The following is a 57,307-nucleotide window of genomic DNA, read 5'->3' as shown; positions in this document are numbered from 1 at the left end:
GAGCCGTGGCCGAGGAGCTCGGCGGCCAGGATGGGGTCCTTGCCGCCGCGGACGAGCTGGGCGGCGAAGGTGTGGCGCAGCACGTGCGGGCCGAAGGGCTCGGTGGGGTCGTCGTTGACGCCGCAGGCCTCGCCGAGGCCGGTGATGATGTCGCGGGCGGCGCGGTCGGTCAGGCGGCCGCCTCGCTGGTTGAGGAAGACCGCACCGCTGTGGGCCCCTTTCCAGCCGGCACGGGTCGTCAGCCAGTCGGTCAGGGCCTGGTGCAGGTCGGGATGGACGGGCAGGAGGCGAATCTTGCCGCTGCCGCGGCCTTTGCCGCGGATGCGCAGCTCACCTGCGTCGGCTGACAGGCGCACGTCGGCCACGTCGAGGCCGACGACCTCGGAGATGCGCAGGCCCGCGTAGTAGGGCAGCAGGGCGATGGCCTTGTCGCGTGGGGTCGCGGTGAGCTGGACGTGGCGGATATAGCGGCGGGCGCGGTGGGCGTCCAGAGCGCGGGGAGCGGTGCGGCCGGCGTCGTGCTCGCGGCGGGCCTGGGGCTTGCCGAGGCCGCGGCGGGCGTAGAAGTCGTCGATGGCCGACAGGTAGGTGTCGATGGTGTTGGGGGCGCGGCGGCCGTTCTTCAAGTGGCGGCGGAAGTCATGTACCGCGCTGGCGGCCGCTACCGGGTCGGTGAGCGGGTCACCGTCCAGGGCGCCGGCCTCGTGCTGGTCGGCCAGCCAGGCCAGATAGCCGCGCAGCCGGGAGGTGTACTTGGTCTTGGTGGAGTCGGCCAGGGGGGAGCGCCCGAGCGCGGTGGCGTAGTCGGTGAGGATTGTCGCGTACGAGCCGGGGAGCGGGAAGGCCCGCGACCTGGTCATGTTTCCGGACGATTCTCCGGCCGGTTTCGCGATCTCTGAGAGTGAGTTTCCGGAAGTCACCCTCGCAGTTTACTTCCGGAATTATGGAATTCCGGAAGTAAAGAGTAGAGTGGGGACACCGAGGTCTTTTCGAGCGTTGGCATTCAGGTCGGCGTCGCCCCCGGCGAACCACCACCGGCCCCCTCGCAGGGGCCTGGACAGGTCAGGCGACCATGACGCCAACACTTCTTTCTCAACCCGCACCACTCAGTTCCAGCTCGTCCGCGATTCCCCGGGTCGACTCCGCGCTGCGGCTCAGTCTTCACCCGGTGCTGGACCGGCGAGCCGTGGTGGACGGGGCCTGGTGGCCCTACTCCCACGACGCGACCGCTGAACTACCCAGTCTTATCGCCGCCGTGGACCGGCTGCTCGGTCGAGTCACGCTCCGCGTCAGCCTGCACGGCGATGCGTGGCAGAACATTCCGCGCCGGATCCCGGCACGAGGGCGGCAGGTCCGCGTCGGCTGGTTCCGCCACACCGACCCGCGCCTGATCACTCTCATCTTCGCGGCCGGCGAACCGGTCGTCCTGCTGGTCATCCCGCCGGACACCGCCGCCGCTCCCGCCGAGGCCACGCTCAGGCGCACTGCTCAAGATCTCACCGCCCGGGAAACCACGGGTTCGAGCGTTGACGGCGCTCAAACCGGCGGCGGCTTGTCGCCCGTCCTCGTTCCGCCTCCGCGCGGGACGGCCGCTGACGACACGGCTCGCTGGGAGAACGAGAGCGGGCCGGTCACCGGCCAGAAGGAGCCCTCCTCACCAGACGACCGCCGACGTCGGCGTGCCCCGCGTGTTCTCTGTCGGCAGGGTCGAGCGGTTCCGGGACCCGCTCGACCTGGCGGCAGACCGATCTTCGGCCGGCAGGCATCTCATCCCGTTCACGCCTCTCCAAAGGAGACTTCCATAACCGTCATCGACACCGCGCCGCTCGGCGTGGCCGACCCATCGAAGCCGACCGTCGTCCACCTGTCCGGCGAGATCGACATCTTCACCAGCGCGGAGCTTCGCCGACACCTGATGGACACGCTGCGCTCCAGCACGAGCCTGCTTGTCCTCGACCTGTCGCAGGTGTCGTTCTGCGACGCCGGCGGTCTGGCCGTCCTGGTCGGCATCCAGCGCCGCGCCCGGCCGATGGGCATCACCCTGGCTCTGAGCGCGCCCCGCCCGTTCATGTCCCGCCTGCTGCACATCACCGGCCTGGACCGAGGCCTGCCGATGGTGGCGTGATCGAGGTGCTCGTCCAGGCCCCGGCATACGACGGGAGATCCCCGTTCCCACACGCCCGGCAGCGCGTCGGCGACCATGCCGGGCAGGTGGCGCTGACAGCTGCGACCGTCATCGCGCCGTTCGTCGCGCTGGGCGTCGGCGTCTGGCTGGCCTGGGGAAGCGGGGTCACCCTCACCGACCTGCTGCTGGCCGCTGTCTTCTATGTCGTGACCGGGCTGGGGGTGACGGTCGGATTCCATCGGCTGCTGACCCACGGTTCCTTCACCGCCCGTCCCTGGCTGCGTGCCGTCCTGGCCGTGGCCGGGTCGATGAGCTTTCAGGGCAACCTCATCGACTGGGTGGCCACCCACCGACGGCACCACGCCTTCACCGATCGGCCCGGTGACCCGCACTCCCCCTACCGCTACGGCACCGGTCTCGGCGGGCAACTGCGTGGTCTGGCCCACGCCCACCTGGGCTGGATGTTTTCCAGCGAGCCCACCTCGGCCGCGCACTATGCCCCTGACCTGCTACGCAACGATCCGGCCATGCTGCGCGTCTCGCGTGCCTTTCCCGCCTGGTGCGCCGCCTCGCTGCTACTGCCGTTCGCAGCGGGCTGGGCGATCAGCGGCACCCTCCACGGTGGGCTGACCGCGTTCATCTGGGCCGGGCTGGTCCGCATCGCCCTGCTGCAGCATGTGACCTGGAGCGTCAACTCCCTGTGCCACATGCTCGGTGAGCGGCCGTACAGGACCCGCCGCCACGACCGCTCTACCGACCTGTGGCCGCTGGCTTTGCTGTCCTTCGGGGAAAGCTGGCACAACGGCCACCACAGCCAGCCCGACTGTGCCCGGCACGGCCGTGGCGCCGGCCAGATCGACCCCTCCGCCGCGCTCATCAGCCTGTTCGAACGTCTGGGCTGGGCCACCAACGTGCACTGGCAGCCCCCTGACTTCCTTCAGCACCATCGCGCGGTGGCCGGCAAACACACCCTGCACACCAGCGCCCGCAGCCCTGACAGTTCCCGCGCCCTTCCGGCCCACCAAGGGAAAGGGACCTCATGTCCCATCAAGCCGGGCAGACCCCAGACGATCAGCCTGCCTCCTCAGTCGGCCGCGCCCGATGGCCCGGACGGGAAGCGAAACTGACCTTCACCGTCGAAATCGGTGCCCCCGGCACGCCGATGGCGGTGGTGCACGTACACGGCCCGCTGGACTACGCCACCTCCGCACGGCTGGAGACCGAGATCGACCAGCTGTGGGAGCGGGTGAGCGGCGGCTACCTGGTGCTGGATCTGCAGCAGGTGACGTTTTGCGACTCCACCGGCCTCAGCCGCCTCATCACCGCCTTCGCCGACGCCCGGCAGCGACAGACGACCCTGCTGCTGGCCGCCCTGCCGCTGTTTCTGCACCGCACTTTGGAACTGACCGGCCTGATGCCGTTCCTGCCGGTCCGCGAGAGCCTGGCCCAGGCGCTTTCCGAGGCCAATGCGCACTGCGCGCACACCGATGGCCAGCAGCCCTTCTCGTAAACACTCGGGCCCAGAACGGGAGCGTTTCGGGGCCACCCTACGCGCGCAGATGCGCGAGGGACTCGGCAAGGGTGGGGTGGATGGTGAACAGCGTGGCCAGCCCGGCGGTGGCCAAGCGTTCGAGTACGGCCTGACGCACGCCGATGAGCAGGAGGGGGACCTGGGCGTGGCGGCCGTGGCGGTCAGCGTGCAGGAGCTCGGCGATGCCCATCGCGCCGCACAGGGGCACTGCGGACAAGTCGATGATCACAGCGCGGATGTGCGGGATGCGCAGGGCGGTGTCGACCTGGTCGCGAAAGCGCGGAGCGTAGCGGCCGTCCAGCTCGCCCTCGGCGCGGACGACCACCACTCTGGCCGGGGTGTCGGCGAACAGGAACACAAACGGTGGGGAGGCGTCCATCATTGTGGTGATCAGCTCTTCTCTGAGCGGTGCCTACCGGATGGATCGCTGTCCAGACGGACTCCTTGGGACCTTTACCTGATTATGGGCCCTTGTAACCTGCCGCAGGCCCGCGACGGTCGGCGGCCCGGGGACGAACACGCAGGGCAGGCGTTCTCGGCTCATTGGGCAGACGGTCATAAAATGGTCACTGGTGTGAGAGGCCCCGGCCTCCGGGCAGTCGCGCCCGGCACCGCCTCGCAGAGTCAGCGCCCGGATTCGAGGGGTCGGAGACCCTCGTGGAAGGAGCCCGGTCGTCGTCGCGGATTCAAGGCGGGCAGGTGGAAGCAGTGGTGACGGTGAACGTGATCCGGTTCAAAGGGCCGGACGATCTTCCCCCGCGGGTGTTCGACCCGGTCCGGCTGGCCGCGGTGCGCGCCACCGGCCTGCTGGACACCGGCCCGGAGACCGTCTTCGATGACCTGGCCCATCTGGCGGCCTCGGCCACCGGTGCCCCGATGGCCTTCATCACCGTGGTCGACGAGCGGCGCTCGTTCTGGAAGAGCGTCATCGGCCTGGGAGGCCTGGGACTCGACGAGCGGCAGAACGCGGTGGAGGCGAGTCTCTGCCATCTGGTCGTGGCCGCAGACGAGCCGTTGATCGTCACCGATGCCGCCGCCGACCCAAGGGTCAACGACATCTCCTCCATCACCCGGATGGGCATCGGCGCCTGGGCCGGCTATCCCATCCACGCCCCCGACGGCCAGGTACTGGGCACCGTCTGCGCGGTCGACACCGTCCCGCGTGCCTGGAACGAGCAGGAGATCCGTACCCTGGCCACCCTGGCGCGCGCCGTCACCGGTGAGATCGCCCTGCGCGAGGCCGTGCGGCGCATGAGCGTCCAGATGGCCGACCTGCGCACCACCTTCCGGGAGTCGCAGGCACTGGCCCGCAGCCTGCAAGACAGCCTGCTGCCGCCGGTCCTGGCCGCCCCGCCCGGCCTGGACACCGCCGCGGCCTATCTGCCCGCCGGGCACGGAGCCCTGGTGCTGGGCGACTTCTACGATCTGTTCGCCGTCGGCCCCTCCTCCTGGTGCGCGATCTTGGGGGATGTGGCCGGACACGGGGTGCAGGCGGCCAAGGTCACCGCGCTGGCCCGCTACACCGTGCGCGCAGACGCCCCCCGCCACTTCTCCCCGGCCCAGGTGCTGGCCCAGCTCAACAGCGCCCTGATCGCCCAGCAGATCATCGACCAGCAGTTCCTCACCGTCGTCTGCGCGATCTTCCGCGATCAGAAGAACGCCGAAGGGATCGGCGTCACCGGGGTGCTGTCGACCGCCGGCCACCCCTCGGCCCTGCTGCGCCGCGCCGACGGACAGGTGGAAGAGGTGCGTTCGAACGGAGCGATCCTGGGGGTCTTCCCCGACGCAGGCCTGGGTTCGGCCCGCTTCACCCTGCATCCGGGGGATGCGCTGCTGCTCTACACCGACGGCGTCACCGAGGCCCACCCACCCCGCGACGCAGCCACCATGTTCGGCGAGGAGCGCCTGACCGGCCTGCTGGCCGACTGCCACGGCCTGGAGGCCGCCCAGATCGTGGAGCGCATCAGTCACACCGTGCTGGACTTCTGCCATCACGACAGCGCCGACGACATCGCCCTGCTCGTCCTACGCGTCCCGCCCGCACCCCGGAACTGACCTTTCCTGAAGGGGCACAGCGTCATTGGTTTGGCGCGATCACGGACGGTCAAGCGCCCCCGGTCTCGCGGACGTGCACGATCGGCCTTCTCCAGGCGAGGGCCTCCAGCGAACCCCTCACCAGTACCTGGGCGGCCTGGGGCTCCGGCTCGTCTTCGTCGACGAGTCCGGCCAAGGCCTGAAGCCGTACCTGGGACCGTACGGGACACACTCCGAGGCCGCCGGTGCCCTACCGCGGCTCGGGCCGGGTCCCGATCGCCACGTGATCCCCGGCTTTCTTTCTCAGTAGACAGGCAGTTCGAAGTCGTAGGCCGCGGGGACGAGGAAGCGGCGCACGACCTGGCTGACCGGCGGTGTGGAGGCGGTGCGCAGGACGGTGTGCAGAACCCTGATGCCCCGCTGGGTGCGAGGCAGCGCCAGACGAGGGGTGCCGGGTGGCAGATTTTGTGCCTGCGCGACATAGGGGCGCAACGTGTTCTCGTAGGCCGCGAAGGCGTCGCGGTGGTCGTCGTGCGTAGCCAGTTCCCCTGCCAGGATGTAGGCGCCGACCAGGGCGAGGTTGGTGCCCATACCGCTGAGGGGCGAGGCGCAGTAGGCGGCGTCACCGACGGCCGCCACGCGTCCCCGAGACCATCGGGGCATGTGGACCTGGGCCACCCCCTCCAGGTAGAAGTCGTCGCAGGCGCGCATCTCCCTCAACATCCTGGGGACCGGGCCACCCAGTCCGGCGAAGGTGCGGCGCATGAGCTCCTTCTGTTCCTCAAGGTGCAGGCGGTCGTAGCCGTGGGGCGGCGACAGGAAGGACATCAGCGCCCTGATGGTGCCCAGGTTGTCGGGACGGAGAGTGACGTTCTTGCCGCCGGGGAAGTTGTACCAGCGTGCCCAGTCGTCGTCGGAGGGATGGCGGGGAATGGTGAAGTAGGCGGTGTAGAGCCCACATGATCTGATGCGCGTGGTGTCGCCGAAGACGAGGTCACGGGTTCGCGAGCGGATTCCGTCGGCGGCCACCAGCAGGTCGGCCTTACGCTCGGCACCGGATTTGAAGGCCAGGCGCAGGTGGGCGGGCTCCTCGTGCACCTCGCTGATCTCATCGCCGAAGACGTACTCGGTGTGCCGACGGGTGCGCTCGTACAGCAGGGCGGACAGCTCGCCGCGCAGGATCTCCAGTTCGGTGACGAACCCTCTGCCGCCGAAGGCGGCGGAGGAGAACGCGGCCCTGGTGCGGTCGGCGGCGTCCAGGAACCGGATTCCCTCCTCGCCGGTCGAGCTCGCGCGGATCGCCTCCTCGATGCCCATCAGCCGGGTGACGCTCTGGCCGGCGCCTCGGATGTCCACGGTCTGACCACCCGGCCGCAACCGCGGGAACCGTTCGATGACGACCGGGTGCATGCCATGGCGGTGCAGCCAGAAGGCCAGGGCGGGCCCGGCGATACCGGCCCCTGAGATGACAACGGTACGGCTGGGCATCAGGTGCTCCTTGGGAAGGGGGCTGGGGGTCAGTGGTGGGCCGGTTGCCGGTCCTGGGCGGTGTTCCTGGTGGCGGGGATCGTGGCGGAGGCCAGCAGCGCCAGGAGCAGGAAGCCCGCTCCGACATAGGCACCGAGGGCCAGGCCGCCGGTCATCGCCTCGCGCGCGGCCACGGCCACGGATGCGGTGCCCGGCTTGGCGGCCAGTGGCGCGATCGCGGCGCCCGCGCTGTCGGTGACGGCGCGTGCCAGCTCCTCGGACCGCGCGACGGGCAGGCCCGACGCGGTCAGCGTGTCCTGCAGGTTCGCGCCGAGCGCGGTGAGGAACACCGTGAACAGTACGGCGATGCCGAGCGCCGAGCCGAGCTGCCGGAAAGCGCTCTGGATGCCGGAACCCTGTCCTGAACTGCTTTCGGGCACATCGGCCAGCACGACGTTGGTCACCTGGGCGGTGGCGAACCCGACGCCCACGCCGTACAGGCACAGGGCGCCCGCGATCGTCCACCACGGGCTGTCGGCCGCGGCGATCAGCCCGAGCACGATCAGGCCCGCGGCCTCCAGCGCTAGCCCGATCCTGACCAGGCCGAGCGCGGATACCCTGGCGGCCAGACCGAAGCCGGCACCGCTGGCCACGAAACTGCCCACGGCGACGGCCAGCAAAGACAAGCCCGCCTGGACCGCGCTGTAGCCGAGGGTGAACTGCAGCCACAGCGGCAGCACCGCAATGATCCCGTACTCGCCGAGCCCGATGATCGTGGTGGCGATGTTGCCGTTGCGGAAGGAGGAGATGGTGAACAGCCGGACGTCCATCAGCGCCCTGCCGGGGTCGGCGCTCCTGGTGAGGACGGCCTGCCTGCGGACGAAGCCGATCAGCGCCAGAGCGGACAGCACCAGCGCCACCAGCACGGGCGAGGGGCCGCTGTCCCAGGTGAACCCGAGCACATCGAGCGGCTCGATGCTGGCGAGCCAGCCGTACGTGCGTCCTTCGACCAGCGCGAAGGCGAGCAGTCCGAGACCGAGGATCGACAAGGCCGCGCCGGTGGCGTCGACGCGGGCGGGCCTCCTGGGCGAGCGGGCCAGGAAGACCATGCCGCCGGCCAGGATCAGCAGCGACAGCGGGATGTTGATGCCGAAGGCCCAGCGCCAGGAGGCGTGCTCGGATAGCCAGCCGCCGAGGGCGGGACCGAACGCGGCGGCGGCGCCGATGGTAGAACCCCACACGGCGAACGCCTGGCCACGGGCCTTGCCGGTGAAGGTGGCGTTCAGCAGAGCGAGCGAGGTCGGCAGGATCATCGCCGCGCCCGCCCCCTGCAGGAACCGGGCCAGGATGAGCAGCCCACCGCCCGGTGCGAGCCCGGCCAGCAGGCTGGTCACGCCGAAGACGACGACGCCGGACAGGAAGACCCGCCGGGCGCCGAGGATGTCGGAGTAGCGGCCGGTCAGCAGGAGCAACGCGGCGAAGACGATCGCGTAGGACTCCTGGATCCACTGCGCCTGGGTGGCGTTGACCTTCAGGTCCTCGATGATCGACGGGATGATCACGTTGACGATCGTGGTGTCCACCACGATCAGCGCGACTCCCAGCGCGATGGCGATCAGACCAATCCATCGGCGGGCGAGGGAATGCGTGGACATGCGGAAAACTCCGAACAAGGAAAAGGCATGCTTCAGTACCGGTCCGCGCATGGGCGCGACCGGGGGCGTGCTGCGGTGAGGCGGCGGGGGCTCAGGACGAGGTCATGCCCTCCGCGGCGGCGGTGTAGATCTGGACGACACCGGCCAGGAAGTGTTCGATGACCTCCCGTTCGGCGCCGCTGAGCTTGCCGACGCGCTCACTCACCCCGTCAAGCAGGGGAGCGAGGTGTTCGAAGAGCCGGGCCTTCGAGGTGTCGGCGAGCACGACAAGAACCTTGCGACGGTCGGTGGTGTGTGGCTGCCTGGTGACGTGACCGGCCCGCTCCAGGCGGTCGACGATGTGCGTGCTCGCCGCCGTCGACACCTGCAGTCGATCAGCCAGGTCCTTGGCGGTCAGTGGACCGTCGGTGATCAGATGCTCGATCGCCGACAGATCGGTGGAGTTGATGCCCAGAACCTGACTCAGGCGCTGTTCCACCAGGCGGGTCAACAACCCGATCAGCTGCAGATTTTCCATGATGGGGTCGTCGGTCGCCCGGTTCTGCGCGGTGGGCGTCGTTCCACTAGTCACAGGGTTATACTACTACATAGTTTGCTAACTAGCTTAGTTATCTAACTATGGTGGAATCTAGTCGCCCGACCTTCATGATCGACTTGCCTCCTCGGTGGCGCCTGGCCCGGGCATGCGGCGTTCCAGTCGGGCCACGCCGTCTTGTCCCCCGGCCGAGTACGGTGTTGGCCAACAGGATCGACCACCCGCGCACGGTCTACGTCCGGGAGGGTCAGATCCTCAACGAAACGGACCCTTCACGCCCGCCGACCTCCAGCGAACGGTCGAGACCCTGCTCGACACCGGTAACGGCGAGGCGGGCCGTCGACGATTGCGATCGTCGGATGGTCAGCTACCGGACGACTCTGGACGCGGGCGGCGATCCCCGGGAGGTCGCCGGATCGAGCGGCTGAAGGCGGAGAAACAGCTGCGGGCCGCCACCGGGAGAGGGAGATCGGCGAAAAGGAGATCACGGAGATGATCCCTTGATTGACCGAGATGGTCGAGGTCATCGGGAAGGCGGACCCCGCCGACTGGAACGACCTCTACACACACATATGGGCCTGCACCTCGTCTACAACCCCTCAGAGAGGGAGGTCGTAGTTGAGGCCAGGCCCAACATGTACCAGAGTGTGTGTCCGAGGGGGGAGTCGTACCAAACGCACACGCTTTCACGCTGACCACCAGGTTCCTGCTGGGCCAGGGGTGAACGGCGATGGTGCCGGACTCGCTCACGGTGCGCCGGATCCAGCGCACGACCATCGCCTGTGTCGCTCTTCTGGCGGTCATCGCGGCCGTCGTCTCGTTCCGTCACATGCACGAGCTGTGCCTGCGCCACGGTGAGGACCACCTGGCCGCCGTGCTCATCCCGCTGGCCGTCGACGGGATCATCGTGGTCGCCTCGATGTCCATCCTGCTGGCCAACCGGTACGGCTCCCGCGGCGGCGCCCTGGCCTGGACCCTGCTCGTGGTCGGCAGCCTGGCCAGTTTGGGCGCCAACGTCGCCGTGGCCGAACCCGGTCTGATCGGCCGCGTCATCGCCGCCTGGCCGAGCATCGCGCTGATCGGCAGCTACGAACTCCTCATGTCCCAGATCCGCCGGGTCTCCTGGAACACCGGACGGCAACCCCCGGAGCCTCAGCAGGACGGGGGCAGGAGCCGGAAGATGAGCGTCCCCGAGAAGGCGTGGTGGTCTTGCATCGGGAGGCGTGGCGGTGGGCGCGGGAGAACCGCCGACCGGACGGGACGCTCCCTTCAGGAAGGGCGATCGCCGAACGCTTCGAGCGCAGCCCCCGCTGGGGCCGCTGGATCAAACGAGCAGGCCTGACCGGGAAACTGGAATGAGTACTTGATGGAGCCAGCCAGCACGATCGTGGTCGGCCAGGGTTTCTGCGGCTAGGTGTTCCTCGGGGAGACGGTCAGCTGCGGTTCAGGGCGACCTTGAGGGCGCCGCTGCGTGCCGGGTCGGCGAACACCTCGTATGCCTGCTCGATGCCGTCGAGGGCGAAACGATGGGTGATCATGGAGCCGGTGTCGAGCCGTCCACTGCTCAGCATGGTCAACAGGTCCGGGGTGGAGAAGGTGTCGACCAGGCCGGTGGTGATGGTCACGTCGCGGATCCACAGTTCCTCCAGGTGGAGGGTGGCGGGGCGGCCGTGGACGCCGACGTTGGCCAGATGGCCGCAGGGGCGGATCAGGGTGGCGCACAGTTCGAAGGTCTCCGGCAGGCCGACGGCCTCGATGGCCACGTCGGCGCCGAGCCCGCCGGTCAGCGAACGCACCACCCCCGACGGGTCGTCTCCGGGAGAGACGGTGACATCGGCGCCGAATCGCCTGGCGGCCTGCAGGCGGGTCTCGGCGGTGTCGATCGCGATGACATGGGCGGGGGAGTACAGGCGGGCGGTCAGGATCGCGGCCAGGCCGATCGGCCCCGCTCCGACGACGACCACCGTGTCTCCGGGTTTGACCTGGCCGGCCAGCACACCGACCTCGTAGGAGGTGGGCAGGATGTCGGCGAGCATGACGGCCTCCTCGTCGCCGATCTCGGGGGCGAGCCTGTGGGTGGAAAGGTCGGCGAAGGGCAGCCGGGCGTACTGGGCCTGCACGCCGTCGACACGGTGGCCGAGGATCCACCCGCCGCCGCCCAGGCACTGGCCGTACCGCGCCCGTCGGCAGTAGTGGCAGCGGCCGCAGGCAGAGATGCACGAGGCCAGAACACGGTCTCCGGGCCGCAGTTCGGTGACGGCGTTGCCCACGTCGACGACGGTGCCCACGGCTTCGTGTCCCAGGATCCGTCCCGGTTTCACCTCGGGGACGTCTCCGCCGAGGATGTGCAGGTCCGTGCCGCAGATCGTCGTGGTGTCGACCTGGATGATCGCGTCCCGTGGGTCGGTGATCGCCGGATCGGGGACCTCGGTCCAGGTTTTCCTGCCGGGGCCTTCGTACACCAGAGCCTTCATGACTTCTCCTGCGCGTTTCTTCGATGCCGTGAGGCGGCCTGTTTCGGTCACCGTCCGGCAGGACTCCTTCTCAGCGTGCGTGGGAGGCGGACGGTCCGGTCAGTGGCCAACGGTCATGCGTCGCGGGACAAAGGTCCCGGCGCTGCGCGCCTCCCACGGCGGTGGATCGGCGCCGCGCCATCGGGCGAGTCAGCTGCCTACGATGCGCGGAGGAACCGTGAAAGGCGGTGTGGCAGGGACCAAGGTCGGTGGGTTCCGGGCCGAAAGGCGGCTCCCACGTCGGGTCCGTTGTTGGTGGACTGAACAGGGAGAGGAGCTGCGATGACGAAGGTTCTGGTGGCCTACGGGTCCACACGCGGTTCCACCGGGGAGATCGCCGGATGGATCGGGCAGGTTCTCGCCGAACAGGGACTGGAGGTCGAGGTCCGGGCCGCCGCCGGGGTGAGGGACGTCGGCGGCTACGACGCCGTGGTCGTGGGCGGCGCGGTCTACTACGGCCGCTGGCACCGTCATGCCCGTACCCTGGTCCGGCGTTGCGCGGGACAGCTGGCGCAGCGGCCTGTCTGGTTGTTCAGCAGCGGGCCGCTGCAGAGGGTCGACGATCGGGACGTGTCTCCGCCCGCGGGGGCGGAGCGGGCCAGGCGCAGAGTCGGTGCCCGGGAGAACGTCGTCTTCGGCGGCTGTCTACGTGCCGACGCCAAGGGCTTTCCGGCCGCCACCATGGCCAGGACCGCGGCCGGGGACTTCCGGGATGCCGGACGGGTGCGCGCCTGGGCTCGCGACATCGCCTACGACCTGAAAGCGGCAGACTGACAGAGTTGGTAAGTCGCCATCCTCTAGGCCAACCCGCCTGGACATGCCGGGCAGGGTGCGGGTCGCCGGTCCGTTGCAGCCGGATCATTTGTGATCACACCTGGTGGGTGTGCCCGAAGGTGTGGGGAACGACGGCCACGGGAGCCTCGGCGTGGTGGAGCAGGGAATGCGTGGCCGAGCCGAGGACCGCTCCTCGGCTGGGCGCGCCTACGACGACCAACTCCGCGGTGGCTGAGGCGTCGATGAGGGCCTTGGCCGGGTGCTCGTGCACGACGTGTTCGGTGAAGGGGACGTCGGGAAACCTCTCTCGCCAGCCGGCGAGTGATTCGGCCAGCAGCCGTGCCTCCTCCTGGCCCACTTCCTCGACGTCGTAGACCAGCGGCTGCATGTCACCGGGCCCCCTGACCGCCGGGTGAGTCCACGCGTGCACGGCTCGAAGCGGCAGTTCTCGCCGCATGGCCTCCTCGAAGGCGAACCGCAGGACGGGGTCCTGGCCGGGACGTCCGGTGACACCTACAACGATCTCGCTGCCATGGGGGGTCGCCGGCCGTCGCACGACCACCACCGGGCAGGGGGAACGGGCGGCGAGGTCACGGCTGACCGAGCCCAGCAGCAGTCCGGCGAACCCGCTGCGTCCTCGACTGCCGACCACGACCAGCTGCGCGTTCCGGGCCGCGGTGGTGATCGCCTCGGCGGAGGCGCCGTCGAGGACTTCGGTGGCGACCTCCACCGAAGGGGCCGCGGTATGCGCCCGCGCGACGGCCTGATCGAGTAGTTCCCGGCAGGCGGCCTCCGCGGTGGGGCCCCAGTGGGCAGGCTGGGGAACGAGGGGCACATCGTAGGCCCAGCGCAGGGCGACGTGCACGACACGCAGCGGTGCCCGCCTCAGCGCGGCCTCCTTCGACGCCCAGGCCGTCGCCTCCAGTGAGGAGGCCGAACCGTCGGCACCGACGAGGACGGGTTGCGCCATGATCATCACCTCAGGTGATCCGTGTCACACCGATGCTCCGGCCGAGACGGCCGCCTGGTCTCCGCGACGCCTCGGGTGACCGTGACCTGTACGGTCGACCTCCTCCATTTTTTCCGGCTCCAAACCTGGCGAATAGGGACAAAGGTCACAAAAGTGGGGCATTCCTCGCGTGAACCGATGCCCGGATGAAACGGAGGCGGAAGGTCCCACGCCGGGGGGACCTTCCGCCCTGCTGGAGCGGCCCTCCTGCGCCGACGATGGAGACGGAGGTGACAGGCCATGAGCGAGACACGCGAGGTCGTGGTCGGTTACGACGGTTCGGACTTCTCCATGCAGGCCCTGGAGTGGGCGATGGACGAGGCCGAGCTCAGAAAGCTGCCGCTGACGGTGACGCATGCCTGGCGGTGGCCGTACGGCGAGGCCGGCGAGGAGGCCAGGTCCCACCTGCGCAAGGCCGCCGAGCACGTGCTCTACCACGGCGCCGACTGCGCCCGCTCGTGCAGTTCGATCACCGAGGTCACCGCCGACCTGTACGAGGGGGCCGCCGCCGAGCGGCTGACCGAGCTGTCGGCCCGCGCTGAGCTTCTGGTGGTGGGGTCACGCGGCATGGGGGCGCTGGCCAGGACCGTGGTCGGGTCGGTGGCCGGATACGTGGCGGCCCATGCGCGCTGTCCGGTGGTCGTCGTGCGCGGGCCGGGGCCGATCCCGGTGCCGCTGCACCGTGGGGCCGTGGTGCTGGGGATCATCGACGGCACCCCCGACAGCGCGATCGCCTTCGCCTTCGACGAGGCCGCGCTGCGGGGTCTGGACCTGGTGGCGGTGCACGCCGGACACATCCGGGCGGCGGCATGGGGAACGGCGATGCCCCCGGTGACGGACACGGAGATCACCACACACATGGTCGAGGAGGACCTGCTGCGGCGGCTGCGGCCATGGCGTGACAACCATCCAGCGGTGCCGGTACAGACCCGGTTCGTCACCGCCTCGGCGAAGGAGGCTCTGGTGGGGCTGTCCCGTGAGGCGAGCATCGTGGTGGTCGGCGGAGCACGCGCGACCGGCAGGCTCGGCTCGGTGACCAGGGGGATCCTGCGGCACGGAGCGAGTCCCGTGGCGGTCGTCCCGGTAACGGAGAGCATGCCGCAGGCCGGATCCGCTCCTCCGGGCGAGAACTGAACGCAGAAACGTCAGGAAAGGGGAAAATCATGACGTTGCAGGTGAAGGACGTCATGGGGCTGGTGGCCATCGCGGTCCGCCCAGAGGCGACGTTCGCCGAGCTGGTGGCGACCATGCGCCGCTTCAAGGTGGGCGCCGTGGCGGTGATCGACGCCGAGGGCCGCCCGATCGGGATGGTGTCACAGGACGATCTACTGCTGAAGGAAATCGACATACCAGGGAGCGGGAGGCTGTTCGAGAGCCGTGCACGGCGGCGGGAGCATGACAGGGCCGCGGGAATGACCGCCGGCCAGATCATGTCCAGTCCGGCGCTGACCGTCACCCGCCAGACTCCGGTGCGGCAGGCGGCCCGGTTGATGCACACCCATCGGATCAGACAACTACCGGTGATCGACGCCGCCAGTGGCAAGATCGCCGGTACTGTGCACCAAGCCGACCTGCTGAAGGTCTTCATCCGACCGGACGCCGACGTCCTGGCGGATGTGGCAGGGGCCGTGATCAGCCTGGGGGCGGATCCGAGGGCACTGACGATCACCGTTGAGTCCGGCGTGGTCCGGATCGAGGGACGACTGGCCAGGCGTTCGCAGATCGCCGCACTCGTCGAGGCCGGACGTCGGATCGAGGGAGTCGTCGATCTCGACGCCGACCTCACCTACGACCACGATGATCTGGTGAGGATCTCGCCAGTGCACCTGTGAGGACGCCCACAGCGGTCACAGGGGCTGTTCTGATGGGGGTCGGCTGTCGGGCCCCCGGTCCCCATGAGGGTACCGGGGACGACGCCTTCGGCATGGTCGTCTTGAGGGGGCGATGCCGACGAACACCGGTGCTTTCAAGAGGCGGTGCCTGAGAGCCGTCACGGTCCCTCTCGGGGACGAAGCGTCGGTATTCAGGAGACGAAGCCTGCTCCGGTAGGGGAGAACAAGGATCATATCCACGGATGCGAGACTTTCCATGTGGGGAGGATCGAACCCGGTGGCCTGCTGCCGCACCTGAGACTGGACGAGCTGCTCACGGAGCTGCAGAGCCGCCTTGAGGCGGTGCTGGCCACCCGGGACCGGGTGCACGCCCTGCTCGACGCCGTCGTCTCGGTGGGCAGCGACCTGGACCTGGAGACCGTGCTGCACAGCATCGTGGAGACCGCGACCCACCTGGTCGAGGCCTCCTACGGCGCGCTCGGCGCGATCGGGGAGCAGAACACCCTGGTGCAGTTCATCCCGGTCGGCCTGTCCGAGGAGGAGATCGCCCGCATCGAGCACTGGCCGCACGGCCTCGGTCTGCTCGGCCTGCTCATCAAGGAGCCGAAACCGCTGCGCCTGGCCCACATCTCCGACCACCCGGAGTCGTACGGCTTCCCGCCGGGACACCCGCCGATGGGCTCCTTCCTCGGGGTGCCGATCCGGGTCCGCGAGGAGGTCTTCGGCAACCTCTACCTCACCGAGAAACGCGGCGGCGGGGCCTTCGACGAGGAGGACGAGGCGATCGTGATCGCGCTGGCCACCGCCGCCGGCGTGGCCATCGAGAACGCCCGGCTCTACGAGGAGAGCCGCAGGCGGGAGGTGTGGCTGCAGGCCTCCTCCGAGGTGACGACCAGCCTGCTGTCCGGGGCCGACCCGCAGCAGGTGCTGACCCTGATCGCCCGGCGGGCCAGGCAGATGGCGGGCGCCGACATTGTGGCGGTGTTGCTGCCTGACGACACCGGACAGGTCCTGAGGGTGGCCATCGCCGATGGGCTGACAAGTGATCAGGTGGCCCATGTCGAGGCGGAGGTCGCCGATTCCTTGGCAGGGCGGGCTTTCAGCAGCGGCGAGTCACTCATGGTCACTACGCTCGACGAGGCCGGGGCGGCGGTGGCCATTGCCGAATATGCCGAGTTGGGGCCGGTGGCAGCGGTGCCGATTGGGGCTGCGGGAGCCGTACGCGGGGTGCTGTCACTGGGCAAACGGTCGGGTCGTATCCCGTTCACTCAGGTCGAGCTGCGCACTCTGCACGCTTTCTCCGCGCAGGCTGCGATCGCCCTGGAGCTGGCCGAGAGCAGGATGGACGCCGAGCGGCTCGGCCTCCTCGAAGACCGTGACCGGATCGCCCGCGACCTGCACGACGTGGTGATCCAGCGGCTGTTCGCGGTGGCCATGACGCTGATGAGTACGGTGCGGCTGGTCGAGCACCCTGAGGCCTCCTCACGCGTGAAGAACGCGATCGACGAACTCGACAGCACCATCCGGCAGATCCGCTCGACCATTTTCGCCCTGCAGACGCCCCACCAGGACGGCGAGGCGGGGTTGCGCACGCGGATCGTGGGACTGGTTGAGGGCGCCCGCGGCCACCTGGGGTTCATGCCGGGCCTGGAGATGGAGGGGCCGCTGGATACCCGGGTCGGGCCGGAGCCGGCCGAGCACCTGCTGGCCGTACTGCAGGAGGCGCTGTCCAACGTCGTACGGCACGCCAGAGCGACCAAGGCCGACGTGTGCGCTGAGGCGACGGGGGACCGGCTCACCTTGGTGGTGACCGACAACGGCACCGGGCTTCCGGCTGACAGCAGGCGCAGCGGGCTCCGCAACCTCGCCGAGCGCGCGAAGCGGTTCGGCGGCTCCTTCGAGATCAGCTCACCTTCCGAGGGCGGCACCCGGTTGACCTGGAGCGTCCCCCTCACCTGAGGCTGGATCGGAACAGGCGGCACCGTTCGCGCCGCGTCCGTTCGATCAAGGCAGGGCCGGTCGCCGACACGGGGCCAACCCGGGATATGGCCGGCCGCTCGCGGGTACGGCGGTTCGACGCTACGGCGCGATGAGATCTGCTCCGCCCACAGTACGACGCGACGCGCCAAAGGACTTCGCCGCCACATCGGCACGTTCGTCGAAGTTTCATCGGATGCCCGCGGCCTCACCTTTCGGCGGGGCCGGTGTGTTCACCTCCGGTTGGTCCACCGAGCCGCTGCCTCCCAGCAGGGGCACAGCGGGTGGAAGGGACCTTCGTCCCTGGAAGCGATGGTGGGAATGGCGGATGGTGGAAAGCGGGGGTGATTGACGTGAAGGAAGGTCATGAGTTCCGCTGGGGAGGGCTGGCCGGGATCGCCGCGCTGGTGTTCATGATCGCCGGACGGCTGACGATGGGAAACGTGCCGAGGGTCACCGATCCTGCGGCGGTGATCGTCGGCTACTTTCCGCAGTACCGCGTTCAGATCCTGATCGGAGCACTGCTGTACGCCATCGCGATCGCACTGCTGCTGTGGTTCGGGGCCGCACTCGCCACGGCCTTCCGTTGCGCGGACGAGACGGGGGACGCCCCCGCGCTGGTACTTGCCGGGTATGTGCTCATGTGCGTGCTCGGGTTCATCGGCGTGGCGCTGTTCGCCGGAATCGCGTACGCGCTGACCATGTACCGCGGCCTTCTGGAGGTTGCCGCAGGGCCGTACACCGCGTTGACCGCGATGGGCACCGTTGCCGGCATCGCGGTGGCCGTACCGTTCGGAGCCTCCGCGGCGGCCATCTTGCGTACACGGGTCTTTCCCGTCTGGATGGCCTGGTTCGCCGTCGTCGTCGCCGCGGCCAACGTGCTGTCGGCGTTCGCGGTGGGGGTCACAGGAGGTGCGTTGGCGCCCGACGGTCCGATCGTGGGCTACGTTCCCGGTGTGCTGGTGGGCCTGTGGGTGCTGGTTGCGAGCGGGCTGCTCATCCGCGAGCACCTGCCGCTCCCGGCGGGAGCACGGCCGGTGATGGGGCACTGACACGATTCCACCCGCGTGTAGGGCGTGTCCCCCGTCAGAGATCGTGCGGCCGGCGAGACTGACGCCAGCGGAGGAACACGAGCGGGCCGAACTTCTTCGTCGCGTGCGACGTTTCCGGAACGGTCGCGTCTCGCTGGATCCGGCGGGCCGTACGGTGATCGTGGTGGACGACGGTGTGGCCACCGGCGGGACGGCCAGGGCGGCCTGCCAGGTCGCTCGGGCCCGGGGAGCCTCTCGGGTGGTGCTGGCGGTTCCCGTGGGGCGCCGGACATGATCGCGGGCCTGCGTGAGGTCTCCGATGACGTGATCTGCCGGCGGATCCCCGGTTGTCTTCGCGGGCTCGGGGCATGGTACGGGGGCTTCACGCAGACCACCGACGAGCAGGTGATCGAGCTGCTCAGGCGGAGCGCGCCCTCCCGGGCGGGTGCACGACGGGAGGTCCCTCGTGACCGTGGCAGGGTAGAAGAGCCATTTGGCGGGAGGCGGTCAGGGGCTCTCGGTCCTCGCTTCCTCGTGCTCGACGTGGGCGTCCGGGCCGGGGAAGAACATGACCTCGTGTTCCTGGTCGAGCCAGTGGACGTCGTACGGAGGCGTACCGTCAGAGTGGTGTAGCCCGGTGATGACGCCGACACGTCGTGGGTCGCCCAGGTGGGTGCTCTCGACGATCAACCGGTCGCCTACTTGTGCCTTCATGATCCCTACCTTTCTCGGTTCTTACCGGCTTTCCGAAAGTACGGTGGTCTGTGGGTTACGCGTGCCCCGTCGTGGACAGGTCATCCGCGACGTGAAGATGGAAGGCGATCTCCGGTGGTGTTCGCAGCGAGTTGTACACAGCACTGTGCTCGATCGCCGAGATGAAGGAGTCCCGTAGCCCAGCAGGTACGCCTGGAGCTTCGACGACCAGTTCGATCCGGTTGACGCGTGCGGGACGCAGGCCGAGCTCGTAGTGGGCGGTGACGGTGACGCCGGCGGGCAGTTCACAGCGGTGAAGGTAGCGTTCGGCGCGCTGGGCGGCACAGGCGGCGAGGCTTCCGGCGAGCAGCTCTACCGGGTCGGGGCCGGTGTCACCACCGCCGAAGTCTCTGATCTGGTCGACGCGGACGATGTGTTGCCGCATGTGGATGTCGAAGCGGTCACCGCCGTGCCAGACGATCTTCACGGTGCCGTTGTGGTTCTGCCCCATGCTGACCTCCCGGGAGATGTCCGGGTTTCAGGAACCTGGATGTGAGCCCGTCACCTGTGTCCATGGCGTGCCCGCCTTCGTGGTTTTGCGTTGTTCCGTGCTGTGCCAGGTCTTGAGCGCACGGGGGGTGATCCTGTCGCGCTCGGCGGCGACGAAGTCGGACAGCTCACGGGCGCGGGTGAGGAACTGGGCAGGGAAGACGATGGTGGAGTTGTGCTCCACGGCGATTTCGCTCAGCACCTGAAGGTTACGCAACTGCAGCGCGATGGGGTGAGCGGCGATGACGTCGGCGGCCTCGGCGAGCCTTCCGGCCGACAAAGCCTCTCCTTCGGCGGCGATGATCTTCGCGCGCTTCTCGCGCTCCGCCTCGGCCTCGCGGGCCATCGCCCGCTGCATCGACTGCGGCAACTCGATGTCCTTGAGTTCCACGAGCAGTACGTAGACGCCCCACTGTTGGGTGATCCGATCGAGGATCTGCTTGATCGACTCGTTGAGCGTCTCGGTGTCGGTCAGCACCTGATCCAGCAGGGAGCGGCCGACGACGTTGCGGACGGTCGTCTGGGCGATCTGACTGACCGCGTCCTGCACGTTCTCGATCTCTACGATCGACTTCACCGGGTCCACCCGGCGGAAGTAGGCTACCGCGGCGACGCCGATGGAGACGTTGTCGCGGGTGATGATCTGCTGCGAGGCGATCGGCATCGTCACGGTGCGCAGGCTCACTTTACGCATCCGATCCACCAGCGGAATCATGAACCGTAGACCGGGCTCGCGAACCGTCCGCACCTGGCCGAGCCGGAACACCACTCCGCGTTCGTACTGCCGCACGATCGCGATACCGAGGTTTGACATGACGGTCTCCTTCCGTTGTTCTTCCCCTCCGCTCTGTGTCCGTGTCACGCGGATCCGATGGTCCGGTGGCCATGGCCACAAGCTCCTTTGTGCTCCTTCGCGCCGGAGGCCGCGTCCCTTGAGAAGGGAGGGTCTCCTGTTACGAGGCGGAGCCGGTGAACTGGGCGATGTCGCCCGAGGTGACGTCGAACAGTCTTGCTGCCAGGTCGGCCAGCGCGCGGGCGACAGCGAGCTCGTCGCCGATCTCGGCCACCGGCTCGTCGACCGGGTTGCGGCGTGCCCGGCCGACCCCGGTCAGGTCGTGGGTGTCCCTGGTGGTCAGAACCGCTCTGGCGAAGGTCTCATCGCCTTCCTCGGTGATGTGGATCTGTACGGTCCACCGCTTGGCTTCCATGATCTGAATCTCCGTTCGACGAAGTGATGATCGCGATGCCGAGCCGGGTGCCGGATCTCCTCGCCGCTGTACGGTTCGGCGCAGCGCTCTTCGAACCGCCGGGCGCGCAGCATCCGGCGCGACGACTCCCGCTGTGGGATGGTCCACGCCTTGCGTTTGACGGTCATAGCCGTGTTCCTCACATGCGCACACCCACCTTCTCCACTGTCGGTACCGTACGGCGATGATCGACAGTGGCTAAGGTCCCATTTCTCCAGGCAATTCGGCTATTCCTCGGTGGAACCGTTCATCGGTCGAACACGGTCGCGGGCCGCTGCCGAGCGGCGTACGAGCCGGCGACGAAACTCGTCGCTCCCCCACACGACGAACGGGAACAGGGTGATCAGGGCAACGGCGTCGAGCGGGAGCATGGCCGTGCCGAAGACACGTTGCAGAGGCGGAACGTAGACGATCAGGGCGGTGAAGGCCAGCTCGAAGGCGATTCCCCACAGCAGCAGAGGGTTGGTGAACAGTCCGATCCCGCGCAGGGAGGAGTGTTCGGTGCGGGCGGCGAAGGCCGTGCCGACCTGGCACATGACGATCCCGGCGAACGTCGCGGTGGTGGCCTGGACGTAGGCGTGATTCAGGGCCGTGCCCGGCCCGGTCGGGGCGCCCGGATACCAGCCGGACCGCCACAGGATGAGGAAGAACACCGCCATGACCAGGGTCGCGGAGATCAGACCGAGGAAAACCCAAGCCCGCACGAGCATGGCAGCGGTGATCACGCTTTCCTGTCGGCGGCGGGGCGGACGGTTCATGATGCCGGGCTCGGCGGGCTCACGGCCCAGGGCGAGGGCCGGGAGTGTCTCGGTGCCCAGGTCGATGGCCAGGATCTGCAGGACCGTCAGCGGTAGCGGCACCGCGCCGCCGCTGAGGGCGAAGACCAGGAACGGCACGACTTCGGGAGTGGTGTGGGCGAAGATGTACAGGATGAACTTGCGCACGTTGTCGTAGACCCGACGCCCCGATTCCACGGCGGTCACGATGGTGGCGAAGTTGTCGTCGGTCAGTACCATCGTCGCCGCCTCCCGGGCGACGTCGGTGCCCGAGCGGCCCATCGCGACCCCGATGTCCGCCCGATGCAGTGCGGGGGCGTCGTTCACCCCGTCTCCGGTCATGGCCACGATCTGTCCCTGGCCGCACAGGGCGTCGGCGATGCGGAGTTTCGTCTCCGGCGACGAACGGGCGAAGACGATCTCCTGGTCGCGGGTGAGCAGTTCGTCCAGTTCGTGATCATGGATGTGTTCGGCCTCGGCGACGACGCACAGGCGGGGGCGGCCGACGCCGACCTCGCGGGCGACCTCGGCGGCGGTGATCCCGTTGTCACCGGTCACGATGTGCACGCGCAGTCCCGCCCGGTGACAGCGCTCCACGGCCCCGGCCACCTCGGGGCGGGGCGGATCGTCAAGGCCGACCAGGCCGATCAGCCGCAGGTCCCGTTCAGCGTCCTCACGGCGTTCAGGGGTGCGACCGGTCGTACGGGCGGCCACGGCCAGGACGCGCAACCCACGTCCGGCGAGCACGGCCACCTCGGCCATCACGTGTTCCCGGTCGCAGTCCGGGACACGGGCGAGTACGGCCTCGGGCGCCCCTTTGACGTAGACCACATGATCGGTCGCGACGGACATCAACCTCAGGAGCGGGTCGAACCTGAACAGCGCCCGGCGGCGTTTGTCGCGACCGTCCAGGTCAGCGGGGTGTCCGAGCCAGTCGGCGCCCTCGACGAGCGCGATCTCGGTCGGGTCCCCGGCCAGGCCGTCAGGGGTGCGGGCGACCGTGGTGCACTCGGTCGTCGCGGCCGCCAACCTCTCAAAACCGGCAGGGTGCTGACACGAGCGGTCGACCGAGCCGTGCGGGGTCCACGCCGCCTCAAGGCGCATCCGGTTGCGTGTCAGGGTCCCGGTCTTGTCGGTGCAGATGACGGCGGTGGATCCGAGTGTCTCCACCGCGCTCAGCCGTTTGACGACGGCGCCGTCGCGGGCCAGCGCGCGCACCCCGACGGCCAGTGCCAGGGTGATCGTGGGCAGCAGTCCTTCGGGTACGTTGGCCACCAGCAGGCCGATGGCGAACGTCAGCGCGGCGACCGTGGACATCCCCGAGGCGACGCCCGCCAGGAGGAACACCGCTCCCATACCGACGGCGGCCAGGGCGATGAGCCAGGCGACCCGTCTCACCTGCGTCTCCAGCGGGCTGCGCTCTCGTACGGTGCGTTGACTGAGCACCGCGATACGGCCCAGCTCGGTGTGGTCGCCGGTGGCGAAGGCCACCGCCGTCGCCTCTCCGGCGACGCAGGTGGTTCCGCTGAAGACCAGATTAGGCTCACTGAGCAGAGGAGCGCCCTCCCGCGACGGGTCGGCCATCCGGGCCACCGGCATGGACTCACCGGTGAGCATGGACATGTCCACCTCAAGGGTGCCGTCGATCAGGCGCAGATCGGCGGGAACCCTGTCGCCCTCACCGAGCAGCACGAGATCTCCGGGCACCACCTCGCGAGCCTCGATCGACACCTCCTGGTCATCTCGTGTCACACGGGTGTGTTGCGGCAGGTAGCGGGCGAGGGTTTCGACCGCCCGCTCGGCCTGCCGTTCCTGCAACAGCGCGAACACCGCGTTCAACACGACGACGGCGATGATGGCGGCCGCCAGCACCGCCGTACCCGCGGCGTAGGCCAGGGCACCGGCCGTCCACAGCAGTAAGGCGAGAGGATGGACCAGCTGACCGAGTAATTCGTCGAGCAGCGACCGGTGCTGTCTGCGGCGTACCTCGTTGGGGCCGTACACCGCAAGACGGCGGGCCGCCTCCCTGGATGACAGCCCTCCGGGACCGGTGCCGAGCTCCCGACGCAGCCGGGACAGGGGTTCCCGAGGGTCCAGATCCCTGAACTCGGCACTCTCCATAGTTCTCACCGTCGGATTCCCGGGGACGTTCACGGTAGCGGTCCAAGGACTCTTGACATGGGCCGAAGGTCCCACGTCCCGGTAGGAGGGCCTGGCCCGTCGAACCCGGACCAGGATCGGGCAGGAGGGGCGAAGGTCCCGTCGTGCCGGGTCCATGGACCCTGAGAGTCGGGATACGGCGGAACCATTCTGGACTTATGGGTGGTTTCAACGGCTCCAACGGCTTTCGTGTGCTCGCGGGGCGAAGAGGGCACTTCGGTGCCAGACTGCTGGAGGCTTTGGCCGGGGCCGCCGAGAGGTCACCGGACGGCCCGCAGGTGTGGGCTCCGCGGGTGGCCCGGCGCCTGGGGCTGCCGGCGGCCGCGGGGCTGGGGCCGGCCACCTTCTACGCCGACCTGGCCGCCCCGCGCGGCCGCCGCCACGTGCGGGTCTGCGCTGCGGCGGCCTGCTTCGCCGCCCGGGCGGGTCGTCAGCTCACCGAGGTCGAGGAGGCCCTGGGCGTCGCGGTCGGTGGCGTCGGCCGGAACGACGTCTCACTGCAGGCGGTTCGCTGCCTGGGCTTCTGCTACGCGAGTCCTGGCTGCCTCGACGGTGACACGCCGTGCGTCGGCCCCACCCTCACCGAGCAACTGGCCGGGGGACTGCCTCCCATGGCACCCGCCATTCCGGCCCGGGACGTCACCGGCGATCCGGTGGCGCTCGCCGGGATCGTCGCCGGTGAAGAGCCCTGGACGGTGTGGCCCGAGGCTGTGGCCACCGGAGCCGCACAGCGGGTTCTGGCCGAGGTGGCGGCCTCCGGACTGCGGGGACGAGGCGGTGCCGGTTTCCCGGTGTCCGCCAAGTGGGCCGCCGCGGGCGGCTCACCCGACACGGTGGTCGTCGCCAACGGCGACGAGGGCGATCCGGGTTCCTACGCCGACCGGTTGCTGATGGAGGCCGATCCGGCGCGGGTGCTGGAGGGCCTGGCTCTGGCCTGCCTGGCCTGCGGAGCCCGTCGTGCCGTGGTACTGGTGCGCTCGGAGTACCCGCAGGCGCTCACCCGGATGCGGGCGGCGGTCGGCCAAGCCTACGCCGACGGCCATCTGGGCGGGTCGGTCCACGGCAGTGAGGTGAACCTGGACGTCGAGGTCGTCGAGGGCGCCGGATCTTACGTGGCGGGAGAGGAAACCGCGCTGATCGCCGGGCTGGAGGGCGGCCGCGGCTGTGCACGGTCCCGTCCGCCCCACCCCACGCGACAGGGCCTGTGGGACGCCCCGACCGTGGTCAACAATGTCGAGACACTGGCCGCCGTACCGTGGATCGTACGGCGTGGCGGAAACTCCTACGCCTGCCGCGGCACCCGAACCGAAACCGGCACGAAGCTGGTCTGCCTGTCCGAACGCTTCGCCCGGCCCGGCTGCTACGAGGTCGAACTCGGCACCCCGATGATCCACATCGTCACCGAGCTGGGCGGCGGCCTGCAAGAGGGAGCCGAACTGGGGGCCCTGCAGGTGGGCGGCCCGCTGGGCGGATTCCTGCCCCCTGACGGGCTGGACGTACCGCTGACCGAGGCCGATCTGGCCCGCCACGGCGCCGCCCTCGGACACGCCGGTCTTGTCGCCTTCGACCGGCGTGTGACGGGGAGGGAGGTGCTGCAGCACGTGTGGGAGTTCGCCGCCGCAGAAAGCTGCGGAGCCTGCTCCCCCTGCCGGGTCGGCTCCCGCCGGGGCCTGGAGATCACCGAATCCGGCACGCCGTCCGAGGAGTACACGCGGCTGTTACGGGTGATGGGCCAGGCGAGCCTGTGCGCCTTCGGGCGCAGGGTGCCCGCCGCGGTACGGAGCCTCGCCCGAGCCTACGGGGACCAGCTCAGGGAGTGGGACCGATGAGGGTCGACGTCGACGGCGTCGCCGTCCATCTGGAAGACGGCGCCTCACTGCTGGACGCGGTCCGTCTCGCCGGGGGCGAGTTGCCCACGCTGTGCCACGACGACCGCCTGACATCGGTGGGCTCCTGCCGTACCTGTCTGGTGAGATCCGGCGGGAGCGTGGTGGCCGCGTGCGTCACCCCGGCCGTGGACGGTGCCGTGGTCGAGGTCACCGCCGGCGAGTTGCGAGAACTGCGCCGTGACGCCGTGGAACTGATCGTCTCGGCTTTGCCGCCCCGCGCCTTGGACGGCGATGCGGACGGTGGCGAGCTGGCCCGGATCTGCCACGAGCTGGGGCTCGCCCCGGACATCGCCCAGGGGCCGGGCGGACGAGGGCGTGACGACACCCATCCCTACGTCCACCTGGACCGGGATCTGTGCATCGCCTGCGGTCGGTGCGTTCGCATGTGCGCCGAGGTCCAGGGAACCTTCGCCCTCACCCTGACCGGCCGGGGCGCCGACACGGTGGTCGCCCCCGGCACGGGCGGATCATGGGCCGACTCGGACTGCGTCTCCTGCGGCGGCTGTGTCGACACCTGCCCCACCGGGGCGCTCACCGAGCCCGGTCTGCCGGTGGGAGACCGGGCAAGGACCTCGGGACGGACCCGTACCACCTGCGGCTACTGCGGGGTCGGCTGCTCCTTGGAGGTGCTCACCCGCGATGGCGAGATCGTCGCGGTCCTGCCGGACCACGATGGTCCGGTCAATCGTGGGCACGCCTGTGTCAAAGGCCGTTTCGCGCACGGGTTCCTTCACGCGTCCGAACGGCTCACCCGGCCGTTGCTGCGCCGCGACGGGCTCCTCACACCGGTGAGCTGGTCCGAGGCTCTCGACCATGTCGCCCGTGGCCTACGTGCGGCCGTCGCCGCAGGGGGTCCCGACGCGGTGGCGGCGATCTCCTCGGCCAGGGCGACCAACGAGGAGAACTACCTGATCCAGAAGTTCATGCGGGTCGCCGTCGGCACCAACAACGTCGACAACTGCTCCCGCCTCTGCCACGCCCCCTCGGCGGCCGGTCTGACCGCGGCCTTCGGCCTGTCCGGCGGCACCGACAGCCTCGACGACGTGGAAGGAGCCGACTGTCTGCTGCTGGTGGGCGCCAACCCGGTCGAGGCCCACCCCGTGGTCGGCGCGCGGCTGCTGCGGAGGGTTCTGCACGGGGCACGGCTGATCGTCGCCGACCCCAGGACCGTCGGCCTGGCCCATCACGCCGACGTGCACTTGCGGTCCCAACCTGGCTCTAACGTCGCCCTGTTCAACGGCTTGGCGCACGTGATGCTCGCCGAGGGGCTCGTCGACGACGATTTCCTGCGCCATCGGGTCGCGGGGCTGCCGGAGCTCACCGCGCTGCTGGCCGGTTACGGGCCGGACCGGGTGGCCGCCCTCACCGGGGTTCCGGCCGGGGACCTGCTTGAGGCCGCCCGGCTCTACGGGCGGGCCGAGCGGCCGGCGATCGTCTACGGACTGGGCGTCACCGAGCACCTGCACGGCACCGACGGGGTCCGCGCCCTGGCCAACCTGGCGATCCTGCGTGGCGCGGTCGGCACCGGACACGGTTTCGGGATCAACCCGCTGCGCGGCCAGAACAACGTCCAGGGCGCCTCCGACATGGGCGCGCTGCCCGACCTGCTGCCCGGCTACGCCAAGGTGACCGATCCCGCCGCCCGGGCCAGGGCCGCCGACGTCTGGGGAGCGCCGGTTCCGGACCGGCCCGGGATGCGCATCCCGGAGATGTTCGCCGCCGCACGCGCCGGAACGCTGCAGGCCCTGTGGATCGTCGGTGAGGACGTCTGCGCCACCGACCCCGACACCGTCCGGGTCACCGAAGCCCTGGAGACCTGCCCGCTGGTCGTCTGCCAGGAGCTGTTCCTGTCCGAGACGGCCCGCCACGCCGACGTCGTGTTGCCAGCTGCGGCCTGGCTGGAGAAGGACGGCACCTTCGTCAACTTCGACCGCCGCTTCCAGAGGGTCCGTCCCGCTCTGGATCCTCCGGGGGACGCCAGGACCGACTTCGCGGCGGTCCACGCTCTCGCCTCCGCCCTCGGCGTGGACCTCGGCTGCCGGACGCCGGCCGAGACGCTGGCCGAGTGCGCCCGGATGGCGCCGCTCTTCGCGGGGATCTCCCACGAACGCCTCGACCGTGAGGGCGCCGTCTCCTGGCCCTGCCCGGATTCCCTCCGGCCGGGAGAGGCGAGCCTGTATCGGGAGCGGTTCTCCACCTCCGACGGCTTGGCCCACCTGGCCGCCTGCCCCTACCTCCCGCCGGGGGAGACGCCGGACGACCGCTACCCTCTCGTCCTGGTCACCGGACGACGCTGGGCGCACTACAACTCCGGGAACATGACCCGCCGTACGGCCAACCTTCAGCTGGAAGGGGTCGATCTGCTCGATCTCCATCCTGCCGACGCCGCTCGGTACGGCCTCGGGGAGGGGGATCCGGTCACGGTGAGGAGCCGGTACGGCCGCGCCGTGTTGACCGCTCACCTCAGTGACGACATGGTGCCCGGCCAGGTCTTCTGCGCGTTCCACTTCCCTTCCAGCGGGGTGAACACTCTCACCTCCCGCCATGCCGACACCGTGACGTCGTGCCCGGAGTACAAGGTCACCGCGGTACGGCTGATACCGGGGTGCGTCTGAACGGTGACCTACCCACGGCGGGGCGAACGTCCTTTCCGGATCGGGACGATCGCCTCTGGAGGAGGCGGTTTGCCCGCGGTCCGATGAAAGAGGGAAAGGGGGAAGGACATGACCAAGTCGATTGTCGTCGCCACCGACGGCTCATCCGCCGCCACGGCCGCCGTGCGGTGGGCGGCCGACGACGCGGCACGCAGAAGACTGCCGGTGCGGATCGTGCACGTCGTGGAACGCTGGCCGTACGGGATCTCGGCGTTCTCTCCACCGGAATGGCAGGACGCGCTGGCCGACGCCGGTGAGCGGGTGCTCACCGAGGCGGCGAAGGCCGCCGCGGAACGCAGGCCGGACATCGACGTGACGACCGAACTGGTCGGGGGAACACCCGCTGAGACCCTGCGCGAGCGGGCCGCCTCGGCCGTCGAACTCGTGATCGGCAACCGAGGCCTGGGCGGCTTCGCCGAGGCGCTGCTGGGTTCGGCGGTCCTGCGACTGGCGGGCCACGTGCCCGGCGCCATTGTGGTCGTCAGGACTGAGGAGGGTGAATCGCGAGATGAGGTCGTCGTGGGCGTCGACGGCTCCCCGGAGTGCGAGCCCGCCCTGGGCTTCGCCTTCGAGCAGGCCCGGCTGCGCGAATGCACCCTGCGTGCCCTGCACGCCTGGCAGGTTCCGTTGCACGCCTTCATGCCGGAGCCTGTCCGTGACCTCTCCGGGGAACGGCGGGAGCAGCAGCGGATGCTCGCCGACCGGCTCACCCCGTGGCGGGACAGGTTCCCCGAGGTCGAGATCGTGTCGGAGGTGACCTACGCCCACCCGGTGTCGGCTCTGAGGGACGCCTCGGCGCAGGCCGACCTGCTGGTGGTGGGTTCCCGCGGGCTGGGTGCCGTCGGTTCGGCGGTGCTGGGGTCCGTCAGCCGGGACGTGCTCCACCACGCCCGCTGCCCGGTGGCCGTGGTCCGGTCGTGAACCTCCCGCGGGAGAAACGTCGGGTCGTGGCTGGGGACGATCTTCTGGTGGTGGACTCCGTGGACGTGGTGACGTCGCCTCGGTCTGGACGGCGCTTCCTCGCGGGCGAGGGTGAGAGCGTTCCCGTCCGGCCGTCGGCCAAGGTCCGTGGATCTCCTATCTCTCTTCGGGGCCGGTGTTGTCCCGGTCCCAGGTGAGCTCGTCGACCACGTCGACCACTCCGTCGACCTGCCGGGTCATCCGGACGGCGAGCCCGGCGTCCTTGCGCAGGGTCGTTCTCCCGCTCAGTGTGACCACGCCGTCGGCGACGGCGACACGGATCCGTGAGGTGTCCACCCACAGAGACCGGGACAGGACGTCCCGGCGTATCTCACGCGCGATGTCGTCGTCGGAGCGGGCGAACACCTTCAGCAGGTCACGGCGGCTGACGATGCCCGCCAGGTGACCGTGGCCGTCGGTCACCGGCAGCCGCTTGACGCCGTGGTGTTCCATCAGGCGGCCCGCGGCCACCACGGGGGCGTCCACCAAGACGGTGACGGCCGGAGCGCTCATCAGGTCCCGGGCCGTCTCGCGCCCTGGCCGGGGCGACCCAGCGTGGAATCGCTCCCGGCGCACCAGGTCGGCCTCGGAGACGACACCGATCACGTGGCCGTCGCCGTCCAGGACCGGTACGGCGCTGACCCCGTGAGCCAGGAGCGTCTCGGCGATGTCCTTGAAGCAGGTGCTCCCGGTGACCGAGACCACCCGCCGGGTCATGACGTCCTTGACGGTGACGCGCATCATCGCCTCCCACCGGATCCGCAGGTCCCGTCGCTCATCGCAGTCTCCTGCGGAAGGGCGACGGCGGCGGGGTGGCGGGGGCGAGCCGTATCCGGACGTCCACGGCGAGCGCGCCGGACGTGGTGACGATCACCGGGTTCAGGTCGAGTTCGGCCACCTGCGGAAGGTCGTCCAGTAGCTGTCCGACCCCGGTGATCTGTTCCCGGAGCGCGGCGACGTCAACGGTGGGGCGTCCCCGGTAGCCCGAGAGCAACGGGGCGCATCGCAGTTCGGCGACCATCGCGGCGGGGTCCTGATCGTCGAGCGGAGGTACGCGGAAGGAGTGATCGGCCATGAGCTCGGCGGCGGCGCCGCCCATGCCGACCATGAGCAACGGCCCGAAGGCCTCGTGCGCGACACCACCGATGATCATCTCCACGCCGGGTTCGGCCATCGGCTGGACGATCGCGCCGGTCATCGCCGGTCCGATGACCTCGGCCATCTCCTGGTAGGCGTAGCGGACCTCGCCGGGAGTGGAGAGGCCGAGGCGGACGCCGCCGACGTCGCTCTTGTGCACCAGGCCGGGCCCGGTGGCCTTGAGCGCGACCGGCAGTCCGGTGGCCTCGGCGGCCGACGCGGCGGTGTCGGGGCCGTCGGCCTCGGCCGAGGCGATGACACGGATGCCGTAGCAGCCGAGCAGGCGGGACGCGGTGGCGTGGTCGAGCCATCGGCCGCCAGGGTGGCGGGCCAGGTCCGCCGCCACGAGGCCGCGGGCGGTGACGGTGTCGGCCGCCGCCGGCCTGGCGGGCACGGCCTGCGGCGTGGCGCGCCATGCCGCGTACCCCACCGTGTGACGCAGCGCTCCCACGGCCTGTTCGGGAAAGGCGTAGCACGGGATCCGCCCGTCCAGCAGGCCGTCGTGTCCGGCGATACAGGCGGCCACGGTCTTGGTCGTCGTGGCGGTCGCGGCGATGATGGCCTGGCGGGTGCCGACCAGTCCGGAGCCGAACGGCGGGGTGTAGACGATCAGGACGGCGTCGATGTCGGGGTCGGCCAGGACGGTCTCCACGGCGAAGGCGAGATCCCGTGCGCTGCCGTCGGCGGTGAGATCGACGGGGTTGGTCACGGCGGCCGAGGCCGGAAGCCGGGAACGCAGGCGTCCACGGGTGAGGGGCGACAGCCCGGGAACCAGCAGGCCGTGCCGCTCGCAGGCGTCGGCGGCCAGGGCTTGAGGTCCGCCGGAGTTGCCGACGACGGCCACCCGCCCGCCACGAGGTAACGGCTGGGTTCCCAGCAGGCGCGCGGCGTCGAGCATGTCCTGGACGCTGTCGACGCGGATGACACCCGACGCTTTGAGCAGGGCGTCGACGGCGACGTCCGGGGTGGCGGCGGCTGCGGTGTGGGAGTGGACCGCCCGCTCCCCGGAGACGCCCCGGCCGCTCTTGATCACGATGATCGGCTTGCGTCTGCTCACCCGCCGTGCGATGCGGCCGAATCTGCGGGGGTTGCCGAACGACTCCAGGTACAGGGCGATCACGTCGGTCGCCGGGTCGTCCTCCCAGTACTCCAGCAGGTCGTTCCCGCTGACGTCGGCCTTGTTGCCGACCGAGGCGAAGCCTGACAGGCCGACTTCCAGGGCGTTGGCCCGGTCGATCAGAGCGACCGCGACCGCGCCCGACTGCGACATCAGGGCCAGGTGCCCGGGAGCGGGAGGATGAGGTAGGAAACTGGCGTTGAGATTGGCCCCGGTGTCGGCGACACCGAGGCAGTTGGGGCCGATCAGACGCATGCCTGATTCACGGCAGATCCTCAGCAGCTCGCCTTCCATACCTGTCTCACCCGTTTCGGCGAATCCGGCCGTGACGACGACGAGGTCGTGCACGCCATGGTCGGCGCAGTCGCGGGCGATCTCCAGCACGGTACGGGCCGGGGTGGCGACGACCGCCAGGTCGACCGGGCCGGGCACTTGCCGCACGGTCGCGTACGCGGGCAGGCCGAGGATCTTGTCGGCGTGCGGGTTGACCGGATAAACGGGGCCGGAGAAGCCGGCGTCGAGAACGTTGCGCAGGATGCGGTGGCCGATCCCGCCTGGGGCGCGTCCCGCGCCGATCACCGCGATCGACTCCGGGTGGAACAGCCTTTTCAGGCAGGCGGAGGTCGCCTCGTGGGCGCGTTCTTCGATCCGCTCCAGCAGACCCGGAGTGGGGTGCGGATCCATCCGGATCTCCACCGTCCCGTCGCGGAAGGCCCGTCGCGTGGGCAGCCCGAGATCGTCCAGCACCCGCAGCATGGGGCGGTTGTCGGCCAGTACCTCGGCGACCAGCTCGCGCACGCCCTCGTCGGCGGCCTCCAGCGCCAGGTGCTCGACCAGCAGGGTGCCCAGACCACGGTGGTGCATCGTGTCGTCGATCAGGATCGCGAGCTCGGCGTCACCGTCCTGACCGGGGATGTACTCCGCGACCGCCACCAGGCCGCCGTCCACCGCGGCGACCAGGACGCGGCCCGGGTGGTCCGGTTCGGTGACGCGGTCCATGTAGGCGTGGGCGCCTGCCTTGCCTCCGGTGAAGAACCGCAGGTAGGCCGAGCGTTCGGACGACCTGTCGACCAGCCTGTGCAGGGACGGCCCGTCGCCGGGACGCAGGGGGCGGATGTGGGCGATGCCACCTTCACGCAACAGGACATCGCATTCGTCGGGGACGGTTCGCCTCATACCAGCAGCCTCCGCCACCGCCGCGTCGTGTCCTAGGGCCGAAGTACCCTGCTGGCAGGGCCGGTCGTCTCCGGCTCTCCGGTGCCCCACACCGTCACGCGAACATGGGCGGAAAGTCCCCATAGATGATGCCTTTCGGCCGGGGGTTCGCCAGGGCCGCCGATGATCTGCCGGCGGGTATGAGGACTTCGGGAGGCGACAGGGGATGGCCGCCTGCCTTACCAGAGGCGGACGGGGACGGCATGGCCGTATTACGGGGCTGACCGCCGACGAGGCGGCTGAAGGGCGGCGCACCTTCGCCAACATCATCAAATATGTGCCGATGGGCACCACAAGCAACTTCGGCAACGCGTTCGGGGCTGGGCGGCATACGAACGAAAAGTGGCGGGCTCACACCGGGTGGGCAGGGTCGTCGCGGCCTGGGACGACGGCTGTGGTGCATCACGCAGGCAGTGGCGAGCATCAGGACCTGGGGTGCTCGGTGATCCACCAGGCAGCCAGTAACCCGGAGCCGGCAGTGAGTACGGCGGCCGCGATGACGGTGGCCTCCAGGCCGGAGGCGTCGGCCAGCAGACCGGCGAGCAGTGCACCGGCGGCGTAGCCGATGTCGCGCCAGAACCGGTAGGTGCCCAGCGCGTTGGCTCGCCAGGCGGGGTGGGCGTGGTCGGAAACCGAGGCGATCAGCGCCGGGTAGACCATGGCGGTGCCCAGTCCGAGCGCGACGGCCGAGGTGACCCCAGCCAGCAGGGGCCGCTCCAGCAAGACCAGAGCGAGCACGAGCCCGCCCGTCTGGACCAGCATTCCGGACACGATGAGGGGCTTGCGGCCGACGCGGTCGGCCAGATGCCCGGTGGGAATCTGGCCGATGCCCCACAGGATCGGGTACAGGCCCTTGATCAGGCCGACGGCGGCCAGGCCGAGCCCGTGGTCGGTGAACAGCAGCGGGAAGACACCCCAGGTCAGGCCGTCGTTGAGGTTGTTGACCAGTCCGGCCTGGCTGGCGCCGCGCAGCGAGCGTTCCCGCCAGGAGGTGCGCGCGAACGTGGAGGCCAGCCCAGGGTGCTCGCCGTCAGGCAGTGGCTTGGGATGTTGGGCGAGTTCCAGGGCGACGTGCGCGGCGGTGTCGCGCACGATCAGTGACAGCGCCAGGCCGGCGGCGACGAATACGACGCCGGTCAACTCGGGCGCAGGGCGGAGGCCGTAGACGGTGGCCAGGTAGCCGGTGAGCAGCGCGGTGGCGCCGACGGCGGTGTAGCCGGCGGCCTCGTTGAGACCGGTGGCCAGGCCCCGGCGGGCCGGGCCGACCAGGTCGATCTTCATGTTGACGGTCATCGACCAGGCCAGGCCCTGGTTGAGGCCCAATAGAACGTTCGCGGCGACGATCCAGCCCCAGGACGGTGCCCAGGCGAGCATGAAGGGGACGGGGACGCCGATGAGCCAGCCCGTGAGGAGGAGTTGCCTGCGGCGGAAGCGCGCCGTCAGGGCTCCGGCGGCGAGGTTGGTCAGGGCCTTGGTGACTCCGAACGCGATGATGAACGAGAAGACCGCCAGGTCGCTGCTCAGGCCGAAGACGTCGGTGCCGATGAGCGGCACAGTGGTGCGTTCCAGACCCACCAGGCCGCCGACGGCCATGTTGACGACGACGAGGAGAGTGAACTGGAGCCGGTTCTCCCGGAGTCCGAGGCTCACGGCGGGTCCGGAAGTCTGCTTCGTCGTGGTGTTCGTGGCCATACGCGGTGTCCACCCCCGCCGAGTCCGCTGAGGGCCAGGCCGACGACGGCTTCGGCGAGGAGCGGCCGTCATGCCACCGAGCCGTTGTTTCCGCGCCCGTCAACGACCGGGTATCCAGCGGCGGCCCACGCCTTCATACCGCCCTTGACGTCCACCGCGTCCGCGCCGCGCGCGCGGAGCAGTTCGGCGGCCTGCTGCGAGCGGTTCCCGCTGCGGCACATCACCACCAGTGGCGACCCATGGACGGCCTGTGGCAGGGCCGAGCCTGTGACCAGGCCGGACAGAGGCGCGTACACGGCGCCGGGCGCGTGACCGGCGTCCCACTCGCTCCGCTCGCGTACGTCCAGCAGGACAGCCCGGGGGTTCGAGCCCTGAGTGCGCCGGTGAGCCTCTTCCACGGTGACGCGTTGTGTGTTTCGGGAGAACAGGGCCATGACAAGACCTTTCGAAGAAGTAGTTGTGCAGGTAACGGTGTGACCGCCGGTTGCCCGGGGCTGTGTCGCCGGGCGGACCGCTCAGCCGGCGACGACGTTCAGGCCGACGTTGGTGACGGAGTCGAACCCGTCGTCGACGGCCACCGCATCACGGCCCGCGGAGTCGAGCAGGGATGCGGCGATTCCGGCGCGCATGCCACCGGCGTAGTGCACCCACACGGTTCCGCCCGGGACCTCGCCGAGCCGCTTGTGAAGCTGGTGGATTGAGATGTGCACGGAACCCTTGATATGTCCGGCAGCCCGCTCGGAATCGCGGCACACCTCCAGGACGACGACCCCGTTCAACCAGACCCGCGAAGGTGGAGCGGGGGAAGGACGGCAGCGAGACGCCGTCACCCCCTCATCCGCGGGGCACTGACGGATGCCGCTGGCGACGCTCTTGAATCCGGCCAGGCAGGGGGTCGGGATACGGCGGCGACGTCCGCGCGGTCTCGGTCGTCCTCAATGGTGCTGGCCTTGGGCGCGGAATCAGGGCCGCATGCTCAGCTCTCGGGACGTCTCCGGCGGCGTTTCCCTGGCGGGTCGCGGTCGGTGCCTGCGCGCCAGCGTCCAGGCCCCGGCCACGGTCGCGGTGAGCGCGGCGCCGATCCAGGCCGGAGGGCTGGCCCACACGGCGGCGGGCAGCTGCCGGCTCAGGACGAAGACGCCCATCACGACAACGAACCAGCCGAACGCCTTGCGTAGCGTGTCCTGCGGGATCCGTCCGGCGAAGCGGCTGCCGATCAGGCTGCCGACGACCGCGGCAGCGGTCACCGTCAACGCCAGACCCCAGTCGATCTGGACTCCGGCGAGGTGGCCGGCGAGCCCGGAGAGCGACTTCATCGCGATGACCAGCAGCGAAGTGCCGACCGCGACGCTCATGGGCAGTCCGCCGAGCAGGGTCAGGGCGGGGACGACCAGGAAGCCGCCGCCGGAGCCGACCAGGCCGGTGACCGCGCCCACGATCAGGCCCTCGATGACCACGAGCTTGACGGGCATCTCGGTGTGGGAGGGACTGTGCCCGGCCTTGTGGCCGGCGCCCTTGCGGAGCATGGCCACGGCGGTGGCCAGCATCATCAGGGCGAACGCGACGAGCAGAACGGTGCCGGGGACGTACTCGGCCAGGCGCCCGCCTCCGTAGGCGCCGACCATGCTGACCGCGCCGAAGATCAGACCGGTGCGCCACCGCACCCGGTGGGCGCGGGCGTGCGGGATCAGTCCGACCAGGCTGGTGACGCCGACGACGAACAGCGAGGTGGCGATGGCCTCCTTGCTGTCCTGACCCGCGAGGTAGACGAGGATCGGCACGGTCAGGATCGATCCGCCGCCGCCCAGGATGCCCAGGCTGACACCGATCAGCGCGGAGGCCGCGAGGACGAAGGTGATCACGACCGGTCCCGCAGGGACGCGATGACAGTACGGATGTCGGTGCGCGGACCGCGGTTGTAGGGCAGCTTGGACAGCATCATGCCCATCGCGCAGGTGTTGCTCAGCGCGGCGAAGGTCAGTCCGGCACCGATCGCGGTACCGATCAGGTGTACTCCGGGGACGAAGAAACCCACCACGCCGCTGACCAGCACGACCGAACCGGCGACCAGGCGGACCTGGCGCTCCAGCTCCCAGCGCTCCGGGCCACGGTTGACGGGGGCACCGGACGCCTCCCAGGCCATCATGCCGCCGTCCAGGACCCGCAGGTTCGGCAGGCCCGCCTCGGCGAGTGCCTGCTCGGCCTGCGACGCGCGGGAGCCGGAGCGACAGACCAGCACCACGTCCTCATCCAGGTGGCGGCGCAGCTCGGATCGGTGCTCGCGCAGGGTGTCCAGCGGCACGTTGTAGGCGCCGGGGATGTGGCTGGTCTGGAACTCGCCGGGCGTGCGTACGTCCAGCAGGCGGGGGGCGCTGCCGTTGTTGATCAGGTGCTGGAGGGCGGCGGGCGTGAAGGTGGCCTTGGAGGCGGCGGTCGTCATGGGAACTCCGTGGGGTGAAGTGGATCCGTGCACGGCACGGGCGGAAAAGGGAGAGGAAAACGGGGGAGGGCCGGTGCACCCGCAGCGGGGCAGTCAGGGCAGGAAGTCCCTGCCGCGGGTGCGCCGGCGGCTCTTCCCGGCCACCGGGTCAGACGGTGGCGGGCGTGTTCAGCAGAGCCAAGGCGGCCCAGCCGCCGAGCACGTCGGAGACGTCCTGGAAGCCCTGCTGCCGCAGCAGGCTGGCGGCGATGGAGGAGCGGTGCCCGCCCGCGCAATGCAGGACCAGCGGCCTGTCGCGTGGGATCTCGTCCAGACGGCGGGGCAGTTCGTTGAGCGCGATGTGCAGAGCGCCCTCGATGAACCCGTTCTCGCCACGCTCACCGCAGTTGCGGACGTCGATCACGACCGGCGGGTTGTCGCCCGCCAGCTCGGCACGTAGCTGGGCCGCGGTCAGGCGACTTGCCGGGGCGACCTTGTCCGCCATCGCCCTCAGGGACTCGTCGGGCGAGGCCAGGTAGCCGGACACCTGGTCGAAGCCGATCCGGGCGAGCCTGGTGACGATCTCCTCCTCACGGGCCTCCGGCGCCACGACCAGCAGCTCCGCGCCGAGCGGCAGAATCGTGCCGGCCTGCTCGGCGAACCGGCCGTCGGCGGGGACGTTGATCGCCCCGCGCAGGTGGCCGGCGGCGAACTCCTGCGGGTCACGGGCGTCGACCACCACGGCGCCCGCTGCGCGCCGGGCCAGGAATCCCTCCACGCCCAGCGCCCGCGGCGCGCTCGCCGGGTCGAACAGCTCCCGCTCCCGGCGGTTGAGGTCCGCGTCGAAGGCGAAGTAGCCCGGAGCCGCCGACTGTCCGGCGGTCACGATGGCGACGAAGTCCTTCTCGCTCATCGGGGCGCACGCGTAGTTGGTGGCACGCTGCTCGCCGATCGTCGACTGCCGCTCGGTGGACAGATTCTTGCCGCAGGAGGAACCGGCGCCGTGTGCGGGGAAGACACGCACCTCGTCGGGCAGACCCATCAGCTTGTTCTGCACGCTGTCCTGCAGCATCGCGCCGAGCTCGTCGGCGGTCACTCCGACCGAGGCCAGCAGGTCCGGGCGGCCGACATCGCCGATGAAGAGGGCGTCACCGGTGAGCACGCCGTACGGGACAGCGTCATCGGCGTGTTCGTAGACGAGCACGCTGATCGACTCCGGGGTGTGCCCGGGGGTCTCCATGATCTTCAGCGTGACGTCACCGAGACTGATCACGTCCCCTTCGGTCAGCTTGCGAATCGCGTACTCGGTCTCCGCGCGGCGCCCGTAGCCGATCCAGGCACCGGTGCGGGCGGCCATCTCCAGGTGACCGGCGACGAAGTCCGCGTGGAAGTGGGTGTTGATGACACCGATCACGGTGAAGCCGCGTGTCTCGGCGTCGTTCAGGTACTCCGACACATCCCGGCGCGGGTCCACGACCACGGCCTGGCCGGTGATCTCGTCGGCGATCATGTACGACGCCTGCGACAGGCACTCGAGGTAGTACTGCGAGAAGAACACGGAAACCTCCGTAAAAGATGGGGCTGTATACCCCTGGGGGTATGGTTCGGGCCGAGAGGCGCCCCTATCGCAGGAGCGACCACGGGCGACAGGGATGGGCGCCGACGGGGAGTCGTCTGCCCGTGAGAGTCGTCCTTGTACCCCGGGGGGTATTACGCGGCTGACTGTAAAAGGCCACATCGTCCCTTGTCAAATACCCTGTGGGGTATCTGTAGACTGTTCGGCAGAGGGGAGTTGGCGGTCCGCGTCCGCTCGGCCGTCCCGTCGGCGCGGGCGGATCGAGCGAGGGTCGGCGGCAGGGCATCCCGGCCAAGGATCCATCCGCTGGACGGTGCCGCCCCTCCGGTCAGGTGATCATCGGGCCGTCAGGACGTGACAGTCCGGTCTTATACCCCCCAGGGTAAGAGGAGGATCTCGATGCGGATGGACGAAGAATCGACGCGGCCCGTCCTGAACCGCCTGCGGCGGGCTCAGGGGCAGTTGGCTGCCGTGATCGCAATGATCGAGGCGGGCCGTGACTGCAAAGATGTCGTGACGCAACTCGCGGCGGTCTCCCGGGCCCTGGACAAGGCCGGATTCAAAATCGTGGCCAGCGGGATGCGGCAGTGCCTTGCCGGGGACTCCGACACTCTGCCCATGTCGCAAGAAGAACTGGAAAAGCTCTTCCTCGCCCTTGCCTGATTCCGGCCTACCTTCCCTGTGTCACCAGCGCGGCAAGACCTGGCCCGCGTGCGGCTCAGCGGTCGCCTCGCCCACGCCGGGCCGTCCTGCGAAGTCGGCGTGGGCAGGGGCGGACACATGACAGGGAGGCGTCAAGGCAGAGGGGGGATAAGGCGGTTGAAGGCACGTCACGGTGCCCGGGTCGCGCTCGCCCTCCTCGTGGTGAGGACCAGGCAGAAGATCAAATTGTGGTCCGCGCCAGGCGCGTCCCGTTCCCGCGTAGTCGTCCCAGCCTGCCGTTACCGGTCGCGACCCTTGGCGTGGTCGCGGCCGGAATCGCCCTGCCGCTGTCCCCGCTGGCGCACCCGCTGGGGTTCACCGCGCCTCCGCCCTCCTTCTTCTTCGCGCTGACCGGTATGGTCGTCGCCTACCTGGTCCTGGTCGAGCTGGCCAAGAAGGTGTCCTACGCGTTCCCGAAGGGTGGTGGGCCCGCTGTCCGGCGCCGTGGGCACGCCCACCATGTGCAGCGCCGGGCGTCCCGGTTCAGCCGCACCGGCCCCCTGCCGGGTGGAGCCGCGCGGCCCTGACGGTCGCATGCGCTAGCCGGTGGTGCTCAGGGCCTCTCGAACAGGACGGCCACCCCGGCCATCGCCCCCAGATGGACCCCCTCCGCCGTGGTTCCGCCCTGCAGGTCCCGTACGTCGTTGTTCAGCGCCTCGACGAGGAAGGGTTGGGAGGCGCCGGGACGTACGTGGGCGAGGACTCCGGCGTGCACGACCGCACTGAGCGTGGAACCGTGGCAGGTGCGGGCCAGATAGTAGTCCACGGTGCGCGCCGCCATCGCGGAGTCCCACGTGTGGCCCAGGCCGGTCAGCGCCTCGCCAAGCCCGTCGGAGCCCAGCAGGTGGAACAACATCAGCACGTCGGCCTGTTTGGAGATCTTGTACCGGTTCGGAGTGTCTCCCTCGGCCTCCAGGATGCGATCAAGCCGCCGAATATCGCCATATTTTCTGCGATAGGAGGCCCAATCCAGTTCCTTCAGGGCGTCGTAGCCCTCGAACTGGCTGATCACCCCGTCGTGGAAGTCCACCCGCATCCGTGCGGCCATGGCGGTGAAGCGGTCGACCTCCTCCCGGCTCACCCTTCCGGCTCCGACCAGGGCGATCATGTCCAGGACGCGGCGCATCAGCCAGGCGGTCATCACGTTGGTGTAGGCGTTGTTGTCCACTCCGGGCTCGGCGCGGTCCGGGTAGCCGTCGTGGTACTCGTCGGGCCCCATCACGCCCCGGATGGCGTACCGATCTCCCTCCCGCACGGCGAGGCAGGCGAAGAACCGGGCGATCTCCACCAGCAGTTCGCCGCCGAAACCGGCGAGGAAGGCGGTGTCCCCGGTGGCCAGGTAGTGCCGCCAGACGTTGTAGGCCACGGCCAGGCCGATATGCCGCTGCAGATGGGAGTGGTCGGGCAGCCAACGGCCCGATCGGGGGTTCAGGTGCAGGCGAGGGGTCTCCTCCCGGCCGTCGCTGCCGCTCTGCCAGGGGAACATCGCCCCGGTGTACCCGGCTTCACGCGCGGCCCAGCGCGCCTCGGGCAGCCGCCGCCACCGGTAACGCAGCAACGCCTCGGTGACCTCGGGGAAGCGCGGCGCCAGGAAGGGGAAGGCGAACACCTCGTCCCAGAACACGTGTCCCCGGTAGGCCTCGCCGTGCAGGCCGCGAGCGGGAAGCCCGGCGTCGAGTTCGGCCAGGTGCGGGGAGGCCGTCTGCAACAGGTGAAAGATGTACAGGTTGAGGACCTGCTGGACGTCGGCGTCCTCGGCTGTCACGTGAGCCCGCTGCCAGAGCCGATCCCAGGCTCGCGTGTGCCGTCCGAGCAGTGCCTCGAAGGAACCCGCACGTGCCACCGCGGTCCTGGCGGCGCTCTCGCTCCCGGCGATGGCCCGGTCACGGGAGGTGTGCAGGGCGACCACCTTCTCCACGACGATCTCCTGGCCCTCGGCCACCTCCACGGTCCGCTCGTCGCTCACCCACTCCTTCCGGGTGTCGTGTGAGACACCGCCGTCGGCATGGTCCCGCCCTCCGGTCAGGGTGGTGCGGGAGGCCAGGGCGATCTCCACGCGAGAGGTGGCGGTACGCGTCAGCAACCCGATCACCCCATGGGCGGCGTGCGAACGGATCGGCACCAGGTGCCGACCGGCCAACCCCTGGTAGCGGGTGACCCCGGAGTTGACGACACGTCCGTCCAGAGCAGAGCGGACCCGGAGCGTCCCGCTCCAGTTCTCCGGAACGATCGTCGTCCTCAGGGCGGCCAGGTGCGGTTCGTCCATCGAGACCAGCCGCCGCTGCTCCAGCCAGGTGATCCGTCCTCGGGAGTCGCGGACACGCAGCAGCCGGGTCAGCACTCCCGCACGCATGTCGAGAACGTGGCGGGCGGTGAGGATCTCAACGGTGCCGGGGGCGAACCAGTCGTCATCGTCGACACGGAAGGTCAGCGGCAGCCAGTTCGGCACATTGACGAGATCCTCGTTGTCCACCGTACGGCCAGCGACCCGGGAGACGAGCCGGTCGTAGCAGCCGGCCACGTAGGTGCCGGGATAGCGCACACCGTCGGCGTGCGCCTCCGGTGCGGCTCCACGGGTGGCGAAGTAGCCGTTGCCGAGCGTCGTCAGTGCCTCCCGCAGCCCCTCGGAAGCGGGATCGTCATCGTTATAGATGAGGAGCCAAGGGTTCACCACTTCTCCCGGCCAGTCGTAGCTCCGCCAGATCGCCGACGACGATGTCGGCGCCCGCCTCCCTCAACGCGTCCCCCGAGCCGTGTCGGTCGACGCCGATGACGAGGCCGAACCCACCCCGCCTGCCCGCCCGTACCCCGGCGAGGGCGTCCTCGACCACCGCCGTCCGTCGCGGCGACACCCCGAGCTCCTCGGCCGCCCGCAGGAACAGCGCGGGATCGGGCTTTCCGGCCAGCCCCAGCCGAGCGGCCTCGACACCGTCAATTCGGACGTCGAACAGATGGTCGACCGCCGCCGCGCGGAGCACCCGTACGCAGTTACGGCTCGCCGAGACGACGGCCGTACGCACCCCGCGACGCCGGAGCTCACAGACGACCTCGACGGTCGAAGGGAAGGCGGCGACACCGTTCCTGCGGATCTCGGCCAGGAAGAAGGCGTCCTTGCGCGCGGCCAGGTCCGCCACCGTTTCCGGGTCCGGCGCGATGCCTCGGGAGCGGAGGAAGTCCTCCACCCCGTCGCGGCGGGATTTGCCGTCGACATGACACAGATACTCCCCACCGGCGTCGAAAGGCCGGAACCGCTCCCCGGACCGGTCGGCGTGTTCACGCAGGAAGGGGTCGAACACCTGTTTCCACGCGGCGGCGTGCACCCTGGCCGTGTCGGTGACGACCCCGTCGGTGTCGAAGACCACCGCGGCGATCCACCCAAGGTCAACGACCACGGGCAACGGCATGACACACCCCCTCACCCGCACGGTACGGCGGCGCGCGCCGCCGCCATCTTGGCGGATCGCCTCGTGGATCACCGGCCGCGAGACGGTCGTGCGACCTCACAGGACGTGCCGGATGCGCCGCCCGCCGATCTCCGCAGGAGTGATCGAAACGTACAGCTCGCGGTCGCCGCCCGCCCACGGCTGGACGCCGGAGGTCTCCGCGTCCGCCTGCTCGTCGCCGGTCACGACGTGGTGGAGACCGCCCCGGATGAGCACGCTCCAGCCCTCTCTGCTGGCTTCGTCGATCCGGTCGACCTGGAAGGCGACCTTGAACTCGGCCCCCTGGACGCCGGTGCGCAGATTGTCGTCGAGCGGGCCGCCGAAGGCCGTGCGGAAGACCACGGCGCCGTTGTGCACCGCGTAGTTGACCGGCAGGACCACCGGCCCCTCAGGCTCGTTGAAGGCGACCCTGCCCACGCCGCCTGGAGCGATCAACCGCAGGCACTCGGCGGCGTCGAGCCTGTCCAGGCGGGGACCCGCGGCGGGGCGGCCCCTGCCGGGAGGCAGATCGACCGTCCCACCGAGCAGTTCGGCGACGCCGACGCCCAGAGCGGTGGCCAGCCTGCGCACGGTCCCGGCCGACGGCACGGCGGGGGTCTCCTCCAGGTACGCCAGGTACAGGGTGTCGATCTCGGCGTGGTCGGCCAGCTGGTCGCGGGTCAATCCCAGGTCTTCACGCCGTCTGCTCACCCGGCGGCCCAGGTCTCCCGGGGTCGTCCTGTGTCCGGTCATCGGGATCTCCCAGCGAGAAAGGGGCGGACCGCCGTAGGTCCGCCATGTCCTTCATTCCATCGCGGGGAAAAGGATGAGGTGAGGGCCGGAAGTCCCAAGGTGACGGGACTTTCGGGCTGCTGGAAGGGAAAAGTAGTGACGTTCGCCGCGATGGGATCTGTGGGGAAACAGGTCCAAAGTCACCGAATAGCAGGCCTGTCGTCTCTGGGTTCCTCCACTCCCGCGTCCGACGCTTGATCTGACCGTGGGCTTGTACATGAGAACTCCTGTCCCGTCGATGCCTCCAGCAGGGCGGACCCGGTCGTTGTGAGCCTCTCCGCGGCACCGAGGAACGCGGCACCACGCTCACCGTCCGGTGGTCATTCGGCCCTGGGCCCGTGTGGGCCGGCGGATCCGGGAGAGCCGCTTCGCAGCGGAAAGGCTGAGAACATGCGAAAGTTCGGCGGCACCGCGTTCGTGGTGGTCACCGTGGCCGGGCTGGCGGCCGGGGCCGTGTGCCATCTGGCCGGAGCGGCCCCGGTCGGAGACGCCGTATGGGCGGCCGTCACGGTGGTGGCCCTGGTTCCCGCGCTCTGGCAGGTGCTGTCGGCGCTGCGCGAGCGCCGACTGGGCGTGGACGCCATCGCCGTGCTCGCCCTGGCCGGGGCGCTGGCCGTACGGGAGTACTTCGCCGGTGCGGTGATCGGCGTGATGCTGGCCACCGGCCAGGCACTGGAGGACTACTCGCTGCGCCGGGCCCGCCGTGACCTGACCGGCCTGTACGAACGTGCTCCGCGCTCGGCGCGCCGCTACGAGGACGGGACGCCCCGCCAGGTGGACGTCGGCCTGGTCCGCCCCGGTGACCTGCTGCTGGTTCCCAGCGGTGAGACCGTTCCTGTGGACGGGGTGGTGGCCGCGGGCCTGGCGTCGCTGGACGAGTCGGCGCTGACCGGGGAGGCGCTGCCCGTCGAACGTCCCGCCGGGCAGGGTGTGCGCAGCGGCGTGGTGAACGCCGGTGCCGCCTTCGACTTGAGGGCCACCCGGATCGCGGCCGAAAGCGCCTATGCGGGAGTGGTACGGCTGGCACGGCAGGCCGAGGCGGGCAGCGCTCCCGTGGTGCGGCTCGCCGACCGGTTCGCCGCCTGGTTCCTGCCCGCGACGCTGCTGCTGGCCGGGGGAGCCTGGCTGCTGTCCGGAGATCCTGTCAGGGCGGTCGCGGTCCTGGTCGTCGCCACCCCCTGCCCGCTGTTGCTGGCCGCGCCCGCCGCCATCGCCTCCGGCCTGTCCCGTACGGCGCGTCATGGCGTGGTGGTCAAAGGAGGGGGAGCACTGGAGAGGCTGGGGCAGGCCCGCACGCTCGTCCTGGACAAGACCGGCACGCTGACCGCGGGACGCCCCGAGGTGGTCGACGTCGTGGCCGCCCCCGGCGTCCAGGCCGACGACGTGCTGCGTCTGGCGGCCGCACTGGACCAGATGTCCTCCCACGTACTCGCCGCCGCGATCGTCGACGCCGCTCACGCCCGAGGTCTCACGCTGCCCCAACCGGCCGAGGTGCACGAGAAGCCGGGCACCGGGACCACGGGGCTGGTGGGGGGACACCGGGCAGAGGTCGGCAAGGCGGCGGCCCGGTCCGATTCCGAGTGGGAACGAGCCCAGCGGGCCAGGGCCACACTGGACGGCGCCATGACCGTCTGGGTCACGGTCGACGACCGGACGGCCGGGGTGATCCTGCTGCGCGACGCCGTACGGGCCGACGCCGCGCGGACCCTGCGGCGGCTGCGCACCGCCGGGATCGAAAAGGTGATCATGCTCACCGGAGACAGGGCCGAGGTCGCGGAGAGCGTGGGCACCGTGCTCGGCGTCGACCGGGTGCTGTCCGAGCAGACGCCGACGGCCAAGGTGGAAGCGGTACGCAGGGAGGTGGCCGAGGCGGTGACCGTGATGGTCGGTGACGGGATCAACGACGCTCCGGCGTTGGCCGCCGCCGACGTCGGGGTGGCGATGGGCGCCCGAGGGTCGGCCGCCTCGGCCCAGGCCGCCGACGTGGTACTCACCACCGACCACCTGGACCGGCTCGCCGACGCCATGGACGTGGCCCGTCGCTCCCGCCGCATCGCCGTACAGAGTGCCGCCGCAGGAATGGGACTGTCGCTGCTGGCCATGGCGGTGGCCGCGGCCGGAGCACTGCCACCGGCGGCCGGTGCCCTCCTGCAGGAGGCCATCGACGTCACGGTGATCCTCAACGCGCTGCGGGCGCTGCGTCCCACCAGGGGAACCAGAACGGTGGTCGACGTGGAGACCGAGTCCTTGCTGCGCCGCTTCGAGATGGAGCACTCCTCGCTGAGGCCACCCCTGGAACTGATCCGTGAGACGGCGGACCGGCTCGGCCAGAGCCCCCCGAAGGTGGCTCTCGACCGGCTGCGGGAGGTCCACGACTTCCTCACCGAACGCCTGCTGCCCCACGAACGCGCCGAAGAGCGACGACTGTACCCGGCCATGGGACAGGCCCTGGGCGGTTCGGAGGTCACAATGACCATGAGCAGGGCGCACGCGGAGATCGAACGCCTCATCCGCCGCCTGGACGGGCACCTCGCCCTCGCCGGAGCGGAAGGGCCGCGCCCCGAGCAACTCGACGACCTGCGTGCCTGTCTTTACGGGCTGTACGCCGTCCTAGTGCTCCACTTCGACCAGGAGGAGGAGGCCTACTTCTCCCTGACCGCCGCTCCGGACTCCGCACACCCGGCTCTCTCCTCCCTCCGCTCACCCTGAGCCGAACCGGTTGCTCCTTGGTCTCCTCCAGAACAGGACAGAAGTCCCACAAAAGGGTGACATCAGGCAGCTGCGATCAATCGGTCCAGGACATGGGATGGAGTGGAGGCGGGCCTGCCGTGCTCCCGCAACGGTGGGGCGCCCGCGACCAAGAATCCGTGCTCGTCCGGCCGCGCGCCGGATGTGAGAACCCCTTCAGGGGGACGCCATGGCTACACCGAGTTTTCCCGCCCGTCACGTAGGTCTCGCGGCTCTGGGCGTCAGCGCCGTCCTGACGGCCTGCGGCGGCCCCGGCGACCTTCATGCCGCGCTCGTCGGGCCGCGGATCAACGCTCCGGCCGTCTCGTCCACCGGCGTCCTGGCCGAGGAGCACAACGCTCAGGACGTACGCTTCGCCCAAGAGATGATCCTTCACCACCGGCAGACACTGATCATGACCGGGATGGCCGGGACACACACCTCGAACGCCCAGGTCAGGGCATTGGCTGAACAGATCGGACGGGCCGAGGAAGCCGAGATCACCCAGCTGACCGCCTGGCTGAGGAGCTGGGGGGAACCGGCTCCCGGCCTGGGCCCATGCATGACGGGACCGCCCGGCGGAAGGGACGACGAGCGGAGGCCGTGCAACCGCGGGCCGGAGGACATGGGACCCGGTATGCACCGGGGCCCGCACATGATGGGCTGGGCTGACCTGGAGTCCTTGGATGAGGCGTCCGGGACCGACTTTGACCGGACATTTTTGGACATGATGGTCCGGCACCATACTGACGCGATGGGCCTGGCCGCAGCCGAGCAGCGAGACGGCCGTTCTCCGAACGCCACGGCACTGGCTGCCTCGATCATCACCCGCCAGACAGCCGAAATCGTCCAGATGCGTTCCATGCTTGCGCGGCCCTGAACACCGACCGGCCTGGATGTCCGGAGCCAAGGGCCAGGGGGAGGTGGCGTCATGATCGGCGTACTCGGCAACGGTTTAGAGGTTCAGAGGCTCGTCGCCGCGGCGGGCAACGCACCGTCGGTGCACAACACCCAACCCTGGCGTTTCAGCGTTGAACACGGCGACCTCATGTGGCTGTGTCCAGATCTGGAACGTCGGCTCACGGCGGCCGATCCCCACGGTCGCTCCCTGCACGTCAGCTGTGGTGCGGCCCTGCTGAACCTGCGATTGGCTCTGCGTGCGGCTGGCTACGACCCCGTCAGCTGGTTACTGCCCCCCGGTGAAAGACCGCCGCCACTAGCCGTCGTGCGCCCCGTACCGTCCGTTCCGCCCTCGCCCGAGGAGCGCAGGCTGTATGACGCGATCACAGTACGGCACACCAACCGCCTGCCGTTCTCCGGATGCCTCATTCCGTATCCGATCATGAATGAGCTCGTCCGGGCGGCACGCTGCGAGGGCGCGAATCTCATCGTCCTCAACGCCGTGGAGGACGACCCGCTCCTGCGGTGGGTCGGCGCGGCCGAACGGCGGCTATACGCCGACGCCGACTATCGTGCGGAACTGACCCGCTGGACGACGTCGACTGGCGGTTCGAGGTTGGACGGTATCCCGGCGACGGCCCTCGGCCCTTCAGGAGGGAAGGGAACACTCGTCCGTGACTTCGGTCGGGTCGGAGCAGCCCTCGTCTGTGAGGATGCTGTCTTCCGCTGGGAGTCGCGCCCGCAACTCGCCTTGCTCGGTACCCGGGCCGACGGTCCGCGTGACTGGTTGCGGGCCGGTCAGGCTCTGCAGCGGGTTCTGCTGACCGCGACCGTCTACGGGGTGTCTGCCTCGTTCCTCAACCAGCCCCTGGATCTACGGGACATGCGCGGCCAGACCCGTACGGGACGGTCTGGACACCTGCAGATGATCATTCGGTTCGGATACGGAACCGACATGCCCGCCACCCCACGTCGTCCCGTCTCCGACATCCTCGAAACGATCTGATGAGGTCGCGTCGAGGGCGAAACCCTTCCGAGGCGCAGCCGGACTCGGCGTGGACACCGCCGTCTGGCGCTACAAGCTTTAGGCGGTCATGCTGCTTGCCCATCGCCCTCTGATCTGGATAAGTGTTACGGACGACCGCCAAACGTGTCGGCCATACTTTCGTTGTCCTCGACAGAACTTCATCCCGATCGATCGGGTCGTCGCCGACCGTGCCTACCATTCATGTGAGGAGCCGGAAGCGCAACGTGCATATTCAGGGCATCACCGAGCCGGGCGGCGCGCCATTGCATAATTCTGTTTCACAGATCGGCTCGGTTCTCGATCTGAGGGCGGCACGAATCCGGGATATCGCTGGTTGCCTGAAGTCCGTCGGATTGGCCTTGCCGACAAGGGGTAAATTGGCGCGGGGAGCGTTTCCTGGCGCCGTACAAGGTCACGATGGGCCGCACTTTCAGAAAACGCCGACTCCACTCATTTCAAGCTCCGCCAGCCTGGTGATCGGGCAAATATAAAATTGAAGAGCCGGCAGGCCCTGCGTAAATTATATTGCTACCTCCTCCAACAGATCGATTCCCTGTCCTTCGGCTACACGAAGCAGGATGAAAACGTTCAGCTGATCGCCTCCAAGGAGGCTCTGGCCGCCTGCGCCGCTGATCGCCCCTTGAGGATGAAGAACGACCGTGAGACATGAGCGGAGCGCGCACTCGGCAGTCGTGCCAGCATGGCCCCGGTTCCACCGCCTATGGCGGTGGAACCGGGGCTCATGGCAACGTCCTGCCTGTTGCCTGGAAGCCGTGACATGTATGCGGGATGCCCTGCGCGTGCACACGCGAATCGGATGGCAAGCCATCATTCCTTAGCAGCATGGTCTTTTAACCCCTCACTATTTTGAGGGGCGGTTGGCTGCGGGCGCTTCGGTGTCTGGTTCCTGGCATTTTCCCACCTACGGGCGACCCTCTACAAGGCCGCCCGTAATTTTCCACCTCGACCGTGGGCCGGGTATGGAATTTTCAGGCGGCAATGATCGAACTAGTAAGGTTGTCGAATCCCGCCAGCCTCAGGTCTGGGTACTCTGCGTAAACACCTACGGTGTAGAAGCGGCGGCCTCGGTATCCCGCGTGTTCAAACAGAACATTTACACCCCAGCCTTTTACCGATGACGCGGCGTCGTTGCAGTCGTACGGCCACCAGTTGAAGTTGGGCCATGTAAGCGTGAATGGAACTGCTCGCCCCGTGAAGTTGTAGCCGTGGTAGAGAATCGCGGTTCCGATCGAATATGTCTGATGCCACTCGCCGATGAGCTGCTGGTGCTCGTCGGGTGACCGCTTCTCTAGTTCTCGTGCGAGGAGTTCGTCGGCCTTGGCTCGAATCGATTGGAACTGGTAGAACTCGACGGCCTTGTCAGGGTCGCTGGCCGCTTGGGCCAGGGATGCGAGACGGGCCTCGACAGACTGAATCTTGGCTGCGGAAGCCGGGTCGGTCTGCGAAACATATTCTACGATCTCTTCTACGGTGCCCTCGTAGAATTCTGAATCCAGTGCGCCGGCTGTGCGAATTCCCACGACGTGTTTTTGATTTTCCATGACTTAGCCCTCTGGCTGGCGGTCGGATAATCCTCATGCATTGTGTTCCGTTTCCGCGATTGCTTTCCGGGAAACTTGTCCGGCTAATTATTTAACGAGACTTGAGAGGGTCTTCCCATTGCGAGGCACCAGACGGCCAGGTCACTGCGATTTTCTGGCCGATCAGCCAGGGGCGTTCGCGCTGTGGAGAAGAGCGGCTGAGAATTTATCGGTCCGGCGGGCGGAGCGGGAGGCGATGTATCGCGGTGAAACGTTCGTTTTCGTGGTGGAGAGCCCAGGCAGACCTCGGCAGCCAAGGAGGACCCCTCGGTATGACGCGCGCTGTTCCATCGCAGGCCATCGGTTGGCTGGTAGTACATCGCCGGCGTCACCGACGCCGACCTCACCCGGATCGAGCATGACTCGACCCAAGGCGGCTACCCTGACGCCAGGCCACGAAGGAGGCCATCGTGTTTTGCGGTTGGTGACACGTCGGTCGGCAGTCCTCCTAATCCGGCGGCTGTATCCAGGTGAATTCCGGGCGGATGCCGCGTTCGATGAGGGCCTCGCCTGCGCCCTGCAGCTCGAACATTGTGGACATCGCCGCATCGTTCACATCCGTCCCCGACGTCCAGCAGGACTCTAGGTCGATCAGGAGCCGGGTCAAGACGCGACGGAACTCCAGCGACAGGTCCGGCTCGGCCGTAGAGGGCTCGAAGTGATGAACCTCGGGCAAAGTGATGGACTCGCCGCTATAGCTCCACTCGCCATTGACCTTGATCAGCCGCCGCTGCACGTACAGTTCCTTGAACAAGTAGTAGTGAGCATGGCTTGTGCTCTCACCGGTGGGCGCGCTGGGTGAGTCGGGCAACCCCTCTCCCTCGATCTTGATCCGGTCGATCGTCTCGATCGCGTCGGCGACGGTCCGGATCGGTTGAGCGGAGGGAACCTTCACCGCGTGGGCGTTCGGATCGATCTTGGGAGGGTTCATTCGGAACGTCTCTTTGATCGAGTCGTAGAAGGCACCGATCGTCGGATGCTGAGCCAGTAAGCGGCCCACAGGTGGAAAGTCTGGGTGCTCGATCTGCATGAACACCGCGATCTGTTCCTTGACCAGCGGCTTGAGTTCAACCGGTAGCTGCTGCGGGATGCCGCCGGGCAACTCGTCAGCGGGGTAGACAGGCAGAAAACCCGGGTGGGCCAGTGACGGCGTGCCACCGACCGCCGTCAGCAGGTTCCCTGCCAGCGCGAAATGGCGCATCTCCTGGATGACCACCCGATGCAGAGTGCGCCTGGCATGGTGGGAGATGTTCTTGACAGACCATTCCGCACACAGGTACGGCGGGATGGTGGCGAACTCCAACTGCATCGCCAGTTGCAACGCGTCTTTGAGGTCCTCCGATGCGAGGATCCCTGCCTCGACGTACTCCCTTATCGTCTTCACCTGGAAGCCCCCGTTATCCCTGGCTTTGTCGCGCACCCCGAGTGCGCCGGGTTCGTACTGGATGATCGATCGCTTCTTCGGGCTCGAAGTCCCGCGAAGGCAGGGCCAGCCCCGCTCAGAGGAGTTTTCCCAGGTCACATCGGCTGAAGCGCGAGCGTGTGGTTGGCTTGCGGACCAGCGGTCAGCGCGCGGCACGGTGCCGGTGGTCCCGGCCGTACAGTGTCTGGCGATCGCCTCGTGCCAGATCTGTATCGTCTCGTCACCGAAAAGTTCGCCCAATGCTGGGCTGTGATCTGCTCGGTGTCCCGGCGAAACCGCTCATCGCTCTACAGGTCCAGCGCGCTTATAGGCCCAGTACAGCAATGCTGTGCGTCGGCACGACGATCTAAGGGCTTGCGTCAGGTAGCGCCTCCGGAACCCGGCCTGCGCCCGGTCTAGTGGCGCGTCACCGAACCTTGCTGGGCTATTTGATCTCGGCGGGTGAACAGGCCAGCCTGGTCCCGGAGTAGTTCTAGGAGGTGATCGTGGCGCGTAAGCCCGAGGTGTTCGTCCGTGCGTTGACGATGGAGGAGGGACGGCGCCTGCAGAGGATCACCCGCTCAGCCAAGGATCCGGTGAAATTGCGGCGGGCGATCGTGGTGCTGATGTCCGCGCAAGGGCAGCCCGCTTCCGCCATCAAGGCATTGATGCAGGTCGGCGACGACTACGTGCGCCAGGTGATGCACGCGTTCAACGAGCGGGGGTTTGATGCCCTGGACCCAAAATGAAGCGGGGGCCGTCCACGGAGGATCAGTGAGTGGGTGCGCGAGCGCATCTGCCTGATCGCCGGGACGACCCCCGCCGAGTGGAGCATCACCTGCTTCTCCGCCTGGAGCCTGTCCAGCTCGCCGCCCACCTGGTCGAGCTACGGCTGGTGACCTCGATCAGCCGCGGGCACCTGACGCGGATCCTCAAGGCCGGCAAGGTGTCATGGCAGAGCACCACGACGTGGAAGAACAGCAACGACACCGACTTCGTCGCCAAGATGCAGCGCGTCCTGGCCCTCTACGACACCCCACCTAAGGACGGCCGGGTGATCTGCGTGGACGAATTCGGGCCGCTCAACCTGCAGCCCCGCAAGGGCAAGGCCTGGCGGCCGGGCAAGAACCCCCGCCGCCTGCGGGCCACCTACAACCGCTACAGCGGGGCCATGCACCTGCTCGGCGCCCTGGACCTGGCCACTGGGAAGATCTACCACCGGATCCGTGAGCGCAAGCGGTGGCGGGAGTTCCTGGCGTTTGTTAAGTCCCTGCGCGAGCGCTGGCCCGGCGGCACGCTCCACCTGATCGTGGACAACTACTCGCTGCACAAGCATCCCCAGGTCAAAGCCTGGGCCGCCGCCAACGACATCGAGCTGGTGTTCCTGCCGACCTACGCCTCCTGGCTGAACTGGATCGAATCCGAGTTCGCCGCGCTGCGCTACTTCGCCCTCAACGGCACCGACCACCGCAGCCATCCCGAGCAGAACGCCGCCATCGCCGCCCATGTCCGCTGGCACAACCAGCACGCCCATCCCAAGGCCAGCTCCCCGATCCGAGGACCAGTTATCCCGCCAAGGTTGCGTGACGCACCACTAGATCGCCTTGATGGCCCCTCGCACCATGCAGTGGCCTCGCGGCCGCCCGCTGACCGAGCGATGCCGCGCCCTCCAGGGAGAGCGTCGGTCTCTCAGCGCCGTCGTTCGCTGGAGTACGGCCTGTGCTCATCCACATCACCGCTCACACAGGTAAATTCCGATGCATCCGATGCGTTATTGAATGCTCACTCTCCGAGTGATTACCCGAGGTGCCCCTGAAATCTTCAGTAAGAAGGTGCGAAGTATGCCATTGGGCCCGCTGAAGTAAAGGGCTGAAAAGAGGAGGCCATACCACGTCACCGAGTCGCGACTCGCGCGCTGGATGTCAGAGGGCGCTGGGTACCACACCGAACTTGGACCCGCGCCGTCGTACAGGGAGGTGGACGCGACCAAAGGCGACGGCGGGCGCTCCAGCATCCGGCATACTTTCTGCCCTTCATCGCTCAAGCTTCGTGAGCGTACGCCACCGCACATCTTCCGCTTTCAAGTTTTCCTTCGAGAAGACCTCGGTGGCGCCTCGGTTCGTTACCCGCATTTTGCCGCTGCTATACGCGTCGAAGATAGAGAATCTCACGCTTCTAATATTGAATGATAAACCAGTATATCAGGAAAATTCGGGTCGAAGTGCGGTAAAACTAGCAAATCTCCTCTCTTTGTCGCAGAAGAGCTGGATGTATCGTTAATAAAGGAAGCTGCGCAGTCGACACTCGATCAAGGAGTGATCATGAGCAGTTCAACATCGGTAGCGGATGACGCCCTTCCGCGTGTGCACGCAGAGGCGGAAGGACTGTCAGACGATCCCATCTTCGAGGCCGTCCAGGTCGCTCGCCGCCGGGAGGAACCGTTACTGGCCGCCGAGCTGCGGTCACAGGTGCAGCCTCGTGGCCGGGTCACCCAGGCCAAGCAGCACCTGGTAGAGGCGATGGTCGGCCAGCTAGGTGTACAAAAAGAATACGACTACTGGCTTCAGGCTCGCCACGACTTGCAGGCTCTGCAGAGCGATACGCAGGCTGCCGACACCTCGGCAACCGTGGCACCCGAATACGTCTCAGGCCCGCAGGAGCCCTTCACGCGAAGTGTCGGCGAGATGTGGTGGGGAGAAAGCACGGTCTTCCTGCCGGGGCTTCCCGGTATGCAAGCCGCCTTCGAGTCCGACGCCCTGCACCTTCGTGGCCAGATCAGCTGGCGAGACGGTGATCTTTGGCAGGGAAACCTGCTCATCACCTCGAAGTTCGGGCTGGATCCGGCGCGGATGCCGCCAGGCGGCCCCGGCCGCTTCGTCTCCACCCCCAACTGCGACGTGACCCGACGGATCGCCGGGGACACCGGCTGGTGGTGGGGCGACAACTGGTCCAAGTGCTGGATGCACCTGGCCCAAATCGTTCTGGACGGGCCGACCGGGAACGTGATCGCGGAAGGACACGACCATCGCAACCTGTTCCACATGTCTCAGGATGGCGAACTGGGATTCTTCCAGTTCCCCGGATTCCTGCCCTTCCCCCGGGTGGAGTTCCAGCTGAATCCGTCTCGCGTCCTGATCATCAAAGTGGAGCTCCGTCTGGACTTCCAAATGGAAGGAAGCTCTCATATCTACTTCGGCAGTCAAATGATCGGCCAGCCGCCGCAGAGAGTCGATGTCCTCTACAAGGGCTTCCAATGGTTTATCAGGCGCCTGTGATCGATCATCGGGCGAAGCGTGGGGTTGTACGGCGACCGGTGCCATACGCCTGAAATTCACTGACAGCTTCATGCGATAGATTCGGGATTCCCCGGCGCTTTTCTTCCACGCGAACGGCGTGGGCTGTCGGACCCTGTCCAGGACGCCTCCCTCAGTGGGTGTTTGATCCCGTGGATTCCGTTTGATTTGGGCTCAGGTGTCTCGCCAGGTCGGGGTGGATTCTCCGGTGAGGCGGCGGCTCATGAGGTCGATCATCGTGATGTGGATCATGGCTTCGGAACTGGCCGGTAGGGCCTCGTAATCGCGGGCCAGGCGCCGGTGGAGCATGAACCAGCCCAGGGTGCGCTCGACCACCCAGCGGCGGGGCAGGACGGTGAAACCTCGGGCACCGGGGGTGCGGCGGACGATCTGCATGTCGATGCCGAGGGCGGCGGCATGTTCGACGAGGTGCTGGCGATAGCCGCCGTCCACCCAGGTCTTGCGGATGGTGGGGTGGGTGGCGGCGATCTGGTCGACAAGGGCGGTGCCGGCGACCGAGTCGGGTACGGAGGCCGCGGTGACCAGCACGGCCAGCAGCAGGCCGAGTGTGTCGACCACGATGCTGCGTTTGCGCCCAACGATCTTCTTGGCGGCGTCGATGCCCTGGTCGGCGACGGGTACGTCGGTGGAGGTCTTGACGCTCTGGGCGTCGATGACGCAGGCCGACGGCTCGGGCGTGCGACCCTCGGCGATGCGGACCAGGCGGTGCAGCAGGCCGCTCAGCTTGGTGAACACCCCGTCGTCGCGCCAGGCGGCGAAGTACCGGTACACGGTGGCCCAGGGCGGGTAGTCGTGCGGCAGGTAGCGCCAGGGGATGCCGGTGCGATCCACGTACAGGATCGCGTTCATGACGGCGCGCAGGTCGTGCTCGGGCGGGCGGCCGATGCCCAGGGCACGGGTGAGGCGCTCCGTGCGCCAGGCGGTCAGGATCGGTTCGATGAGCTGCCAGCGGGCATCGGACAGATCGCTGGGGTAGCGGCGGCGTTCGGTCATGACCGTGGCGTAGCGCTGTATGGGGCTGCCGGCCAGAGGCGTATCGGTCAGGTCAGGCAGATGAGGCGCCGCGGTCACCTGCCATAACAGCAGACGGCGGGCATTTTGGGATCAAACAGAAATCTGGACGCAGAAGGTGTCTGCGTGCGTCTCACCTCCCTCAGGTGGCGCACATCTGTTCCAGCGTCTCCGACGCTATCGGCGCAGAGGTCGCGAAGAACCATCATCTTTCACCGTATTTGTGGATCAAACACCCACTTACCGGCCGCGGGCTCCCGGACGACCAGCAACACCTGGCGGCGCAGCAGGTCATGGCGGGTGGCCAGATCCGTCAGGAAGGCGGCGTGTTCCTGGGCCGCGTGAGCCAGCGCCGGATGCGGGAGGTCAGGGATGTTGTCCCACAGATCGGCGATGGTTCCGCTGAGGTCGACCCGTTCGGCCCGGACCAGGATCTGCGCCGGGCCGGACAGGGAGTTGAGCCAGCGTCCGAAGACCGCGACCAGGGCGTCCTGCTCGTCTGGGGTGCGCAGGGCGAAGCTGACGGTCGACACCTCGGCGATCGCGGTGACCCCGTCCTCTCCGAGATCCACCAGACCGTCCCCGCCGACTCCCCGCGCGGGAAGTCTGAGCGGTGTAGGGGAGGGTCCGGGACGGCCGACGATCCACGCGGGTGAGGAGGGGACGTTCTCCGGTGCCGAGACCAGGCGGCTGGGCGTCCGTTGGTGCCGGATCGCGGCCAGCAGATACCGGTCCAGGCTGATGCCGTCGTGCTGACCGACCGCGAGCAGAATCCCGGTGACTGCGACCGGCAGGGCGAGCGCGGCGACCGTGGGAAGGGGCAGACGATCCCCGAAGGTCATGTAGCCCAGGTAGAGCAGACCGCCGGTGGCGCCCAGGATGAGGATCTGCCGGGCGGTGAACCCGCCCAGGATCTTGTCCTCCTGCTCGACGTCGGCGGGGATGCGAACCGGTTCGGCCCAGCTCATCGCTGGTCACCTCCTGAACGGCGGTTGCCCCTACGGCGCCGCGCCGGAGGTGGCGGCGGTGTACGGCGGGCGGCTCCGGGGTTCTCCGGCCACTCCGGGGTGCCGGGAACAGGAGCGCGGGGAGAGACGATCGGCCGAGCCTGGCTGCGAGAGGCGGGAGGGGTGACGGTGCCCTGATCGCGAAGCCGGTACATCTGAGCCAGGCCTGCGGGACCGTCCGCGTAGAAGGTCTCGCGTGGATGGCCGTACACGGGAGTGGATCGGGGGGGCAGGGCTCTGCGGGGGCGGTGTCGGCCGGTACTTGCCGGTGATCGGTGGTCCCGACGGCGCGTGCTTCACCGGCCCTGGTTCCCAGTCGCCGGCTCGGATCGGCTTCCGTGCCGCCACGGGGGCGTGCTTGGCGGGACCGGCTCCACCTCTGGCAGCTGATGCGGCCGTGGAGGCGGCGACCACACCGGCACCACCGGTCGCCGCTCCGGCAACGGCCTTGCCGACCAGGGCCTTCGTCGCGGCACCTCTGGCCGCGCCGGTAACCGCCTTCCGGCCGCCGCCGCGCCTGAGGTGCAGCACGTTCAGGACGGGCGAGGCGAGCTTGTAGGCGATGGCGGTCTTGACGATCCTCCCGACCATCGAGCTCCGGCTGTTGTGCGGGAGGAAGATGGCCCGGGAGACCCAGCCGGGGATGCGGACCAGGATGATCAGCAGGACCAGGGCGAGGAGGAGGTTGTACAGCTGGCCCATACTGGCCAGGCCGACGGCCTCGCGTCCATCCTGGTTGAAGAAGATCCGGACCGCCGTGACCAGGGTGAGGGACTGGCAGATCTGGATCAGTAGCAGTCCCGAGAAGCCTCGCCACCACAGCCGGGCCAGGCCT

Annotated in this window: 50 protein-coding genes (2 of these 50 cut by a window edge); 22 read left to right on the top strand and 28 right to left on the bottom strand. The window is 68.8% G+C overall.

Annotated elements, in window-relative coordinates; translation table 11 throughout:
* Positions 1 to 860 carry the 5' portion of a tyrosine-type recombinase/integrase gene (locus ACFYY8_RS24625; RefSeq protein ID WP_390044652.1) on the bottom strand. Its footprint begins 82 nt before the window's first position, so 860 of the gene's 942 nt are visible here — the first part of the coding sequence; its start codon is at positions 858 to 860; its stop codon lies beyond the left edge, outside the window.
* A gap of 212 nt (positions 861 to 1,072) precedes the next feature.
* On the opposite strand from ACFYY8_RS24625, the gene ACFYY8_RS24620 reads away from it, so the two are divergent.
* Genes ACFYY8_RS24620 through ACFYY8_RS24610 form a run of 3 tightly spaced genes read left to right on the top strand, consistent with a single transcriptional unit; the run spans position 1,073 to position 3,635 of the window.
* Positions 1,073 to 2,125 (top strand): STAS domain-containing protein, encoded by a 1,053-nt coding sequence (locus tag ACFYY8_RS24620; RefSeq protein ID WP_390044650.1) that lies wholly within the window; start codon positions 1,073 to 1,075, stop codon positions 2,123 to 2,125.
* Positions 2,122 to 3,252 carry an acyl-CoA desaturase gene (locus ACFYY8_RS24615; protein WP_390044648.1) on the top strand — a complete coding sequence of 377 codons (1,131 nt, stop codon included), beginning with the start codon at positions 2,122 to 2,124 and terminating at the stop codon, positions 3,250 to 3,252. Before ACFYY8_RS24620 ends, ACFYY8_RS24615 begins: the two co-directional genes overlap by 4 nt.
* A 41-nt stretch (positions 3,253 to 3,293) precedes the next feature.
* On the top strand, positions 3,294 to 3,635 hold the full coding sequence (locus tag ACFYY8_RS24610; RefSeq protein WP_390044646.1) for an STAS domain-containing protein: 342 nt from the start codon (positions 3,294 to 3,296) through the stop codon (positions 3,633 to 3,635).
* A gap of 37 nt (positions 3,636 to 3,672) precedes the next feature.
* Here ACFYY8_RS24610 and ACFYY8_RS24605 read toward each other — a convergent pair whose 3' ends face one another.
* On the bottom strand, positions 3,673 to 4,014 hold the full coding sequence (locus ACFYY8_RS24605; RefSeq protein ID WP_390044644.1) for an STAS domain-containing protein: 342 nt from the start codon (positions 4,012 to 4,014) through the stop codon (positions 3,673 to 3,675).
* Positions 4,015 to 4,355: 341 nt separating this feature from the next.
* Between ACFYY8_RS24605 and ACFYY8_RS24600 the strand changes: the two genes are divergently transcribed.
* Positions 4,356 to 5,711: a PP2C family protein-serine/threonine phosphatase gene (locus ACFYY8_RS24600; protein WP_390044642.1), complete on the top strand. Its 1,356-nt coding sequence runs from the start codon at positions 4,356 to 4,358 to the stop codon at positions 5,709 to 5,711.
* A gap of 282 nt (positions 5,712 to 5,993) precedes the next feature.
* Here the strand turns inward: ACFYY8_RS24600 and ACFYY8_RS24595 are convergent, their stop codons facing one another.
* From ACFYY8_RS24595 to ACFYY8_RS24585, 3 genes are all read right to left on the bottom strand, one after another.
* Complete coding sequence (locus tag ACFYY8_RS24595) at positions 5,994 to 7,178, bottom strand: FAD-dependent monooxygenase (protein ID WP_390044640.1); 1,185 nt, start codon at positions 7,176 to 7,178, stop codon at positions 5,994 to 5,996.
* 29 nt (positions 7,179 to 7,207) lie between these two features.
* Complete coding sequence (locus ACFYY8_RS24590) at positions 7,208 to 8,812, bottom strand: DHA2 family efflux MFS transporter permease subunit (RefSeq protein ID WP_390044638.1); 1,605 nt, start codon at positions 8,810 to 8,812, stop codon at positions 7,208 to 7,210.
* Positions 8,813 to 8,903: 91 nt separating this feature from the next.
* Positions 8,904 to 9,383, bottom strand: a complete 480-nt coding sequence (locus ACFYY8_RS24585) for a MarR family winged helix-turn-helix transcriptional regulator (protein ID WP_390044636.1) — start codon at positions 9,381 to 9,383, stop codon at positions 8,904 to 8,906.
* 694 nt (positions 9,384 to 10,077) lie between these two features.
* On the opposite strand from ACFYY8_RS24585, the gene ACFYY8_RS24580 reads away from it, so the two are divergent.
* Positions 10,078 to 10,689, top strand: a complete 612-nt coding sequence (locus ACFYY8_RS24580) for a DUF2637 domain-containing protein (RefSeq protein ID WP_390044634.1) — start codon at positions 10,078 to 10,080, stop codon at positions 10,687 to 10,689.
* Between the two features lie 91 nt (positions 10,690 to 10,780).
* Here ACFYY8_RS24580 and ACFYY8_RS24575 read toward each other — a convergent pair whose 3' ends face one another.
* Positions 10,781 to 11,821 carry a zinc-dependent alcohol dehydrogenase family protein gene (locus ACFYY8_RS24575; protein WP_390044632.1) on the bottom strand — a complete coding sequence of 347 codons (1,041 nt, stop codon included), beginning with the start codon at positions 11,819 to 11,821 and terminating at the stop codon, positions 10,781 to 10,783.
* Positions 11,822 to 12,142: 321 nt separating this feature from the next.
* Here ACFYY8_RS24575 and ACFYY8_RS24570 point away from each other — a divergent pair, with 321 nt between their 5' ends.
* Positions 12,143 to 12,634: a flavodoxin domain-containing protein gene (locus tag ACFYY8_RS24570; RefSeq protein WP_390044630.1), complete on the top strand. Its 492-nt coding sequence runs from the start codon at positions 12,143 to 12,145 to the stop codon at positions 12,632 to 12,634.
* 94 nt (positions 12,635 to 12,728) lie between these two features.
* Here ACFYY8_RS24570 and ACFYY8_RS24565 read toward each other — a convergent pair whose 3' ends face one another.
* On the bottom strand, positions 12,729 to 13,604 hold the full coding sequence (locus tag ACFYY8_RS24565) for a universal stress protein (protein ID WP_390044628.1): 876 nt from the start codon (positions 13,602 to 13,604) through the stop codon (positions 12,729 to 12,731).
* 279 nt (positions 13,605 to 13,883) lie between these two features.
* Here ACFYY8_RS24565 and ACFYY8_RS24560 point away from each other — a divergent pair, with 279 nt between their 5' ends.
* From ACFYY8_RS24560 to ACFYY8_RS24540, 5 genes are all read left to right on the top strand, one after another.
* Positions 13,884 to 14,777, top strand: coding sequence for a universal stress protein (locus tag ACFYY8_RS24560; protein ID WP_390044626.1), 894 nt, complete (start codon positions 13,884 to 13,886; stop codon positions 14,775 to 14,777).
* Between the two features lie 29 nt (positions 14,778 to 14,806).
* Positions 14,807 to 15,475: a CBS domain-containing protein gene (locus ACFYY8_RS24555; RefSeq protein ID WP_390044624.1), complete on the top strand. Its 669-nt coding sequence runs from the start codon at positions 14,807 to 14,809 to the stop codon at positions 15,473 to 15,475.
* 258 nt (positions 15,476 to 15,733) lie between these two features.
* Entirely contained in the window at positions 15,734 to 17,434 is a 1,701-nt protein-coding gene (locus ACFYY8_RS24550; RefSeq protein ID WP_390044622.1) for a GAF domain-containing protein, read from the top strand.
* Positions 17,435 to 17,805: 371 nt separating this feature from the next.
* The gene (locus tag ACFYY8_RS24545; protein WP_390044620.1) at positions 17,806 to 18,504 is read left to right on the top strand and encodes a hypothetical protein; all 699 of its coding nucleotides are present in this window, start codon (positions 17,806 to 17,808) and stop codon (positions 18,502 to 18,504) included.
* 103 nt (positions 18,505 to 18,607) lie between these two features.
* Positions 18,608 to 18,778 (top strand): phosphoribosyltransferase family protein, encoded by a 171-nt coding sequence (locus ACFYY8_RS24540; RefSeq protein ID WP_390044618.1) that lies wholly within the window; start codon positions 18,608 to 18,610, stop codon positions 18,776 to 18,778.
* A 212-nt stretch (positions 18,779 to 18,990) separates the two neighbouring features.
* Here ACFYY8_RS24540 and ACFYY8_RS24535 read toward each other — a convergent pair whose 3' ends face one another.
* From ACFYY8_RS24535 to ACFYY8_RS24515, 5 genes are all read right to left on the bottom strand, one after another.
* The gene (locus ACFYY8_RS24535) at positions 18,991 to 19,197 is read right to left on the bottom strand and encodes a DUF1918 domain-containing protein (protein WP_390044615.1); all 207 of its coding nucleotides are present in this window, start codon (positions 19,195 to 19,197) and stop codon (positions 18,991 to 18,993) included.
* Between the two features lie 55 nt (positions 19,198 to 19,252).
* On the bottom strand, positions 19,253 to 19,687 hold the full coding sequence (locus ACFYY8_RS24530) for an OsmC family protein (RefSeq protein ID WP_390044613.1): 435 nt from the start codon (positions 19,685 to 19,687) through the stop codon (positions 19,253 to 19,255).
* Positions 19,688 to 19,714: 27 nt separating this feature from the next.
* Positions 19,715 to 20,515 (bottom strand): slipin family protein, encoded by an 801-nt coding sequence (locus tag ACFYY8_RS24525; protein WP_390044611.1) that lies wholly within the window; start codon positions 20,513 to 20,515, stop codon positions 19,715 to 19,717.
* 163 nt (positions 20,516 to 20,678) lie between these two features.
* Entirely contained in the window at positions 20,679 to 20,933 is a 255-nt protein-coding gene (locus ACFYY8_RS24520; RefSeq protein ID WP_390044609.1) for a dsRBD fold-containing protein, read from the bottom strand.
* A gap of 266 nt (positions 20,934 to 21,199) precedes the next feature.
* A complete protein-coding gene (locus ACFYY8_RS24515) occupies positions 21,200 to 23,869 on the bottom strand; it encodes a cation-translocating P-type ATPase (protein ID WP_390044607.1) in 2,670 nt (889 codons plus the stop codon).
* Positions 23,870 to 24,066: 197 nt separating this feature from the next.
* Here ACFYY8_RS24515 and ACFYY8_RS24510 point away from each other — a divergent pair, with 197 nt between their 5' ends.
* From ACFYY8_RS24510 to ACFYY8_RS24500, 3 genes are all read left to right on the top strand, one after another.
* Entirely contained in the window at positions 24,067 to 25,737 is a 1,671-nt protein-coding gene (locus ACFYY8_RS24510; protein WP_390044605.1) for an NADH-ubiquinone oxidoreductase-F iron-sulfur binding region domain-containing protein, read from the top strand.
* Complete coding sequence (gene fdhF, locus ACFYY8_RS24505; RefSeq protein WP_386194465.1) at positions 25,734 to 28,412, top strand: formate dehydrogenase subunit alpha; 2,679 nt, start codon at positions 25,734 to 25,736, stop codon at positions 28,410 to 28,412. The genes ACFYY8_RS24510 and fdhF overlap by 4 nt, the downstream gene beginning before the upstream one ends.
* Before the next feature lie 108 nt (positions 28,413 to 28,520).
* Entirely contained in the window at positions 28,521 to 29,372 is an 852-nt protein-coding gene (locus ACFYY8_RS24500) for a universal stress protein (protein WP_386194468.1), read from the top strand.
* A gap of 156 nt (positions 29,373 to 29,528) precedes the next feature.
* Here the strand turns inward: ACFYY8_RS24500 and ACFYY8_RS24495 are convergent, their stop codons facing one another.
* From ACFYY8_RS24495 to ACFYY8_RS24460, 8 genes are all read right to left on the bottom strand, one after another.
* Positions 29,529 to 30,155 (bottom strand): CBS domain-containing protein, encoded by a 627-nt coding sequence (locus ACFYY8_RS24495; protein ID WP_390044602.1) that lies wholly within the window; start codon positions 30,153 to 30,155, stop codon positions 29,529 to 29,531.
* A gap of 31 nt (positions 30,156 to 30,186) precedes the next feature.
* Positions 30,187 to 32,841 (bottom strand): GNAT family N-acetyltransferase, encoded by a 2,655-nt coding sequence (locus tag ACFYY8_RS24490; RefSeq protein WP_390044600.1) that lies wholly within the window; start codon positions 32,839 to 32,841, stop codon positions 30,187 to 30,189.
* 462 nt (positions 32,842 to 33,303) lie between these two features.
* The gene (locus tag ACFYY8_RS24485; RefSeq protein WP_390044598.1) at positions 33,304 to 34,530 is read right to left on the bottom strand and encodes an MFS transporter; all 1,227 of its coding nucleotides are present in this window, start codon (positions 34,528 to 34,530) and stop codon (positions 33,304 to 33,306) included.
* 110 nt (positions 34,531 to 34,640) lie between these two features.
* Positions 34,641 to 34,970: a rhodanese-like domain-containing protein gene (locus ACFYY8_RS24480; protein WP_390044596.1), complete on the bottom strand. Its 330-nt coding sequence runs from the start codon at positions 34,968 to 34,970 to the stop codon at positions 34,641 to 34,643.
* Positions 34,971 to 35,087: 117 nt separating this feature from the next.
* On the bottom strand, positions 35,088 to 35,327 hold the full coding sequence (locus tag ACFYY8_RS24475) for a rhodanese-like domain-containing protein (protein ID WP_390044971.1): 240 nt from the start codon (positions 35,325 to 35,327) through the stop codon (positions 35,088 to 35,090).
* A gap of 207 nt (positions 35,328 to 35,534) precedes the next feature.
* Positions 35,535 to 36,434, bottom strand: coding sequence for a sulfite exporter TauE/SafE family protein (locus tag ACFYY8_RS24470; RefSeq protein ID WP_390044594.1), 900 nt, complete (start codon positions 36,432 to 36,434; stop codon positions 35,535 to 35,537).
* The gene (locus tag ACFYY8_RS24465) at positions 36,431 to 37,012 is read right to left on the bottom strand and encodes a rhodanese-like domain-containing protein (RefSeq protein ID WP_390044592.1); all 582 of its coding nucleotides are present in this window, start codon (positions 37,010 to 37,012) and stop codon (positions 36,431 to 36,433) included. The genes ACFYY8_RS24470 and ACFYY8_RS24465 overlap by 4 nt, the downstream gene beginning before the upstream one ends.
* Positions 37,013 to 37,160: 148 nt before the next feature.
* A complete protein-coding gene (locus ACFYY8_RS24460) occupies positions 37,161 to 38,549 on the bottom strand; it encodes a rhodanese-like domain-containing protein (protein WP_390044590.1) in 1,389 nt (462 codons plus the stop codon).
* Positions 38,550 to 38,966: 417 nt separating this feature from the next.
* On the opposite strand from ACFYY8_RS24460, the gene ACFYY8_RS24455 reads away from it, so the two are divergent.
* Positions 38,967 to 39,230, top strand: a complete 264-nt coding sequence (locus tag ACFYY8_RS24455) for a metal-sensitive transcriptional regulator (protein WP_390044588.1) — start codon at positions 38,967 to 38,969, stop codon at positions 39,228 to 39,230.
* 227 nt (positions 39,231 to 39,457) lie between these two features.
* On the top strand, positions 39,458 to 39,796 hold the full coding sequence (locus tag ACFYY8_RS24450; protein ID WP_390044586.1) for a hypothetical protein: 339 nt from the start codon (positions 39,458 to 39,460) through the stop codon (positions 39,794 to 39,796).
* 26 nt (positions 39,797 to 39,822) lie between these two features.
* Here ACFYY8_RS24450 and ACFYY8_RS24445 read toward each other — a convergent pair whose 3' ends face one another.
* From ACFYY8_RS24445 to ACFYY8_RS24435, 3 genes are all read right to left on the bottom strand, one after another.
* Positions 39,823 to 41,940 carry a glycoside hydrolase family 65 protein gene (locus ACFYY8_RS24445; RefSeq protein WP_390044584.1) on the bottom strand — a complete coding sequence of 706 codons (2,118 nt, stop codon included), beginning with the start codon at positions 41,938 to 41,940 and terminating at the stop codon, positions 39,823 to 39,825.
* A complete protein-coding gene (locus tag ACFYY8_RS24440) occupies positions 41,915 to 42,673 on the bottom strand; it encodes an HAD family hydrolase (protein WP_390044582.1) in 759 nt (252 codons plus the stop codon). The genes ACFYY8_RS24445 and ACFYY8_RS24440 overlap by 26 nt, the downstream gene beginning before the upstream one ends.
* A gap of 96 nt (positions 42,674 to 42,769) precedes the next feature.
* Complete coding sequence (locus ACFYY8_RS24435; RefSeq protein ID WP_390044580.1) at positions 42,770 to 43,444, bottom strand: helix-turn-helix domain-containing protein; 675 nt, start codon at positions 43,442 to 43,444, stop codon at positions 42,770 to 42,772.
* Between the two features lie 429 nt (positions 43,445 to 43,873).
* On the opposite strand from ACFYY8_RS24435, the gene ACFYY8_RS24430 reads away from it, so the two are divergent.
* From ACFYY8_RS24430 to ACFYY8_RS24420, 3 genes are all read left to right on the top strand, one after another.
* Positions 43,874 to 46,192: a heavy metal translocating P-type ATPase gene (locus ACFYY8_RS24430; RefSeq protein WP_390044578.1), complete on the top strand. Its 2,319-nt coding sequence runs from the start codon at positions 43,874 to 43,876 to the stop codon at positions 46,190 to 46,192.
* A gap of 208 nt (positions 46,193 to 46,400) precedes the next feature.
* Positions 46,401 to 47,090: a DUF305 domain-containing protein gene (locus ACFYY8_RS24425; RefSeq protein ID WP_390044576.1), complete on the top strand. Its 690-nt coding sequence runs from the start codon at positions 46,401 to 46,403 to the stop codon at positions 47,088 to 47,090.
* Between the two features lie 51 nt (positions 47,091 to 47,141).
* Positions 47,142 to 48,116 (top strand): Acg family FMN-binding oxidoreductase, encoded by a 975-nt coding sequence (locus ACFYY8_RS24420; RefSeq protein ID WP_390044574.1) that lies wholly within the window; start codon positions 47,142 to 47,144, stop codon positions 48,114 to 48,116.
* A gap of 1,010 nt (positions 48,117 to 49,126) precedes the next feature.
* Here the strand turns inward: ACFYY8_RS24420 and ACFYY8_RS24415 are convergent.
* Together ACFYY8_RS24415 and ACFYY8_RS24410 are read right to left on the bottom strand one after the other, a co-directional pair.
* Positions 49,127 to 49,678, bottom strand: coding sequence for a hypothetical protein (locus ACFYY8_RS24415; protein ID WP_390044572.1), 552 nt, complete (start codon positions 49,676 to 49,678; stop codon positions 49,127 to 49,129).
* Between the two features lie 508 nt (positions 49,679 to 50,186).
* Positions 50,187 to 51,401, bottom strand: coding sequence for a ferritin-like protein (locus ACFYY8_RS24410; protein WP_390044570.1), 1,215 nt, complete (start codon positions 51,399 to 51,401; stop codon positions 50,187 to 50,189).
* 245 nt (positions 51,402 to 51,646) lie between these two features.
* Here ACFYY8_RS24410 and ACFYY8_RS24405 point away from each other — a divergent pair, with 245 nt between their 5' ends.
* From ACFYY8_RS24405 to ACFYY8_RS24395, 3 genes are all read left to right on the top strand, one after another.
* On the top strand, positions 51,647 to 51,889 hold the full coding sequence (locus tag ACFYY8_RS24405; RefSeq protein WP_390044567.1) for a helix-turn-helix domain-containing protein: 243 nt from the start codon (positions 51,647 to 51,649) through the stop codon (positions 51,887 to 51,889).
* Between the two features lie 146 nt (positions 51,890 to 52,035).
* Positions 52,036 to 52,956, top strand: coding sequence for an IS630 family transposase (locus tag ACFYY8_RS24400; protein ID WP_390044968.1), 921 nt, complete (start codon positions 52,036 to 52,038; stop codon positions 52,954 to 52,956).
* Between the two features lie 505 nt (positions 52,957 to 53,461).
* Positions 53,462 to 54,415, top strand: a complete 954-nt coding sequence (locus tag ACFYY8_RS24395; protein ID WP_390044564.1) for a hypothetical protein — start codon at positions 53,462 to 53,464, stop codon at positions 54,413 to 54,415.
* A 192-nt stretch (positions 54,416 to 54,607) separates the two neighbouring features.
* On the opposite strand, the gene ACFYY8_RS24390 is transcribed toward ACFYY8_RS24395, so the two are convergent.
* The 3 genes from ACFYY8_RS24390 to ACFYY8_RS24380 all read right to left on the bottom strand — a co-directional run.
* Complete coding sequence (locus tag ACFYY8_RS24390; RefSeq protein WP_390044562.1) at positions 54,608 to 55,447, bottom strand: IS5 family transposase; 840 nt, start codon at positions 55,445 to 55,447, stop codon at positions 54,608 to 54,610.
* A gap of 230 nt (positions 55,448 to 55,677) precedes the next feature.
* Positions 55,678 to 56,433, bottom strand: coding sequence for a PrgI family protein (locus ACFYY8_RS24385; protein WP_390044560.1), 756 nt, complete (start codon positions 56,431 to 56,433; stop codon positions 55,678 to 55,680).
* Between the two features lie 30 nt (positions 56,434 to 56,463).
* On the bottom strand, positions 56,464 to 57,307 hold the 3' portion of the coding sequence (locus ACFYY8_RS24380; RefSeq protein WP_390044558.1) for a conjugal transfer protein TrbL family protein. The gene runs 599 nt beyond the window's last position; the window shows 844 of its 1,443 coding nt (coding positions 600-1,443); its start codon lies beyond the right edge, outside the window; its stop codon occupies positions 56,464 to 56,466.

The organism is Streptosporangium sp. NPDC001559 (genome assembly GCF_042893955.1).
GTDB lineage: Bacteria > Actinomycetota > Actinomycetes > Streptosporangiales > Streptosporangiaceae > Streptosporangium.
The sequence above is the reverse complement of the archived record's forward strand: the minus strand, read 5'-3'. Positions and strand labels throughout refer to the sequence as shown.

What these genes read in the sequence shown, in the direction of transcription:
- ACFYY8_RS24620 (WP_390044650.1), top strand. Translation starts at nt 1,073, where the DNA reads ATGACGCCAACACTTCTTTCTCAACCCGCACCACTCAGTTCCAGCTCG.
- ACFYY8_RS24595 (WP_390044640.1), bottom strand. Translation starts at nt 7,178, where the DNA reads ATGCCCAGCCGTACCGTTGTCATCTCAGGGGCCGGTATCGCCGGGCCC.
- ACFYY8_RS24590 (WP_390044638.1), bottom strand. Translation starts at nt 8,812, where the DNA reads ATGTCCACGCATTCCCTCGCCCGCCGATGGATTGGTCTGATCGCCATC.
- ACFYY8_RS24580 (WP_390044634.1), top strand. Translation starts at nt 10,078, where the DNA reads ATGGTGCCGGACTCGCTCACGGTGCGCCGGATCCAGCGCACGACCATC.
- ACFYY8_RS24575 (WP_390044632.1), bottom strand. Translation starts at nt 11,821, where the DNA reads ATGAAGGCTCTGGTGTACGAAGGCCCCGGCAGGAAAACCTGGACCGAG.
- ACFYY8_RS24570 (WP_390044630.1), top strand. Translation starts at nt 12,143, where the DNA reads ATGACGAAGGTTCTGGTGGCCTACGGGTCCACACGCGGTTCCACCGGG.
- ACFYY8_RS24565 (WP_390044628.1), bottom strand. Translation starts at nt 13,604, where the DNA reads ATGGCGCAACCCGTCCTCGTCGGTGCCGACGGTTCGGCCTCCTCACTG.
- ACFYY8_RS24560 (WP_390044626.1), top strand. Translation starts at nt 13,884, where the DNA reads ATGAGCGAGACACGCGAGGTCGTGGTCGGTTACGACGGTTCGGACTTC.
- ACFYY8_RS24555 (WP_390044624.1), top strand. Translation starts at nt 14,807, where the DNA reads ATGACGTTGCAGGTGAAGGACGTCATGGGGCTGGTGGCCATCGCGGTC.
- ACFYY8_RS24535 (WP_390044615.1), bottom strand. Translation starts at nt 19,197, where the DNA reads ATGAAGGCACAAGTAGGCGACCGGTTGATCGTCGAGAGCACCCACCTG.
- ACFYY8_RS24530 (WP_390044613.1), bottom strand. Translation starts at nt 19,687, where the DNA reads ATGGGGCAGAACCACAACGGCACCGTGAAGATCGTCTGGCACGGCGGT.
- ACFYY8_RS24520 (WP_390044609.1), bottom strand. Translation starts at nt 20,933, where the DNA reads ATGGAAGCCAAGCGGTGGACCGTACAGATCCACATCACCGAGGAAGGC.
- ACFYY8_RS24515 (WP_390044607.1), bottom strand. Translation starts at nt 23,869, where the DNA reads ATGGAGAGTGCCGAGTTCAGGGATCTGGACCCTCGGGAACCCCTGTCC.
- ACFYY8_RS24510 (WP_390044605.1), top strand. Translation starts at nt 24,067, where the DNA reads ATGGGTGGTTTCAACGGCTCCAACGGCTTTCGTGTGCTCGCGGGGCGA.
- fdhF (WP_386194465.1), top strand. Translation starts at nt 25,734, where the DNA reads ATGAGGGTCGACGTCGACGGCGTCGCCGTCCATCTGGAAGACGGCGCC.
- ACFYY8_RS24500 (WP_386194468.1), top strand. Translation starts at nt 28,521, where the DNA reads ATGACCAAGTCGATTGTCGTCGCCACCGACGGCTCATCCGCCGCCACG.
- ACFYY8_RS24495 (WP_390044602.1), bottom strand. Translation starts at nt 30,155, where the DNA reads ATGATGCGCGTCACCGTCAAGGACGTCATGACCCGGCGGGTGGTCTCG.
- ACFYY8_RS24490 (WP_390044600.1), bottom strand. Translation starts at nt 32,841, where the DNA reads ATGAGGCGAACCGTCCCCGACGAATGCGATGTCCTGTTGCGTGAAGGT.
- ACFYY8_RS24465 (WP_390044592.1), bottom strand. Translation starts at nt 37,012, where the DNA reads ATGACGACCGCCGCCTCCAAGGCCACCTTCACGCCCGCCGCCCTCCAG.
- ACFYY8_RS24455 (WP_390044588.1), top strand. Translation starts at nt 38,967, where the DNA reads ATGCGGATGGACGAAGAATCGACGCGGCCCGTCCTGAACCGCCTGCGG.
- ACFYY8_RS24440 (WP_390044582.1), bottom strand. Translation starts at nt 42,673, where the DNA reads ATGCCGTTGCCCGTGGTCGTTGACCTTGGGTGGATCGCCGCGGTGGTC.
- ACFYY8_RS24435 (WP_390044580.1), bottom strand. Translation starts at nt 43,444, where the DNA reads ATGACCGGACACAGGACGACCCCGGGAGACCTGGGCCGCCGGGTGAGC.
- ACFYY8_RS24430 (WP_390044578.1), top strand. Translation starts at nt 43,874, where the DNA reads ATGCGAAAGTTCGGCGGCACCGCGTTCGTGGTGGTCACCGTGGCCGGG.
- ACFYY8_RS24425 (WP_390044576.1), top strand. Translation starts at nt 46,401, where the DNA reads ATGGCTACACCGAGTTTTCCCGCCCGTCACGTAGGTCTCGCGGCTCTG.
- ACFYY8_RS24420 (WP_390044574.1), top strand. Translation starts at nt 47,142, where the DNA reads ATGATCGGCGTACTCGGCAACGGTTTAGAGGTTCAGAGGCTCGTCGCC.
- ACFYY8_RS24395 (WP_390044564.1), top strand. Translation starts at nt 53,462, where the DNA reads ATGAGCAGTTCAACATCGGTAGCGGATGACGCCCTTCCGCGTGTGCAC.
- ACFYY8_RS24390 (WP_390044562.1), bottom strand. Translation starts at nt 55,447, where the DNA reads ATGACCGAACGCCGCCGCTACCCCAGCGATCTGTCCGATGCCCGCTGG.
- ACFYY8_RS24385 (WP_390044560.1), bottom strand. Translation starts at nt 56,433, where the DNA reads ATGAGCTGGGCCGAACCGGTTCGCATCCCCGCCGACGTCGAGCAGGAG.